Annotated in this window: 53 protein-coding genes and 1 tRNA gene (1 of these 54 only partly in view); 27 read left to right on the top strand and 27 right to left on the bottom strand. The window is 63.3% G+C overall.

Annotation, left to right across the window (positions count from 1 at the left end):
* A protein-coding gene (locus P9255_RS20970) for a porin (RefSeq protein WP_309763408.1) crosses the window boundary here: on the bottom strand, window positions 1-557 show its 5' end (the start). The gene continues 613 nt to the left of window position 1, outside the view; only the first 557 of its 1,170 coding nucleotides appear in the window; its start codon is at window positions 555-557; its stop codon lies off the left edge, out of view.
* A 438-nt stretch (window positions 558-995) separates the two neighbouring features.
* Between P9255_RS20970 and P9255_RS20965 the strand changes: the two genes are divergently transcribed.
* On the top strand, window positions 996-1,931 hold the full coding sequence (locus P9255_RS20965) for a LysR family transcriptional regulator (protein WP_309790398.1): 936 nt from the start codon (window positions 996-998) through the stop codon (window positions 1,929-1,931).
* A gap of 47 nt (window positions 1,932-1,978) precedes the next feature.
* Here the strand turns inward: P9255_RS20965 and P9255_RS20960 are convergent, their stop codons facing one another.
* From P9255_RS20960 to P9255_RS20935, 6 genes are all read right to left on the bottom strand, one after another.
* Window positions 1,979-4,915, bottom strand: coding sequence for an ATP-binding protein (locus P9255_RS20960; protein ID WP_309763410.1), 2,937 nt, complete (start codon window positions 4,913-4,915; stop codon window positions 1,979-1,981).
* Between the two features lie 222 nt (window positions 4,916-5,137).
* A complete protein-coding gene (locus P9255_RS20955) occupies window positions 5,138-5,851 on the bottom strand; it encodes a response regulator transcription factor (RefSeq protein ID WP_309790396.1) in 714 nt (237 codons plus the stop codon).
* 38 nt (window positions 5,852-5,889) lie between these two features.
* A complete protein-coding gene (locus P9255_RS20950; protein WP_309763412.1) occupies window positions 5,890-6,603 on the bottom strand; it encodes a response regulator transcription factor in 714 nt (237 codons plus the stop codon).
* Window positions 6,604-6,695: 92 nt separating this feature from the next.
* Window positions 6,696-7,388, bottom strand: a complete 693-nt coding sequence (locus P9255_RS20945; RefSeq protein ID WP_309763413.1) for a response regulator transcription factor — start codon at window positions 7,386-7,388, stop codon at window positions 6,696-6,698.
* Between the two features lie 367 nt (window positions 7,389-7,755).
* On the bottom strand, window positions 7,756-8,277 hold the full coding sequence (locus P9255_RS20940) for a single-stranded DNA-binding protein (RefSeq protein WP_309763414.1): 522 nt from the start codon (window positions 8,275-8,277) through the stop codon (window positions 7,756-7,758).
* 118 nt (window positions 8,278-8,395) lie between these two features.
* Entirely contained in the window at window positions 8,396-9,598 is a 1,203-nt protein-coding gene (locus P9255_RS20935) for an MFS transporter (protein WP_309763415.1), read from the bottom strand.
* Between the two features lie 228 nt (window positions 9,599-9,826).
* On the opposite strand from P9255_RS20935, the gene uvrA reads away from it, so the two are divergent.
* Window positions 9,827-12,700, top strand: coding sequence for an excinuclease ABC subunit UvrA (gene uvrA, locus P9255_RS20930; protein WP_404980382.1), 2,874 nt, complete (start codon window positions 9,827-9,829; stop codon window positions 12,698-12,700).
* 85 nt (window positions 12,701-12,785) lie between these two features.
* Window positions 12,786-13,874, top strand: a complete 1,089-nt coding sequence (locus tag P9255_RS20925) for an AI-2E family transporter (protein ID WP_309763416.1) — start codon at window positions 12,786-12,788, stop codon at window positions 13,872-13,874.
* Window positions 13,875-13,955: 81 nt separating this feature from the next.
* Here the strand turns inward: P9255_RS20925 and purU are convergent, their stop codons facing one another.
* From purU to P9255_RS20900, 5 genes are read right to left on the bottom strand one after another with little or no spacing between them, the layout of a single operon-like run.
* The gene (purU, locus tag P9255_RS20920) at window positions 13,956-14,825 is read right to left on the bottom strand and encodes a formyltetrahydrofolate deformylase (RefSeq protein WP_309790395.1); all 870 of its coding nucleotides are present in this window, start codon (window positions 14,823-14,825) and stop codon (window positions 13,956-13,958) included.
* A 30-nt stretch (window positions 14,826-14,855) separates the two neighbouring features.
* Window positions 14,856-15,707 carry a DUF4743 domain-containing protein gene (locus tag P9255_RS20915; RefSeq protein ID WP_309763418.1) on the bottom strand — a complete coding sequence of 284 codons (852 nt, stop codon included), beginning with the start codon at window positions 15,705-15,707 and terminating at the stop codon, window positions 14,856-14,858.
* 3 nt (window positions 15,708-15,710) lie between these two features.
* Window positions 15,711-16,325, bottom strand: a complete 615-nt coding sequence (locus P9255_RS20910) for a LysE family translocator (RefSeq protein WP_309763419.1) — start codon at window positions 16,323-16,325, stop codon at window positions 15,711-15,713.
* 1 nt (window position 16,326) lies between these two features.
* On the bottom strand, window positions 16,327-16,893 hold the full coding sequence (locus P9255_RS20905; protein WP_309763420.1) for an adenine phosphoribosyltransferase: 567 nt from the start codon (window positions 16,891-16,893) through the stop codon (window positions 16,327-16,329).
* Window positions 16,894-16,949: 56 nt separating this feature from the next.
* Window positions 16,950-18,944, bottom strand: coding sequence for a cation:proton antiporter (locus P9255_RS20900; RefSeq protein ID WP_309763421.1), 1,995 nt, complete (start codon window positions 18,942-18,944; stop codon window positions 16,950-16,952).
* A 148-nt stretch (window positions 18,945-19,092) separates the two neighbouring features.
* On the opposite strand from P9255_RS20900, the gene kdsD reads away from it, so the two are divergent.
* The 11 genes from kdsD to P9255_RS20845 all read left to right on the top strand — a co-directional run bounded on the left by kdsD (window position 19,093) and on the right by P9255_RS20845 (window position 28,608).
* Window positions 19,093-20,076 (top strand): arabinose 5-phosphate isomerase KdsD, encoded by a 984-nt coding sequence (kdsD, locus tag P9255_RS20895; RefSeq protein ID WP_309763422.1) that lies wholly within the window; start codon window positions 19,093-19,095, stop codon window positions 20,074-20,076.
* On the top strand, window positions 20,076-20,615 hold the full coding sequence (locus P9255_RS20890) for an HAD family hydrolase (RefSeq protein ID WP_309763423.1): 540 nt from the start codon (window positions 20,076-20,078) through the stop codon (window positions 20,613-20,615). The genes kdsD and P9255_RS20890 overlap by 1 nt, the downstream gene beginning before the upstream one ends.
* A gap of 4 nt (window positions 20,616-20,619) precedes the next feature.
* The gene (gene lptC, locus P9255_RS20885) at window positions 20,620-21,222 is read left to right on the top strand and encodes an LPS export ABC transporter periplasmic protein LptC (protein ID WP_309763424.1); all 603 of its coding nucleotides are present in this window, start codon (window positions 20,620-20,622) and stop codon (window positions 21,220-21,222) included.
* 36 nt (window positions 21,223-21,258) lie between these two features.
* Window positions 21,259-21,966, top strand: coding sequence for a lipopolysaccharide transport periplasmic protein LptA (gene lptA, locus P9255_RS20880; protein ID WP_404980381.1), 708 nt, complete (start codon window positions 21,259-21,261; stop codon window positions 21,964-21,966).
* Window positions 21,963-22,745: an LPS export ABC transporter ATP-binding protein gene (lptB, locus tag P9255_RS20875; protein ID WP_309763425.1), complete on the top strand. Its 783-nt coding sequence runs from the start codon at window positions 21,963-21,965 to the stop codon at window positions 22,743-22,745. Before lptA ends, lptB begins: the two co-directional genes overlap by 4 nt.
* Window positions 22,746-22,904: 159 nt before the next feature.
* The gene (locus tag P9255_RS20870; RefSeq protein ID WP_309790394.1) at window positions 22,905-24,422 is read left to right on the top strand and encodes an RNA polymerase factor sigma-54; all 1,518 of its coding nucleotides are present in this window, start codon (window positions 22,905-22,907) and stop codon (window positions 24,420-24,422) included.
* 184 nt (window positions 24,423-24,606) lie between these two features.
* On the top strand, window positions 24,607-24,969 hold the full coding sequence (gene hpf / locus P9255_RS20865; protein ID WP_309763427.1) for a ribosome hibernation-promoting factor, HPF/YfiA family: 363 nt from the start codon (window positions 24,607-24,609) through the stop codon (window positions 24,967-24,969).
* A gap of 409 nt (window positions 24,970-25,378) precedes the next feature.
* A complete protein-coding gene (gene ptsN, locus P9255_RS20860) occupies window positions 25,379-25,834 on the top strand; it encodes a PTS IIA-like nitrogen regulatory protein PtsN (protein ID WP_309763428.1) in 456 nt (151 codons plus the stop codon).
* A 181-nt stretch (window positions 25,835-26,015) separates the two neighbouring features.
* Window positions 26,016-26,984, top strand: a complete 969-nt coding sequence (hprK, locus tag P9255_RS20855; RefSeq protein ID WP_008351692.1) for an HPr(Ser) kinase/phosphatase — start codon at window positions 26,016-26,018, stop codon at window positions 26,982-26,984.
* A gap of 62 nt (window positions 26,985-27,046) precedes the next feature.
* The gene (gene rapZ, locus P9255_RS20850) at window positions 27,047-27,943 is read left to right on the top strand and encodes an RNase adapter RapZ (RefSeq protein WP_309763429.1); all 897 of its coding nucleotides are present in this window, start codon (window positions 27,047-27,049) and stop codon (window positions 27,941-27,943) included.
* Between the two features lie 32 nt (window positions 27,944-27,975).
* On the top strand, window positions 27,976-28,608 hold the full coding sequence (locus P9255_RS20845) for an LON peptidase substrate-binding domain-containing protein (protein ID WP_309763430.1): 633 nt from the start codon (window positions 27,976-27,978) through the stop codon (window positions 28,606-28,608).
* Here the strand turns inward: P9255_RS20845 and mutY are convergent.
* Entirely contained in the window at window positions 28,605-29,666 is a 1,062-nt protein-coding gene (gene mutY, locus P9255_RS20840) for an A/G-specific adenine glycosylase (RefSeq protein WP_309790393.1), read from the bottom strand. The genes P9255_RS20845 and mutY overlap by 4 nt on opposite strands.
* Window positions 29,667-29,671: 5 nt before the next feature.
* The gene (gene mutM, locus P9255_RS20835) at window positions 29,672-30,502 is read right to left on the bottom strand and encodes a bifunctional DNA-formamidopyrimidine glycosylase/DNA-(apurinic or apyrimidinic site) lyase (RefSeq protein WP_309763432.1); all 831 of its coding nucleotides are present in this window, start codon (window positions 30,500-30,502) and stop codon (window positions 29,672-29,674) included.
* 85 nt (window positions 30,503-30,587) lie between these two features.
* Between mutM and P9255_RS20830 the strand changes: the two genes are divergently transcribed.
* The 8 genes from P9255_RS20830 (at window position 30,588) to hisC (ending at window position 37,711) form a co-directional block, all read left to right on the top strand.
* Entirely contained in the window at window positions 30,588-32,444 is a 1,857-nt protein-coding gene (locus tag P9255_RS20830; protein WP_309763433.1) for a tetratricopeptide repeat protein, read from the top strand.
* Window positions 32,444-33,079, top strand: coding sequence for a lipoprotein insertase outer membrane protein LolB (lolB, locus tag P9255_RS20825; RefSeq protein ID WP_309763434.1), 636 nt, complete (start codon window positions 32,444-32,446; stop codon window positions 33,077-33,079). Before P9255_RS20830 ends, lolB begins: the two co-directional genes overlap by 1 nt.
* A 21-nt stretch (window positions 33,080-33,100) precedes the next feature.
* Entirely contained in the window at window positions 33,101-33,979 is an 879-nt protein-coding gene (ispE, locus tag P9255_RS20820) for a 4-(cytidine 5'-diphospho)-2-C-methyl-D-erythritol kinase (protein WP_309763435.1), read from the top strand.
* A 54-nt stretch (window positions 33,980-34,033) separates the two neighbouring features.
* A tRNA-Gln gene (locus tag P9255_RS20815) sits at window positions 34,034-34,110 on the top strand.
* 48 nt (window positions 34,111-34,158) lie between these two features.
* Window positions 34,159-35,112 carry a ribose-phosphate pyrophosphokinase gene (locus P9255_RS20810; RefSeq protein WP_040053048.1) on the top strand — a complete coding sequence of 318 codons (954 nt, stop codon included), beginning with the start codon at window positions 34,159-34,161 and terminating at the stop codon, window positions 35,110-35,112.
* A gap of 147 nt (window positions 35,113-35,259) precedes the next feature.
* On the top strand, window positions 35,260-35,874 hold the full coding sequence (locus P9255_RS20805) for a 50S ribosomal protein L25/general stress protein Ctc (protein ID WP_309763436.1): 615 nt from the start codon (window positions 35,260-35,262) through the stop codon (window positions 35,872-35,874).
* A 142-nt stretch (window positions 35,875-36,016) separates the two neighbouring features.
* The gene (gene pth, locus P9255_RS20800; RefSeq protein ID WP_309763437.1) at window positions 36,017-36,619 is read left to right on the top strand and encodes an aminoacyl-tRNA hydrolase; all 603 of its coding nucleotides are present in this window, start codon (window positions 36,017-36,019) and stop codon (window positions 36,617-36,619) included.
* Window positions 36,620-36,640: 21 nt separating this feature from the next.
* Window positions 36,641-37,711 carry a histidinol-phosphate transaminase gene (hisC, locus tag P9255_RS20795; protein ID WP_309790392.1) on the top strand — a complete coding sequence of 357 codons (1,071 nt, stop codon included), beginning with the start codon at window positions 36,641-36,643 and terminating at the stop codon, window positions 37,709-37,711.
* Window positions 37,712-37,727: 16 nt separating this feature from the next.
* Here hisC and P9255_RS20790 read toward each other — a convergent pair whose 3' ends face one another.
* Both P9255_RS20790 and P9255_RS20780 read right to left on the bottom strand, forming a co-directional pair.
* On the bottom strand, window positions 37,728-37,985 hold the full coding sequence (locus tag P9255_RS20790) for a YfhL family 4Fe-4S dicluster ferredoxin (protein ID WP_309763439.1): 258 nt from the start codon (window positions 37,983-37,985) through the stop codon (window positions 37,728-37,730).
* A gap of 573 nt (window positions 37,986-38,558) precedes the next feature.
* Window positions 38,559-39,122: a hypothetical protein gene (locus P9255_RS20780; RefSeq protein WP_309763440.1), complete on the bottom strand. Its 564-nt coding sequence runs from the start codon at window positions 39,120-39,122 to the stop codon at window positions 38,559-38,561.
* Between the two features lie 91 nt (window positions 39,123-39,213).
* On the opposite strand from P9255_RS20780, the gene P9255_RS20775 reads away from it, so the two are divergent.
* Complete coding sequence (locus P9255_RS20775; protein WP_309763441.1) at window positions 39,214-39,573, top strand: winged helix-turn-helix domain-containing protein; 360 nt, start codon at window positions 39,214-39,216, stop codon at window positions 39,571-39,573.
* A gap of 35 nt (window positions 39,574-39,608) precedes the next feature.
* On the opposite strand, the gene coaD is transcribed toward P9255_RS20775, so the two are convergent.
* Both coaD and rsmD read right to left on the bottom strand, forming a co-directional pair.
* A complete protein-coding gene (coaD, locus tag P9255_RS20770; protein ID WP_309790391.1) occupies window positions 39,609-40,115 on the bottom strand; it encodes a pantetheine-phosphate adenylyltransferase in 507 nt (168 codons plus the stop codon).
* Window positions 40,116-40,241: 126 nt separating this feature from the next.
* Window positions 40,242-40,877, bottom strand: coding sequence for a 16S rRNA (guanine(966)-N(2))-methyltransferase RsmD (rsmD, locus tag P9255_RS20765; RefSeq protein WP_309763443.1), 636 nt, complete (start codon window positions 40,875-40,877; stop codon window positions 40,242-40,244).
* A 215-nt stretch (window positions 40,878-41,092) separates the two neighbouring features.
* Between rsmD and ftsY the strand changes: the two genes are divergently transcribed.
* Window positions 41,093-42,340, top strand: coding sequence for a signal recognition particle-docking protein FtsY (gene ftsY / locus P9255_RS20760; protein WP_309765356.1), 1,248 nt, complete (start codon window positions 41,093-41,095; stop codon window positions 42,338-42,340).
* A 47-nt stretch (window positions 42,341-42,387) separates the two neighbouring features.
* On the opposite strand, the gene P9255_RS20755 is transcribed toward ftsY, so the two are convergent.
* Genes P9255_RS20755 through P9255_RS20745 form a run of 3 tightly spaced genes read right to left on the bottom strand, consistent with a single transcriptional unit; the run spans window position 42,388 to window position 44,356 of the window.
* Window positions 42,388-43,020, bottom strand: a complete 633-nt coding sequence (locus tag P9255_RS20755) for a LysE/ArgO family amino acid transporter (RefSeq protein ID WP_309763444.1) — start codon at window positions 43,018-43,020, stop codon at window positions 42,388-42,390.
* On the bottom strand, window positions 43,017-43,661 hold the full coding sequence (gene maiA / locus P9255_RS20750; protein WP_309763445.1) for a maleylacetoacetate isomerase: 645 nt from the start codon (window positions 43,659-43,661) through the stop codon (window positions 43,017-43,019). Before maiA ends, P9255_RS20755 begins: the two co-directional genes overlap by 4 nt.
* Entirely contained in the window at window positions 43,658-44,356 is a 699-nt protein-coding gene (locus P9255_RS20745) for a fumarylacetoacetate hydrolase family protein (protein ID WP_309763446.1), read from the bottom strand. Before P9255_RS20745 ends, maiA begins: the two co-directional genes overlap by 4 nt.
* A gap of 363 nt (window positions 44,357-44,719) precedes the next feature.
* Here P9255_RS20745 and ybiB point away from each other — a divergent pair, with 363 nt between their 5' ends.
* Both ybiB and leuA read left to right on the top strand, forming a co-directional pair.
* Window positions 44,720-45,691, top strand: coding sequence for a DNA-binding protein YbiB (gene ybiB, locus P9255_RS20740; RefSeq protein ID WP_309790390.1), 972 nt, complete (start codon window positions 44,720-44,722; stop codon window positions 45,689-45,691).
* 443 nt (window positions 45,692-46,134) lie between these two features.
* Window positions 46,135-47,787: a 2-isopropylmalate synthase gene (gene leuA, locus P9255_RS20735; RefSeq protein ID WP_309763449.1), complete on the top strand. Its 1,653-nt coding sequence runs from the start codon at window positions 46,135-46,137 to the stop codon at window positions 47,785-47,787.
* Between the two features lie 18 nt (window positions 47,788-47,805).
* On the opposite strand, the gene P9255_RS20730 is transcribed toward leuA, so the two are convergent.
* Window positions 47,806-48,189 carry a nuclear transport factor 2 family protein gene (locus P9255_RS20730; protein ID WP_309763450.1) on the bottom strand — a complete coding sequence of 128 codons (384 nt, stop codon included), beginning with the start codon at window positions 48,187-48,189 and terminating at the stop codon, window positions 47,806-47,808.
* A 43-nt stretch (window positions 48,190-48,232) separates the two neighbouring features.
* A complete protein-coding gene (locus tag P9255_RS20725) occupies window positions 48,233-48,799 on the bottom strand; it encodes an acyloxyacyl hydrolase (protein ID WP_309763451.1) in 567 nt (188 codons plus the stop codon).
* Window positions 48,800-49,153: 354 nt separating this feature from the next.
* Between P9255_RS20725 and rpoH the strand changes: the two genes are divergently transcribed.
* The gene (rpoH, locus tag P9255_RS20720; RefSeq protein WP_309765357.1) at window positions 49,154-50,089 is read left to right on the top strand and encodes an RNA polymerase sigma factor RpoH; all 936 of its coding nucleotides are present in this window, start codon (window positions 49,154-49,156) and stop codon (window positions 50,087-50,089) included.
* A 140-nt stretch (window positions 50,090-50,229) separates the two neighbouring features.
* Here the strand turns inward: rpoH and nagE are convergent, their stop codons facing one another.
* From nagE to nagA, 4 genes are all read right to left on the bottom strand, one after another.
* Window positions 50,230-52,008: an N-acetylglucosamine-specific PTS transporter subunit IIBC gene (gene nagE, locus P9255_RS20715; protein WP_309763453.1), complete on the bottom strand. Its 1,779-nt coding sequence runs from the start codon at window positions 52,006-52,008 to the stop codon at window positions 50,230-50,232.
* Between the two features lie 64 nt (window positions 52,009-52,072).
* Complete coding sequence (ptsP, locus tag P9255_RS20710; RefSeq protein WP_309765358.1) at window positions 52,073-54,658, bottom strand: phosphoenolpyruvate--protein phosphotransferase; 2,586 nt, start codon at window positions 54,656-54,658, stop codon at window positions 52,073-52,075.
* Window positions 54,659-54,670: 12 nt separating this feature from the next.
* Window positions 54,671-55,678 carry an SIS domain-containing protein gene (locus P9255_RS20705; RefSeq protein ID WP_309765359.1) on the bottom strand — a complete coding sequence of 336 codons (1,008 nt, stop codon included), beginning with the start codon at window positions 55,676-55,678 and terminating at the stop codon, window positions 54,671-54,673.
* Window positions 55,668-56,774 carry an N-acetylglucosamine-6-phosphate deacetylase gene (nagA, locus tag P9255_RS20700; RefSeq protein WP_309763454.1) on the bottom strand — a complete coding sequence of 369 codons (1,107 nt, stop codon included), beginning with the start codon at window positions 56,772-56,774 and terminating at the stop codon, window positions 55,668-55,670. The genes P9255_RS20705 and nagA overlap by 11 nt, the downstream gene beginning before the upstream one ends.
* Window positions 56,775-56,983: the final 209 nt, after the last annotated feature.

Here is a 56,983-nt window from a genome sequence, read left to right as displayed (position 1 = left end):
CCAGCTGCATTCGAGAATGCGTACAGGCCGCTGAACGTCAGGCCAGCGTAGTTCGCGCTTTGGAACTTGATGGAGTTGTTCTCACGGAACAGATCGCCGTTCAGATTGTCCAGGTTGCCCGGATGTGCGAAGAACGTGCCGCCCCACGAGCCCGTTGCGCTGATCGGGCCGAGGTAGTCGGTAACGGAATCCGTCTGATGGCCGAGCGTGACGGTGCCTGCGTTGGTCGACAGACCAACGTAAGCTTGGCGACCGAAGCCGCTACCGCCCAGGCTGCCGCCGTTAGCCACGTCGAAGCCGCTTTCCAGCGTGAAGATCGCCTTCATGCCGCCGCCCAGATCCTCAGCGCCACGCAGGCCCCAACGGCTCATGTTGACGTTGCCGCCACGCATGTTCCACTGGCTGTCCTTGTAGTGGTCTGCGTTGTCCCCAGCGTAGACATTGTTCACATACGTGAAGCCGGCATCGACCAAGCCATACAGCGTAACGCTGCTCTGCGCGCTCGCGGCAGTTGCGAACGATGCGGCGACGGCCGCTACAATCAGAGTCTTTTTCATGTGTATTCCTTTGAAAGAGTCGTATGACTCGATAGGGTTGCTCGCGGCGTCTCGACATGTTCGGGATCACGTCCCGCTGTATGCCATCCACCGTTATTCGGCAGCCCAAAGTGTATGGCTCCCCTTTTTGCCGCCACCACCCCAAAGGCACACAAAAATCTTTTCGAACAATTCGAAAAATCGAATTTCAATATGAGTTAACGCTTAAACGTCTTGCACTTACCGAAGTACCGAAATGTTGCCTCAACCGGTCTTTCTCACCCTTAGTTGCGGACATGCGACAGTGGTCTGATAGCCACACGCTGTGATAGTCAGACTTCTCCGATTACTCCGTCCTGCAGGACCGCATACCATCGCGCACGCGAGAGCGGCGCTTCCTCACCGCTCGCCCGACTAAGGAAACGAGCACCTGCCTATCGCTCGAAGTTTTTCTGAGCCATGAATCAATTGCAAGCGATGCGCGTCTTTCTCAAAGTCGCCGAAACCGGATCTTTCGGCCGCGCCGCCGCGGCGCTCGATCTCTCCAACGCGGTAGTCACCCGCTACGTCTCACTGCTCGAAACTCATCTGAACACGCGCCTGCTGAACCGCACGACGCGCAGCGTGTCTCTCACAGAGGCCGGAAGAGCCTATGCCGACGGCTGCCGCGCGGTGATCGAACAGGTCGAGACAATTGAAGCAACAGTAGCGAACAGTTCCGTCGATCCGTCCGGAACACTCAAGCTCGTCGCATCCGCATCGTTCTCGTTGCTGGAACTAACCCCGATGCTGCGCGCGTTTCGCGATCGCTATCCGAGCGTCAAGCTGCGGCTGACGCTGCTGCACCGCCCGGTCGACCTCGTCGATGAAGGTTTCGATGCCGGCATCGTCGTGCCGCATCTCGTCAATAGCGGCACACTCATCAATCGTCCGTTGTTCAAGGTTGCGGCGGCGCTCGTCGCATCGCCGGAATATCTGGCGAAGCGCGGCGTGCCCACGCGGCCCGCCATGCTGACGAAGCACGACTTCCTCGCGCCATCGACCGACATTCACAGTTCCACGTGGACGTTCATCGGATCGTCAGGAGAACACGAGGATGTGTTGCTCGATCCCGCCTATACAGTGAACAGTTCGCCGATGCTGCGCCAGGCCGCAGTATCCGGAATGGGCATTGCCGTGCTGCCGGAGAGCTACGTGGCGCAGGACATCGAAGCCGGTGCGCTGGTGCGCCTCTTGCCGGGCTATTCGATCGATGATGCGGACAAGCAAGTGTCCATCGTCTATCCCGGCCGACGGCACGTCTCGGCCAAGACGCGCTCTTTCGTGGATTTTGCGCTCGCGTATTTTCGCGATCGCGCGCCCGCCGAAGCGGGCATCGTCGTCACGCCGGAATAATCAGCGGGCCGAAGTGCGCGACGCGATTCGCGTTGCGCTCTCCCGCGTCACGCGATGGCCGCGCACTGCGCCTCGATGCGCTCCAGCAATTCCGTGCATCGCGCGATCAATGCGCGGCCCTCGCGCCGCCTGACATCGGGGCTCTTCTCCGGCAGATCGCGACGGAATGCTTCGAGTGCATCCAGCAATGGCCGATACTGCAGCACGCTCGCCGCTCCGAACACGCGATGATGCCAGTCGCGCAAGTGGTCGACCGTGCCGTGCTCGAGCAGTTCTTCGAGCGCGGACAGGTCATCGCGGAAAGACGAAACGAACGCATCGAGCAGCGCCTTGACGGTCGTTTCACTGCCCCACAGTTGCGCCATGCCGCTGATATCGAGCGCATCGGTGGCGTCGCTCCCTTGTGACAACGCGTTCTGTGCTTGCGCGCGGTGCCTGTGCTGCCGGCGCTCCGGCGTCTTCCAGCGATTCAGATGCTCGCGCAGCGTGGCGAGGCGCGTGGGCTTGATGAGGCAGTCGTCCATGCCGGCTTCGCGGCACCGCGTCTGCTCGCTCGAACACGTGCTCGCGGTGATGGCGAGAATCGGCAAGCGACGCGACGTGCCTTTCTCCTTCGCCCGTACGCGGCGCGCGAGTTCGTAGCCGGTCATGTTCGGCATGTGGCAATCAGTAATCAGAAAGCCGTAGCGCGTCGTTTCGAGCGCCGCGAGCGCCTCGGCGCCATCGTGCACGACATCGCACGCGAAGCCGAGCAAGGAGAGCTGATGCCGGATCAACTCCTGATTCACCGGATGATCTTCCGCCACCAGCACCAGCCGGCCGCTGCGCAGCGCCTGCTCGCGGCGGGGCGCTTCCAGCTTCGCGTCCTGGCCGAGCGTCGCGTTGACGGCGACTTGCGGCATGCCCGTCAGCGCGGCGACGCACGCCGCCCCGAGTCCCCGCCATGAAAGCGGATTCACGCTCACGCGAATGCCGTCTTCGAGAATCCGATAGCCGGTTAGCTTCGGCTTCTCCGTGACGTGGATCGCTCGCAAACCGAGCGGCAGGCGAACATTGCGCGTGTCGCTGAAGAAGACGAGATCGACGCCGTCGAATGTATCGAGCGAATGCAGGCGCGGATGGTCGGGCTCGATCCGCTCGAGGTTCAGGCCGAGCGCGTGGCCGAAGTTGAGCAGCGCGATTGCGACGAAGTCGTCGTCGACCGCAACGATGCCGTGCCTGCCGCGCAGCCCCTCCATCTGATACTGCTGCGTTTCGACGGGCATCGTGAGACGCACCGTCATCGACGTGCCGACGCCGAGTGCGCTCTGCAGCCTCAGCGTGCCGCCCATCAACGCGACGAGCCTGTTGCAGATCGTGAGTCCGAGCCCGGTGCCGCCGAAGCGCCGGGTTGTCGACGTCTCCGCCTGCACGAAGGGCTCGAAGAGCTTGTCCTGCGCTGCGGGATCGATGCCGATGCCGGTATCGGTCACACACAGTTCGATGACTTGTTCAGACGCGCGGCGTTCGACCGCGCGAACCTCGAGTGTCACCTCGCCCCTGATGGTGAACTTGATGGCGTTGCTCAGCAGATTGAAGAGAATCTGACGCAGGCGCACGCTGTCGCTGCGAAGGCTCGCCGCCACTTCGGGAGCGACATCGACACGCACACGCAAGCCCTTCTCGTGCGCGCGCCCCGCGAGCAGCCCGACAGCATTGTCCACCAGTTCGCGCAGGTCGATCGGCGTCGATTCGATCGTGAGCCGCCCCGCCTCGATCTTCGTGTAGTCGAGCAGATCGTCGAGGATTTGCAGCAGCGCGCTCGCCGAATCCTGAATCATGCCAAGCATCTGCGACTGGTCCGGATTCAGGGGCGTGTTCTCGAATACTTCGACGAGGCCGAGCACGCCATTCATCGGCGTGCGGATTTCGTGACTCATCATGGCCAAGAAGTCATCCTTGGCGCGCGACGCCGCTTCCGCCGCGTCCCTTGCGCGCGCAAGTTCTTCGGCACGCGCATGTTCCACGGTCGCATCGGCCCAGTAGCCGCTCCAGACGACCGCGCCGGCGTCGTCTTCCCGACGCGCGACCAGGTCGGCACGAATCCACCGCGTGCCGCCTTTCACGTTGACGCGGAATTCAGTGTGCAAGGGTTGCAGCGTGTGCGACGACGTTTCGATCTCCGCAAGCAGGCGCGCGCTATCTTCGACATGCACGTGATTCAGCACGCTGACCGGACCGTCGGCGAGCGCCGTCACGTCAATCCCGAGCAACTGGCGGGTATCGCCATTGAGATAGGGCAAGCTGTATCGTCCGTTGCTCGAGCGGCGTAACTGAAAGACGACGGCCGGCAAGGACCGCGTGACATCGTGCAACCGTTGTTCGGTGCGGCGCGCGCGCAGTTCGGCATCGCGGATATCGGTGATGTCGATCATCGTGCCGACGATGCCCGCGCGGTCGCCATTGGACGCGGTGAACGCCCCGGTCCAGAAAAGGCCAAATCGCGAGCGGCCGCGATTATCGATGAACTCGGCCTCGATCTCGTGCCGTTCGCCCGTATCGAGCGTCGAGCGGCAGATATCGTTGAGCAGCCGGCTGTTGGCGTCGCCCCACGCGCCGGCCTCCACGCTCGTCCGGCCGATGATGTCCTCGCGCCGCACGCCCAGCGCCTCTTCGAACGCGCGGTTGACGGCGATGTAGCGATTGCTCATGTCCTTGGCGACGAGCGGGTATGGCACGACTTCCATCATCGTCTGCTGGAAGCTGAGTTGAGTCGCGAGTTGCTGCTCGATGACGATGCGCCGGTTCATCTCGCGCTGCAGAAGGACGAACGCGCGCAGCGTCACGCCGAACACGGCGACCACGCCGATGAGCGCGGGCAGCAGGCGAAGCGCGCTGATGTCCCATCCGCAAACCGGTGCCGGAAGATCCGGGCTCGCCGCCATGCACGCCGGGGACAAAAGGGCGAGCAGCAGGAACGAATGACGCGTGAACGACGATTTCAATTTGACTCTCTCAGGAAGACGCGTGCCTCTGCGGCGAGGCCGGGCGGCGTGCAGCCGCGCCGGCGACGTTCGGCTGCGGCTGCGGCATGCGCGGTCATGGCGAGCCATCGAGAATCTCTCGACGGACATCGTGTGAGTCTGAGCGCCCACGCATCGGAGGAAAATCAGACACCTCTCAAATACGCCTTAAGTCGCTCTGAAAAAACGCGGTCGTCAGCGCGTCTAGACGAGGCCGACCTGCCGCAGATATTCGATGAGCTCGGTCTCCGTTTCGAGGCCGAGCTTGCGCATCCCGCTGCGCCTCTGCGTGGCGATCGTCTTGCTGCTTCTGCCAAAGCGCTTGGCGATGTCGTGAATCAGAAGGCCGCTCGCGTAAAGCCGGAAGACTTCCCATTCGCGCCTGCTAAGAACGCCTGCGCGCGCCGGAACGCTGTTCGGAAGACGGCTGACTGATTCCGCGGCAGAAGGCGAAAGAAAGCGGCCGCCGTTTCGAGTGATGGCGATGGCTTCATTGAGGCATTGGAGCGGATCGCGTTTATCGATGATTCCATCGATTCCCAGCTGAAGCAGTCCCGCCAGCATGCGGCTATGGGAGATCATCGTGACGACGATGACTTTGGGACGCCTCTCCTGCCACGACAAACGCCGGAGAAATGCAATAGAACTGCTTTCGCCGTCCAGCCCGTTCATGCCGATATCCGCGAAAACGTAATCGCAAGAACAAGAGTCGAGCGCTTCGGCGAGCTGGAGTGTGTTTTCCGCAGTCGCGACGACCTCGATTTCGCCGTCCCTTTCGAGAAACGTCCTTATTCCTTTCACTACTGCGGGATGATCGTCCGCAACGATGGCCTTCAGTGATGCTTTTATTGTCATTTTGTTATTGATATGTTCGTGACCGAGGAAGTCAAAGCCCCCGATTGACCGCGCCGTCTCCACAAAGCGGTCTTCACTGCGACGTGCTGTCTGTGCCTGCTTTAGATAAGATCACTGTCTGCGATAAAGCGATACAAATCCGCGTCCGTTGACAGGTCGAGTTTTCGCATGGCCGCGCATTTCTGTGCGCTGATGGTCTTTACGCTACGAGCCAGGTCTTTCGCGATTTCCGTGACATTGGCGCCGCGTGCATATCGTTCGATAACTTCGAGTTCACGGCCCGTCAACCGTTGACGAATGAAACGCGCACGACTTTCAACATTGGCGACAGCCAGCGTCCGGCGAATGGCCGGACCGAGGTATGTTTCATTCGCGATAGCCGAGACGATGGCGACGTACAGCAGGTCCAGCCGATCCTCTTTGCTGAGGAACGCATGCGCGCCTGCTTCAAGGGCCTGTTTAACGAGCGCGGCGTTATCGGTGCGCGACAACACCACGATGCGGACGTCCGGATAGCAAGCCGTGATGTGCTGAATCAATTCAATGCCGTCGCCATGCTGGCCGCCCGGCATGTAGAAGTCGACGATTGCGACGTCGCATTCATTTTTGGCAAGCGATTCTTCGAGCTCCGTTGAACTAGCGCTCCGGCTAACGACCTCGACGTTAGGAAAGTTCCCAGCGAGCCTTTCAATCGCGAGTACGACAAGCGGGTGGTCGTCCGCGATCGCAAGCCTGATAATTTTGTCGTGCGAGAAGACTTCGCTTCCATTCCCGAATTCCATCGCCTCATACCCCAACGCGTTGTGCAAACTCATATTTGGTTTAGATTCCCGAAATATAAGCATCGGATATTCAAACGTCAAAAGACATAAGATGCATCCGAAATCAAAATGACGCGCCGGTAAACTCAGCCTAGTCCCTGCGCTCTTACAAATGCGAACAAACCCGGGTCATTTCTTACACCCAGCTTATTCATCGCGTCGCGCTTCTGACGACTGATCGTCCGTACATCGCGATCGAGCTCGTTCGCGATCTCGGTGATGGATCGGCCCTTTGCGAAGAGTCTTACGACTTCCATCTCCCTCGGAGATAGTCGCGGCGGCTCAGGCGAGAAATCAATTTCACTGCTCGCCTCGGCCAGCGCCGCCACGAAAGAGGCGCTCACATAACGACGCCCGATTCTGGTATGGCGCACTGCAGCAGGAACAAGCTCGATGGGCTCGGCCTTATTCACCAGGCCAATAGCGCCCGCGTTAAGAATAGACCGAAGTATCGCGACATTGCTGACACTCGTCAGCACGACAATGGTTATATCCGGCCAATCGTGCCTTACCTTGCGAATCAGACGGAGGCCGTCGTTTGCGTTGAGCCCTGGCTCAGGCATGGCGAAGTCAGTGACGAGTACGTCGCAAGGCGTCTTCGCGAGCAGAACAAGCAAGCTGCTCGCATTCGTCGCTTCGCCGACGACCTCCAGTCCATCATCGGCGTCTAAAAGCGCCTTCATCCCGAGCAGTACGAAGGGATGGTCGTCGGCCAACACTACACGAAGCTTCAAAAGTCCCCCGGTGATATCGTTATTTTCTCGATTATCTCGTGGCATCGATGCAGCGGAAGGCGTATTAATCCACCGCTTGCATCGGCATTGTTCATACACCAGGTGACACGATCGGATTTTATATCTAATTAGTCACTCGCGAATTGCCATCACCATTATTGATGACTTTAGACAGGTAATTCACTCCCGCAGCACCGGCATATTCTCTCGAAAATAAGGCGCTAATAACGTGCGAGCTATAGGACAATTCTGATAGACTTAATATATTAACCTGTCTCGCGGCAGCTATTTACGCCTGCCAATCCTTTCTGCGGCGTGCGTCGTCCGAATATTCGAAGCGCATTGCAATAAAAAAATGGGCCTCCAGCCATAAGCCGGAGACCCATTTATCCAGTTCGAACGTTTGTCCGATTTAGAACGGGATATCGTCGTCCATATCGTCGAAGCCGCCACCCGCCGGTGCGGCAGGACGGCTCGCGCCGCCACCCGAACTGCTCGCGCGGCCGCCGGAGCCGGATGCGGCACGTCCGCCGCCGCCCGAACGTTCCATCGGCGCGCTGCGGCTATAGCCGCCATCGTCGCCGCCGCCCGCACCGCCACCGCGCCCGCCGAGCATCTGCATCTGTTCAGCGACGATTTCGGTCGAGTAACGCTCCTGTCCCGATTGGTCCGTCCATTTACGCGTGCGAATGCGCCCTTCGATATAAACCGACGAGCCCTTCTTCAGATACTCGTTGACGATTTCCGCCAGCCGCCCGAAAAACGCTACCCGGTGCCACTCCGTGAGTTCCTTCATCTCGCCGGACGCCTTGTCCTTATAGCGGTCGGTCGTTGCAAGACGAATGTTTGCCACGGCGTCGCCGCTCGGGAGGTAGCGCGTTTCCGGGTCGGCGCCCAGATTGCCTACGAGAATGACCTTGTTGACAGATGCCATGAATTTCTCCGGTTGATTCCTTGCCTACCATCAGCGATACGACGCCTTTCGAGCCGATCAATATCGGCGAATGCTCGAAACGCGCCGCGCTGACTAAATTCGATTAATTAAACTCTCTTCAAGCCGCACGCCCGGCCTTACGGGGCGGCGGCTTCATCCACGCCGCCACGACAAGCCATGCCAGCACCAGCGCCGAACACGCGAAGAAAACCGCGCTCGCCCCGTCCACCTTCAGCAGCCAGCCGCCGATGACTCCGCCGAGCGCAAGGCCGATAGACTGCGTCGTGTTGTAGACGCCGGCCGCCGCTCCTTTGCGCGTGCCCGGCGCGAGCTTCGACACCAGCGACGGCTGCGACGCCTCGAGCACGTTGAACCCCAGGAAGTACACGAACAGAATCGCGGCCACGGACCATAGCGTATGGGGAGCAGCGCCCAATAACAACTGTCCGAACAGGATAAGCCCGATCGCACCCAGCATGACGGCTTTCATCTTCCCGCGCTTTTCGGCGGCGATAATCGCCGGCACCATCATCACGAAAGCGAGCGCCATCACCGGCAAATAGATTTTCCAGTGCGACGCGACCGGCAGGCCGCCCGCCTCCAGAATGCGCGGCACGACGAGAAAGAGCGCGGTCTGCGTCGCGTGCAGCACGAGCACGCCGAAGTTGAGGCGCAGCAACTCGACATTGCGCAGCACTTCGGCAAAAGGCGCCTTGACGTGCACCGGATGCATCGGGGGATCGGGAACGATCCACAGCACCACGCCGATCGCCACGATCGACAGCACGCCGATCACCGTGAAGAGCCCGCTCATGCCGACCCAGTGGAAAACGATCGGCGCACCGACGATCGCCACCGCGAACGACACGCCGATGCTGCCGCCGACCATCGCCATGGCCTTCGTGCGATTTTCCTCGTGCGTCAGGTCCGCGATGAACGCGATCACCGCCGACGATACCGCGCCCATCCCCTGAATCACGCGCCCCGCGATGATCCACGTCATCGAGTGCCCGATGGCCGCGACGAAGCTGCCGAGCGCGAATACCAGCAGGCCGAACGCGATCACCGGCTTGCGCCCGAACTTGTCCGAGATCCAGCCGTAGAAGATATAAAGCATCGACTGCGTGACGCCGTAAGCGCCCAGCGCGATGCCGACGAGCAGTACGTTGTCGCCGCCGGGAATCGTTTTCGCGTAGATGGAAAACACCGGCATGATCATGAAGAGACCGAGCATGCGCAGCGCGAAGATGGCAGCGAGCGACACGGTCGCGCGCAGTTCCGGCGCGCTCAGACGTGTGGACGTGGCAGACGGATTGGACATCAGAAACGGGGAAATGGATGAGTGTCGCGTCTAGCCCGGCCGGCTGGACGCCAGGCGCGGCCGCCTTGTTCTTGCCCGAAACGGCACCACATGGGACGGACGGCTCATGGCGCGCCGGCTTGGTGGCGCCTGTCTCCGGCGCCCGCGCACGGGCGCCGCGCCCTGCAAAAGTCGTTATAGTAGCAGGTTTGGCCCTTCTCCTTTCCCGCTCGCAGCTGGAACAAACTCGTGGAAGAAATTCGCATTCGTGGGGCTCGCACCCACAATTTGAAGAACGTCAGTCTCGACTTGCCGCGTCACAAGCTGATCGTGATTACGGGGTTGTCCGGGTCGGGCAAGTCGTCGCTCGCGTTCGATACGCTCTATGCCGAAGGCCAGCGCCGCTACGTCGAAAGTCTCTCCGCGTATGCGCGCCAGTTCCTGCAGTTGATGGAGAAGCCGGACGTCGATCTGATCGAAGGTTTGTCGCCAGCGATCTCGATCGAGCAGAAGGCCACGTCGCATAATCCGCGTTCGACGGTCGGCACCGTCACGGAAATCCACGATTATCTGCGTCTGCTGTTTGCGCGCGTCGGCACGCCCTATTGCCCGGATCATCTGATTCCGCTCGAAGCGCAAAGCGTCTCGCAAATGGTCGACGCCGCACTCGCGTTGCCCGAAGAAACGAAGCTGATGATCCTCGCGCCCGTGGTCGCGGACCGCAAGGGCGAGCACGCCGAGCTGTTCGAGGAAATGCAGGCGCAGGGCTTTATCCGCTTTCGCATCCGTTCGGGCGGCGGCACGGCGAACGAAGGCGTCGCAAAAATCTATGAAGTCGATACGCTGCCGAAGCTCAAAAAGAACGACAAGCACACGATCGACGTGGTCATCGACCGGCTGAAAGTGCGCCCGGACATGAAGCAGCGTCTGGCGGAATCGTTCGAAACGGCGCTGCGTCTCGCCGACGGCCGCGCGATCGCACTCGAAATGGATACGGACCACGAGAAGCTCTTCAGCTCCAAGTTTGCGTGCCCGATCTGCTCGTATTCGCTGCCCGAACTCGAACCGCGCCTCTTCTCCTTCAACAATCCGATGGGCGCGTGCCCGGAGTGCGACGGCCTCGGACAGATCACGTTTTTCGACCCGAAGCGGGTGGTGGCGCATCCGTCGCTGTCCTTGGCGGCGGGGGCGGTGAAAGGCTGGGACCGGCGCAACCAGTTCTATTTCCAGATGCTGCAAAGCCTCGCGGCCTTCTACGAGTTCGATACCGAAGCGCCGTTCGAGGAGCTGCCCGAAAAGGTGCGCAAGACGCTGCTTTACGGCTCGGGCAAGCAATCGATTCCGTTTTCGTACATCAACGAGCGCGGGCGCGCGTCGGTTCGCGAGCATGCGTTCGAAGGCATCATCCCGAATCTGGAGCGGCGTTATCGCGAGACGGATTCGGCCGCGGTGCGCGAAGAACTGGCGAAATATCAGAACAACCAGCCGTGCCCGGCATGCGAAGGCACGCGCTTGCGGCGCGAGGCGCGTTTCGTGAAAGTGGGCACCGGCGAGCACGCTCGCGGAATCTATGAAGTGAGCGGCTGGCCGCTACGCGACACGCTCGGCTATTTCGAGTCGCTGCGGCTCGAAGGCGCGAAAGCCGAAATCGCCGATAAGGTCGTGAAGGAGATCGTCGCGCGGCTGTCGTTTCTGAATAACGTCGGGCTCGATTACCTGTCGCTCGAGCGCAGCGCCGAAACGCTGTCGGGCGGCGAGGCGCAGCGCATCCGGCTCGCATCGCAGATCGGCTCGGGACTCACCGGCGTGATGTACGTGCTCGACGAACCGTCGATCGGCCTGCACCAGCGCGACAACGACCGTCTGATCGACACGCTCAAGCATCTGCGCGATATCGGCAATTCGGTGATCGTCGTCGAGCACGACGAGGACATGATCCGCATGGCGGATTACGTCGTCGACATGGGGCCGGGCGCGGGCGAGCACGGCGGCGTGATCGTCGCTCAGGGCACGCCGAATCAGGTGCAGAAGGACCCGAATTCGATCACCGGTCAGTATCTGTCGGGCAAGCGCACGATCGGCTACCCGGAAAAGCGCAATGCGCCGGACGAGCGGCGGCTGCGCATCGTGGAGGCACACGGCAACAACCTCAAGCGCGTGACGCTCGATTTGCCCGTCGGACTGCTGACGTGCGTGACGGGCGTGTCGGGATCTGGAAAATCGACGCTCATCAACGACACGCTTCAGCACGCGGTCGCGCAGCATCTATACGGTTCGGCGACCGAGCCGGCGCCGTACGAATCGATCGAAGGCCTCGAGCATTTCGACAAGGTGATCGCCGTCGATCAATCGCCGATCGGCCGCACGCCGCGCTCGAATCCGGCCACCTACACCGGCCTCTTCACGCCGATCCGCGAACTCTTCGCCGGCGTGCCGGCCGCGAAGGAACGCGGCTATGAAGCCGGCCGCTTCTCCTTCAACGTCAAGGGCGGCCGCTGCGAAGCATGTCAGGGCGACGGCGTGCTGAAAGTGGAAATGCACTTTCTACCGGACGTCTACGTGCCTTGCGACGTGTGTCACGGCAAGCGCTACAACCGCGAGACGCTGGATATCCAGTACAAGGGCAAGAACATCAGCGAAGTGCTCGACCTGACGGTGGAAGCGGCGCACGAGTTCTTCAAGCCGGTGCCGGTGGTCGCGCGCAAGCTGAAGACGCTGCTCGACGTCGGTCTCGGCTATATCCGGCTCGGCCAGTCGGCGACCACGCTGTCGGGCGGCGAGGCCCAGCGCGTCAAGCTTTCGCTGGAACTGAGCAAGCGCGACACCGGTCGGACGCTCTATATCCTCGACGAACCGACCACGGGCCTGCACTTCCACGACATCGCGCTGCTGCTCGAAGTCATTCACCGGCTGCGCGATCAGGGCAACACGGTCGTCATCATCGAGCATAATCTCGACGTGATCAAAACCGCTGACTGGGTCATCGATCTCGGTCCGGAAGGCGGGGCCGGCGGCGGGCAGATCATCGCGCAGGGAACGCCGGAGCAGGTCGCGAAGACGAAGGCGAGCTTTACCGGCAGGTATCTCGCGCCGTTGCTGCAGCGTCCGAAATCGGCGGCGTGACGCCGGCGCGGGCGCGGTGACAAGACAAAGCCGCGCGCCGCGGTACGGACAACCGTTGTAACGAGCAGCGAAAGGGAACGCAGTCATGGGGAAGCGCAACGAAGCGGCCAACGAGGAGCGACGCATACGGGACTTGCCTGCTCGCCCCGTCAGGCTGACGAGCGACATGAGCATGCCGAAACTCTCGGCGGTCGAGATCGGCAGCTATCTCGTGGCGTTTCTCGCGATGTTCTCCGTGCTGCATCTCAAGCTGCTGGGCGCGCTGCTCGCGGGCATGCTCGTGTTCCAGCTGGTGCACATGATCGCGCCGGTCATCGAGCGCCACGTGATGAGCAAGGGCGCGCGGCTGATCGCGGTGGTGCTCATCTCCACGATCATCATCGGCGGATTGACGGGCGCGACCATCGCGACAATCGAGCATTTCGAGCGCGACGTCCCGAGCATGCAGAAGCTGCTCGATCAGCTGATGAGCATCACCTCGCATGCGCGTCTGCGCGTGCCTGACTGGATCGCCACTTACCTGCCCGTCGATGCCGGCCAGATGAAAGAGCGCGCCGCCGACCTGATGCACCGGCACGCCGAGCAATTGCAGCAAGGCGGCCGCGAAATGGCGCGCGGCTTCGGCCATATCCTGATTGGCATGATCATCGGCGCGATCATCGCGGTGGGCGTGCCGAAACAGTCGCATCGCCTGCCGCTCTCGACGGCGCTGGTCACGCGCGTATCGCGCTTTTCGGATGCGTTCCGCCGCATCGTGTTCGCGCAGATCAAGATTTCGGCGATCAACGCGTTTTTTACCGCGCTTTATCTCCTCGTCGCGCTGCCGATATTGCACGAACGCCTCCCGCTTTCCAAGACGCTCGTGTTGATCACGTTCATCGTCGGCTTGCTGCCGGTGATCGGCAATCTGATATCGAATACGATCATCGTCGGCATCTCGCTGTCGGTATCGTTCGGGACCGCGGTTGCGTCGCTTGCGTTTCTCATCATCATTCACAAGCTCGAATATTTCCTGAACGCGCGGATTATCGGCGGGCAGATCGAAGCCCGCGCGTGGGAATTACTTCTCGCGATGCTGGCGATGGAAGCCGCATTCGGCTTGCCGGGCGTAATCGCCGCGCCTATTTTCTATGCGTATATCAAGCGCGAACTGATTTATCTGCGGCTCGTGTGAGTATTCGCCGCGATTAAAAGACAAAGCCCGCTCGGCCGAAAGACCAGCGGGCTTTTTCCTGTCCGGGCAGGAACCGACGCTTCAACGGAACACGACCGTCTTGCTCCCGTTCAACACGATGCGATGCTCCACATGCCATTTCACCGCCCGCGCGAGCGTCACGCATTCGACGTCGCGGCCGATCGCCGTCAGTTGATCCGGCGTCATGCTGTGGTCCACGCGCTCGACTTCCTGCTCGATGATGGGGCCTTCGTCCAGATCGGTCGTCACGTAATGCGCGGTCGCGCCGATCAGCTTCACGCCGCGATCGAACGCCTGGTAATAAGGCTTCGCGCCCTTGAAGCTCGGCAGAAACGAATGGTGGATATTGATCGCGCGGCCGGCGAGCTTGTCGCACATTTCCGGCGACAGAATCTGCATATAGCGCGCTAGCACAACCAGATCCGTCTCGTGCTGATCGATAATTTCCATCACGCGCGATTCCTGCGCCGCCTTTCCTTCCGGCGTCGCATTCATGAGCGGCAAGTGGTGAAACGGAATGTCGTAACTCGCGGCGAGCTGATAAAAATCCTTGTGATTCGACACGATCGCCGGAATCTCGATCGGCAACTGGCCGGTGCGATAGCGGAACAGCAAATCGTTCAGGCAATGGCCGATTTTCGACACCATGATGACCACACGCGGCTTCGCCGATGCATCGTGCAATTCCCATTGCATGCCGAACTCATCGGCGAGCGTGCTGAACGAGCGGCGCAGCGCATCGAGGCCGGGATCGCCGCCCACTTCCTGAAAATGCACCCGCATGAAGAACTCGCCGGTGCGGCTGTCGCCGAATTGCGCGGAATCGAGAATGTTCGCGCCGAGATCGAACAGGAAACCGGACACGGCATGCACGATTCCCGGACGGTCCGGGCACGACAACTTCAGGATGAAACTATGTTCGGTCAACATGAACCGGTCACTCCTTGCTTGTTCGCTTGTTCATTTGTTCAGTTGCGGCGGCGCATGAAGCGCGGCGATCCCTTCGCAGGCGTCGTCGTCGATCCATCGATGGCGCAGGAAGCAGTCGAGCGTCGCGAGGCTCGCATCGACAGTGAGCTCGCCCTCTTCGATCCACCGCGCGACCTCGTCGATGCGCGCAAGCCGATGTTCGCCGACCTCGCCGTCCTGATTGCGCGGAACGAAGTCCTCCGGCAACACGACGTCGTACACGAAGAGCTGCTCCGCCTGCGTACCTTCGGGAATGGTTTGCAGCACATGGAAGACGCCGCCGGGCGTGGCCGTTGACGCCAGTTCCGCAGGCATGCCCGCTTCCTCCCAGCATTCCTTGACGAGCGTCGGCTCGACGCCCATTCCCCAGCCGATGCCGCCCGCCACGACGTTGTCCAGCTTGCCGGGATCGGTCGCCTTCGTGTCGCTGCGACGCGCGATCCACAGCTGCGGCGCGCTATCTCGATATTTTACGATGCCGTTCAGATGCACCGCGTAGGTCATCGTGCCGAAGAAGCGAGAGGCCGCGCGCTCGATGAACGCGAGCGGCGCGTCGTCGAACTGGTTGCGGATCGCGTACGTTTCGTCGCGCCAGCCGGGAATCCTGCCGTCGGCGTGAAGCGCGGCGATGACCGTGGCGAGCGCGGCGGTGCGCGTATCCGCATTGCCGAGCGTCGGGTGCAGACGCACGGCCGGGCCGTCGATCACGAAAGTCTCGGGCCAGCGCGCGAGCAAGGCGACATCCGCGCGGCGGATCCAGCCGACGCGCCGATCGCCGATGAAAAACGGCGTGTGCGCTGAAGCGTCGAAGCGGCGCGCCGCGATGATCGAAGGCAGGCTCATGTGTCAGTCCTTGAGCGCGACGCGAAGGCCCAGCGCGATGAACGTCACGCCCGCGAGCCGATCGAGCCACGCGCCGACGCGCGGACGGCGCTTCAGCCACGCGCCGATCATTCCTGCGCCGATGCCGAACATCGAGAAGACCGCGACGGTCTGCAGCATGAACACGCCGCCCAGTTCGAACATCTGCAGCATCACGCTTTGCGCGCCGTGCGGATCGACGAACTGCGGCAAGAACACGATGAAGAAGAGCGTGACTTTCGGATTCAGCAGATTCCCGATCACGCTCTGGCGGAAGACCGTTGACAGCGGCTGACTCGGCCGCTCGTGCGCCGTCGCAAGCCCGTGGCTTCTCAGCGCCTTGATGCCGATCCACACGAGATACGCCGCGCCGGCGAGCTTCACCGCCTGGAACGCGACCGGCGACGAACGCAACAGCGCCGCGACGCCGAGCGCCGCGAGGGTCGTGTGAAAGATCACGCCGCAGGCAAAGCCGAGTGCGGCGACGACGCCCGCGAGCCGTCCTTGCGAGATGCCGCGCGCGAGCACCTGCAGGTTGTCCGGCCCCGGCGCGACGGTGATCGCAACGGAGGCCGCGAGAAACAGCAGGAAATTCGGCATGTCAGTGGCCTCCGAACTCGCAGACGGTGTAGAGCGGCAAGCCGCCGTCGCGCAGCAATTTCGATCCACCGAGATCGGGCAGGTCGATGATCGCCGCCGCTTCGACGACTTGCGCGCCGAGCCGTTCGAGCAGGATCTTGCCGGCCATCATCGTGCCGCCGGTGGCGACGAGATCGTCGACGATCACGACGCGATCGCCGGGCTTGCACGCATCCTCGTGAATCTCGACGGTCGCGCTGCCGTACTCCAGCTCGTAAGACTGCGACAGCGTGCGATACGGCAGCTTGCCCTTCTTGCGGATCGGCACGAAGCCGAGACTCAGTTCGTACGCGAGAATCGGCCCGATGATGAAACCGCGCGCGTCCATGCCGGCGATCACGTTCACGTCGGCGTCGATGTAACGCTGCACGAACAGGTCGATCAGCGTGCGCAGCGCCTTCCGGTCCTGCAGCACGGGCGTGATGTCGCGGAACTGCACGCCGGGCTGCGGCCAGTTTTCGACGGTACGCACGCGTTCCTTGATGAAGCGCGCGGCGTCGGACGGGGCGCTCGAAGGGATATGAAACATGACTTCTCCGGGATGTCCGCGCTGTGAGGCCGCGCGCCGCCTGAATAAAGAGGAGACTACGCCGCCCGGCGATTGCGCGAGAGCCGTTCCTCGGCTTGCGCAAGCACTTCGGGCAGACCGCGCAGAACGACGATATCGTTCGCGCGCAACTTCGTGTCGGGGTCGGGTTCGACGCCCCGGATGCCGTGACGCCGGATCGCGGTCACCTCGACACCATTGCCGACAAGACCGAGATCGTCGAGCGAGTGTCCGACGGCCTCTGATTTCTCGTCGATGGGTACGGATTGTAGCCGCACCTGCTCGTGGCCATCGTCGTCCTCGAAGTCGTCCGCGCCGTGGAAGTAGCCACGCAGCAGGCTGTAACGCGCGTCGCGCATTTCTTCGACGCGGCGCACCACGCGGCGCATCGGCACGCCCATGAGCACCAGCGTGTGCGACGCGAGCATCAGGCTGCCTTCGACGATCTCCGGAATCACTTCGGTCGCGCCCGCCGCCGTCAGCTTTTCGAGATCGGCGTCGTCAACGGTGCGGACGATGACCGGCAGCGTCGGCGCGAGTTCGTGGATGTTGTGCAGCACGCGCATCGCGGACGGCGTGTTCGCATACGTGATCGCAACCGCCGCCGCGCGGTTCAGGCCCGCCGCGCCGAGCGATTCGCGCCGCCCGGCATCGCCGAACACGACCGATTCGCCCGCCGCCGCCGCCGCCGCGACGCGATCCGGGTCTAGGTCCAGCGCCACATAGGAAATGCCTTCCTGCTCCAGCATGCGCGCCAGATTCTGTCCCGCGCGGCCGTATCCGCAGATGATCACGTGGCCGCTCTGCTTGAGGCTTTGCGTCGCGATCTTCGTCATCTGCAGCGATTGCAGCATCCATTCCGTCGACGACAGACGCAGCACGATCCGGTCCGCGTTCTGGATAATGAACGGCGCGGCGAGCATCGAAAGCAGCATCGCCGAAAGCAGCGCCTGCAGGATGGTCGGATCGACGAGATGCGAATCCAGAATCAGATTGAGCAGCACGAAGCCGAATTCGCCCGCCTGCGCGAGCCCGAGACCGGTACGCATCGCAACGCCGGGCGGCGAACCGAATAGCCGCGCGAGCCCGGTGACGATCACGGCCTTGAGCAGAATGGGCACGACGAAGAACGCGAGCACCAGGAACGGATGCTCCCAGATCACGCGCGGATTCAGCAGCATGCCGGTCGTCACGAAGAAGAGGCCGAGCAGCACGTCGCGAAACGGCTTGATGTCCTCCTCCACCTGATGCCGATACGGCGTCTCCGCAATCAGCATCCCCGCGATGAACGCGCCGAGCGCAAGCGACAGCCCGAACTTGTCGGTGATGAACGCCGCGCCGAGCGTAACCAGCAGCAGGTTCAGCATGAACAGCTCTTGCGAACGGCGGCGCGCGACCAGGTCGAACCAGCGCGTCATGAACTTCTGGCCGATGAAGAGCAGCACCGTCAGTGCGACGACGATCTTCACCGCCGCGATGCCGAGCCACATCGCGAGCTGCGACGAATTGCCGTTGCCGAACGCCGCGATGATGATGAGCAGCGGCACCACGGCCAGATCCTGAAAAAGCAGCACGCCGAAGATATTGCGGCCATGCTCCGATTCGAGTTCCAGCCGCTCGGCGAGCAGCTTGCTCACGATCGCTGTGGAGGACATCGACAGCGCGCCGCCCAGCGCAAAGCTCGCCTGCCACGACATGCTGACCCAGAAATGCGCGATCCAGCCGAACAGCAGCGCAAGCACGATGGTCGCGGCGACCTGGCTCGCGCCGAGGCCGAACACGATGCGCCGCATGGTTCGCAGCTTGGCGAGCGAGAATTCGAGGCCGATGGAGAACATCAGGAACACGACGCCGAATTCGGCGAGATGCTGGGCCTGCTCGGCGTCGGGCGCGATACCGGCCGCGTGCGGACCTACGATGATGCCGACCGCCAGATAACCGAGCATCGGCGGAAGGTTGAAGAAGCGAAAAATCACGACGCCCGCCACCGAACACAGCAGCAACAACAGCGTCAATTCCAGCGGGGAGGTCATCCGTCCAGCGTCCTCGTTCGTCAGTTTTCCGAAACGCGTGAAACACGCATCCGGCGTCTAGAAAAAGCCCCTGGCGCCAGGGAGTTTCGGGGGCGAACGCCACGCTCCATGCGGCGCGGCGAAGAAACGCCTTTGGTATACTCCGCGAATGATAGCGAAAATCAATGGCGACCGGGCGCTGGCGCTGGCTCGCAACGTAATTCAGATCGAAGCCGACGCCGTTCGCGGGCTCTCAGACCTTCTCGACCACAACTTCACGAGCGCAGTCGAAACGTTGCTCGGCTGTCGCGGGCGGGTGGTCGTGTCGGGCATCGGCAAGTCGGGACACGTCGCGCGCAAATTCGCAGCGACGCTCGCGAGCACCGGCACGCCGGCGTTCTTCGTGCATCCGGCCGAAGCGAGCCACGGCGACCTCGGCATGGTCACCGCCGACGACATATTTATCGCGCTGTCCAACTCCGGCGAGACCGAAGAACTCGTCGCCATCCTGCCGCTCATCAAGCGCCTCGGTGCGAAACTCATCGCCATTACGGGGCGTCCCGAATCGAGCCTCGCGCAACTGGCGGACATGCATCTGAACGCGCGCGTCGAAAAAGAAGCCTGCCCGATGAACCTCGCGCCCACGGCCAGCACCACGGCCGCGATGGCGCTCGGCGATGCGCTCGCCGTCGCCGTGCTCGACGCGCGCGGCTTCGGCCCCGACGACTTCGCGCGCTCGCATCCCGGCGGCGCGCTCGGCCGGCGCTTGTTGACCTACGTGCGCGACGTGATGCGCATCGGCGATGAAATCCCGCTCGTGCCGCTCGGCGCGACCGTATCGGACGCGCTGTTCCAGATCACCGACAAGCGCATGGGCATGACCGCCGTGGTGAACGAAAACCGGCACGTCGAAGGCATCTTCACGGACGGCGACCTGCGCCGCATCCTTCAGCGCGACGGCGACTTCCGTTCGCTGAAGCTCGCCGACGTGATGACGCGCAATCCGCGCACGATCGGCCCGGACCATCTCGCCGTCGAAGCCGTGGAACTGATGGAGCGTTATCGCATCAATCAGATGCTGGTCGTCGACGAAAACGCGACGCTGATCGGCGCACTGAACATGCACGACCTCTTCTCCAAGAAGGTAATTTGATGGCGCAGAAGCCTTCCCCCGCCGTCGAGCGCGCGAGCCGCATCCGGCTCATGGCGTTCGATATCGACGGCGTCTTCACCGACGGCAGCCTGTACTTCACCGCCACCGGCGACACGATGAAGTCGTTCAATTCGCTCGACGGCTATGGCCTGAAGCAACTGGAGCGCATCGGCGTGCAGACGGCGATCATCACCGGGCGGCAGTCGGGCATCGTCGCGGCGCGGGCGAAGGAACTGGGCATCACGCATCTCTATCAGGGCGTCGAAGACAAGACCGTCGCGCTCGAAGAACTGCTCGCGAAGACCGGCATTTCCGCCACCGACGCCGGCTACATGGGCGACGACTGGCCCGATCTCGCCGTGATGGGCCGCTGCGGCTTCGCGGCCGCGCCGGCGAACGCGCATCCCGAAGTCGTGCAGCGCGTCCACTTCGTCGCGACGCTGCGTGGCGGCCACGGCGCCGTGCGCGAAGTCTGCGATGCAATCCTGCGCGCGCAAGGCCGCTACGACGACATGCTCGCCGCAGCGCTCGGAGCCTGACACGATGCCGCACACCCGACGCCTCGCCTCGCTCCTGCCGCTGCTCGCGATGGCGGCGCTCGCGGGCATCACCTACTGGCTGCTGCAGGCGACGCTGCCGTCCGCGCCCGAAGCGCCGGAGCAGGCGAAGCGCCACACGCCCGACTACTTCGCGGACAACTTCTCCGTCTCCGAACTTGATACGACCGGCACCACGCAATATCGCCTGACCGCGAAATCGATGCTTCACTACGAGGACGATGAAATCAGCGAGCTGACGCTGCCGGCCATGCGCATGTTCCAGCCGCAGAAGCCGACCGTCACCGCCACGGCGGAGCGCGGCACGGTGAACGGCGACGTTTCCATCGTCGATCTGTACGACAACGCGCGGATTCTTCGCGCCGCCGGTTTCGGCGATCCGCAGATGCAGGCGGATTCGCAGCATTTTCGCGTGCTGGTGAACGACGATGTCATCGAAACGGAAAAGCCGGTTAAACTTCAGCGCGGTCCGTCGGTGATGACCGCCAACGGCATGAACTACAACAACGTCACCCGGGAAATGAAGCTCTTCGGTAACGTGCGCGGCGCCATCGCCGCCTCGGATATCAACGGCGGCGCTTCCAGGTAATCCGATCCCGGGACATTCCTTCCGAACTGTGACTGCATGAATCAAAGCTTCCTTCGTCCCGCTGGCGGCCCCGTGCGCGCAACCCTCGCGCACCGCGCTGCATGCGCCAGGCGGGTGATGCGAGCCGCGCTGTCCGCCGCCGTCGCCACGCTCGTCGCGCTGCCGCTCGCGGGTTTCGCGCCGGCCGCGCACGCCGAAAAGGCCGATCGCGACAAGCCGCTCAACATCGAAGCGGACAATATGTCCTACGACGATCTGAACCAGAAGAATGTCTTCACCGGTCATGTCGTCGCGACGAAAGGCACCATCATCATCCGCGCCGATCGCGTCGAGGTGACGCAGGACCCGCAGGGTTATCAATACGCGACGGGCACGTCGAGCGGCAATTCGCTCTCGTACTTCCGGCAGAAGCGGGACAACGTCAACGAGTACATCGAAGGCAACGCCGTGCGTATCGACTATGACGGCAAGAACGACTTCACCAAGCTGACGACGCGGGCCGTCGTGCGCCGCCTGCAGGGCCTGACGACGGTTCAGGACGAGGTGCGCGGCAGCGTCATCACCTACGACGGTCAGAAGGACTTCTATACCGCATCGGCAGGCAAGGACGTCGCCGGTCCCGGCAATCCGAGCGGCCGCGTGCGCGCGATGCTCGCGCCGCGTTCGGGCGGCGCCGCGCCGCTCAACGGATCGCCCGCGACCCTCGCACCGTCAACCACCATTCAAGGAACGCCGCAGCAGTGAACGCCTCCGCCACGCCTCAAGCCAAGCCGGACGGCAAGTCGAGCTCGCTCGTCGTCCGCAATCTGAAGAAGCGTTACGGCTCGCGAACGGTGGTCAAGGACGTGTCGCTCGACGTGAAGAGCGGCGAAGTAGTCGGTCTGCTCGGGCCGAACGGCGCGGGCAAAACCACGTCGTTCTATATGATCGTCGGCCTCGTGCCGCTCGATGCCGGCGACATCGACCTCGACGGCAACTCCATCAGCCTGCTGCCGATTCATCAGCGCGCGCACCTCGGGCTGTCGTATCTGCCGCAGGAAGCATCGGTGTTCAGGAAGCTGACCGTCGAGCAGAACATCCGCGCGGTGCTCGAACTGCAAACGGACGCGTCGGGCAAGCGGCTGTCGAAGGACGTCATCACGCAGCGCGCAGAAGCGCTGCTCGACGAACTGCAGATTGCGCATCTGCGCGAGAATCCGGCGCTGTCGCTGTCGGGTGGCGAACGGCGTCGCGTGGAAATTGCGCGGGCGCTCGCTACGAATCCGAGCTTCATCCTGCTCGACGAGCCGTTCGCGGGCGTCGATCCGATCGCCGTGCTGGAAATTCAGAAGATCGTGAAGTTCCTGAAGCAGCGCAACATCGGCGTGCTCATCACGGATCACAACGTGCGCGAGACGCTCGGCATCTGCGACCATGCGTACATCATCAGCGACGGCACCGTGCTCGCGGCCGGCGCGCCGAGCGAGATCATCGAGAACGAGAGCGTGCGCCGCGTGTATCTCGGCGAACATTTCCGCATGTAGCGCCCATCCCGCGATGCGGATGATCGACCGATCAGCACGCCGCATCGAACGACAGTAGCAAAACTTACGTGCCGCCCGCCGAGGCGGCACGCGCTTTTTTGGATTCGCTGCGAGGTTTCGCGCGCGTGGCAAACTCTCTACAATGAATAAAACTTTGCCATGAAAGCCAGCCTCCAACTCCGCCTATCGCAGCATCTTGCGCTGACCCCGCAACTGCAGCAGTCCATCCGGCTGCTGCAGTTGTTGACGCTCGAATTGCAGCAGGAAGTGGCAATGGCCGTCGCGCAGAACCCGCTGCTGGAAAACGAAGACGACTGGATCGCGAGCCCGCTGCGCGTCGCCGCCGACGGTTCGCTCATCACCTCGCCCGCTGCCAGCGGCGCCGCGCCCGAGCCGATGATGAACAACGGCTCCAGCTCGACGTCATCGAGTTCCGAACGTTCGGAAAATAGCGAGCCGCGGGGCGTCGACGAATACAACGGCATGAGTTCAGACGGCGGCACGGATTCCAGTTCGTGGAATCTGGAAGACTATGGCCGCTCGAACAACGCGTCGGATGACGACGATCTCCCGCCGCTCCAGATCCACGAATCGACAACCACGCTGCGCGATCATCTGACCGCGCAACTGCGCATGACGCAGGCGAATCAGCGCGATCGCGCGCTCATCACGTTCCTCATCGAATCGCTCGACGAGGACGGTTATCTGACCGCTTCGCTCGACGAGATTCAGGCGGATTTGCCGGACGAGCTGGAAGTGGATGTCGATGAACTCAGCGCGGCACTGGCGTTGCTGCAGAGCTTCGACCCGCCGGGTGTCGGGGGGCGGTCGGCGTCGGAATGCCTGAAGCTGCAGTTACTGCGGCTCGATGCCTCTCCCACGCGAACATTGGCGCTCGATATCGTCACGAATCACCTGGAATTGCTCGCCGCGCGCGACTTCACGCGGCTGCGCAAGCAACTCAAGGCTAGCGACGATGCGCTGCGGGAAGCGCACTTGCTGATCAAATCGCTCGAGCCGTTTCCGGGCGCCGCGTACGGCAAGAGCGAAGCGGACTACGTGGTGCCCGACATTCTCGTGCGCAAGTTGGCGGGCGGCTGGACGGCGGAGCTGAATCCGGAGATCGTGCCGAAGCTCCGGATCAACCACCTGTACGCGAATATCCTGCGGAACAATCGCGGCGATCCCGGCAGCGGTTCACTGCGTCAGCAATTGCAGGAAGCGCGCTGGCTGATCAAGAACATCCAGCAGCGTTTCGAGACCATTTTGCGTGTCGCGCAGGCTATTGTCGAACGTCAGAAGAACTTCTTCGCACATGGCGAAATCGCCATGCGGCCCTTGGTTTTAAGGGAAATTGCTGATACGCTGGGCTTGCACGAATCGACGGTTTCGCGCGTGACGACCGGGAAGTACATGCTCACCCCATTCGGGACGCTTGAATTTAAGTACTTCTTCGGATCGCACGTTTCGACCGACACGGGGGGCGCGGCGTCGTCAACGGCCATTCGTGCCCTCATCAAGCAACTGATAGGAGCGGAAGACCCTAAAACTCCTCTTTCAGACAGCCGCATCGCCGAACTGCTGGCGGAACAGGGCTTCGTGGTTGCGCGGCGCACCGTTGCCAAGTACCGCGAAGCGCTCAGAATCCCCGCAGTGAATCTGCGCAAGTCTCTTTGATCCCGTCTCTGTGATCCGCCGCATGTCGTGGCGGATTTTTACCGGCCGTATCGCGCGAGCGAGTACGAGCCGGCCGGTGCGGCCCGTTCCTTGCGCGTCATCAGACAGCACACGGACGGGCGCCCCGCCGACCGGTATCGGGCAAGCCGCCGTGGTTCAACGGCCATTAGCTTGGAGAGCAACTATGAATCTGAAGATCAGTGGACACCACCTCGAATTGACGCCTGCGTTGCGCGAGTTTGTGATCACGAAGCTGGACAGAGTGCTCCGTCATTTCGATCAAGTGATGGATGCCAACGTTGTCCTCTCGGTCGACACTCATAGTAGGGAAAAGGACAAGCGCAACAAGGCGGAAATCAACCTTCACCTGAAGGGCAAGGACATCTTCATCGAGAGTTGTGACGCTGATATGTACGCGGCGATCGACCTGATGGTCGACAAGCTGGACCGGCAGGTCATCAGACACAAGGACAAAATTCAGGGCCACGCCCATGAAGCCGTGAAGTATCGCGACGAAGTGCACCAGAGCGAAGCGCCGTCGCCGTGAGCGCAACGGACAGGAACCCGCGAGCGTCGTCAGGCGCATGACCGGCAAGCCCGCCTGTGAAACGGCGGGCGTAATTCGAAGACTTCCTCGAATCGCCGGAGCGCCCCGGCGGACTCGCAACCCGTCAAAGCCGCCGATTGGCGGCTTTTTCGTTGCACTTTGCGTGGCGGCGTGGCACAAAGCATTGATTTTCTGAACTTTGTGCTGCACATTCCAATGCAGCGATACGTCATGGCGCGGCGCACCATCGCGCTATGGGCTGTTCTATAATGGCCCGGTTATTTTCGGGTTGCCGAACAGAACGCTGCAGGGAACGCCGCAAGCGCACCTTTCGTTTCATCATCGCCGTGAGCGCTTTCAGACAGCAGCCACGATGAGGAGCTATCAGGCCACGCATCAGCCTGCCAACATGAATCGTTTAGCCAAATTTCTTCCCATCGAGAATGTCGTTCTCGGACTGTCCGTCACAAGCAAGAAGCGCGTATTCGAGCAAGCGGGCCTGATCTTCGAGAACCAGAACGGCATCGCCCGCAGTACCGTTACGGACAACCTCTTCGCTCGTGAACGCCTCGGCTCGACTGGCCTCGGTGAAGGCGTCGCCATCCCGCATGGCCGCATCAAGGGGCTGAAGCAGCCGCTCGCTGCCTTCGTGCGCCTGGCGGAACCCGTCGCGTTCGAATCGCCGGACGGGCAGCCCGTGTCGCTGCTGATCTTCCTGCTCGTGCCCGAACAGGCCACGCAGCAGCATCTGGAAATCCTCTCGGAGATTGCGCAACTGCTCTCCGACGTCGAGGCGCGCGAGCGTCTGCACAAGGAAGAAAATCGTGAGGCGCTGTATCAGGTCCTCACGCAATGGCAGCCGTAATCGCGCCTGTACCGGCAGACCGCATCCAGGGCGCCTCCCGCGCCGCTCGGGGCGCACGGGCGTCTCGCGCAGGCGGTGCTTCTGCGGCACAATCGGTCAAAAGCAGCGCCATGCGGCGAATCGAAGCGGACCGCTCCGACACGCGAAGGCTGCTCCCGGCTTCCAACGGAGTCCCGGCCTCATGGATACGTCCAGCATCAACGCCCAAAGTATTTTCGACGACAACGCCGCCGCTCTGAAGCTCAGTTGGCTTACCGGGCATGAAGGCTGGGAACGCGGGTTCTCGAGCGAGACGGTCGCGAACGCGACGTCCAGTGCCGACCTGGTCGGCCACCTGAACCTGATTCACCCCAACCGCATCCAGGTGCTCGGCGACGCCGAGATCAACTATTACCAGCGCCAGTCGGACGAGGACCGCTCGCGCCATATGGCCGAACTGATCGCGCTCGAACCGCCGTTTCTGGTCGTTGCCGGCGAAGTGGGCGCGCCGCCCGAACTCGTGCTTCGCTGCACGCGTTCGTCCACACCGCTCTTCACGACGCGCATGTCGGCGGCCGCGGTCATCGACAGCCTGCGCGCGTATATGTCGCGCATTCTCGCGCCGCGAGCGACGCTGCACGGCGTGTTCATCGACATCCTCGGGATGGGCGTGCTTCTCACCGGCGATTCCGGCCTCGGCAAGAGCGAACTCGGCCTCGAACTGATCAGCCGCGGACACGGCCTGGTGGCCGACGACGCCGTCGATTTCGTGCGGCTCGGCCCGGATTTCGTCGAAGGACGCTGCCCGCCGCTGCTGCAAAATCTGCTCGAGGTGCGTGGTCTCGGCCTGCTCGACATCAAGACGATCTTCGGCGAAACCGCCGTGCGCCGGAAGATGAAGCTGAAGCTGATCGTGCAGCTCGTGCGCCGTCCGGACGGCGAGTTCCAGCGCTTGCCGCTGGAGAGCCAGACCGTCGATGTGCTCGGCCTGCCGATCAGCAAAGTGACGATTCAGGTCGCGGCGGGCCGCAACCTTGCGGTGCTGGTGGAGGCGGCCGTGCGCAATACGATTCTGCAACTGCGCGGCATCGATACGTTGCGCGACTTCATGGATCGTCAGCGGCTCGCGATGCAGGACCCGGACAGCCAGTTTCCCGGCAAACTGATCTGACGCGCGCGCGGCCAGATTCGTTCACATGCCGGTGCTAAGATAAAGCGAACGAGCACATCCCCATGCGTATCATCCTGATCACCGGCATTTCCGGCTCCGGCAAGTCCGTCGCCCTGAACGCGCTCGAAGACGGCGGCTACTACTGCGTCGACAACCTGCCTCCGCGCTTTCTGCCCGACCTCGCCGCGTATCTCGCGGGCGAAGGACAGCAACGGCTCGCCGTCGCGATCGACGCCCGTTCCAGCCTTTCGCTCGACGAAGTCCCGGCGATCATCAACAACCTGTCGAGCGCCTACGACCTGCGCGTGCTGTTTCTCAACGCGAGCACGCAATCGCTCATTCAGCGTTTCTCGGAGACGCGCCGCCGCCATCCGCTGTCGGGTCCGCCGGTGCATGACGCAAGCGTCGGCGTGCTGAATTCACTCGGCGAAGCGATCGAGCGCGAGCGCGAACTCGTCGCGGGCCTCGCCGAATACGGCCACCACATCGATACCAGCAATCTGCGCGCGAACGTACTGCGCGCATGGGTGAAACGCTTCGTCGAAACGGACGCCGCCGATCTCACGCTGATGTTCGAATCGTTCGGGTTCAAGCGCGGCGTGCCGCTCGACGCCGATCTCGTGTTCGACGTCCGCACGCTGCCGAATCCCTACTACGATCGCGAGCTGCGGCCTTTCACGGGCCTCGATCAGCCGATCATCGACTATCTGTCCGCGCAGCCGCTGGCGGGCGAGATGATCGACGATATCGGCGGATTCGTCGGTAAATGGCTGCCGCGCTTTCGCGACGACAACCGCAGCTATCTGACGGTCGCGATCGGCTGCACGGGCGGGCAGCATCGTTCGGTGTATATCGCGGAGGCGCTTGCCGCGCGCTTTCGCGAGCAGGCAAACGTGATCGTGCGGCATCGTGATGCGCCCATCCCGGTGGATGGCAGCGCGACGCACATGCGAAACTGATCGCCGCTTGCGGTCCACCCTGGAGGGGCGCGATGTCCTCGAATCCCGTTCTAGCCGACTTGCCGCTGTTTCCGCTTCACACCGTCCTGTTCCCCGGCGGCATGCTGCCGCTCAAAATCTTCGAGGCGCGCTACCTCGACATGGCGCGGGCCTGTCTGCGCGAGGGCACGCCGTTCGGCGTGTGTCTGCTGAAGAGCGGGCATGAGATCGCCTCCCCGGGCGATCCTTCGGTGCCCGAGTCTGTCGGCTGCCTCGCGGAAATCACCGAATGCGACGTCGATACTTTCGGGCTGCTGCTCGTGCAGGCGCGTGGCACGGAACGCTTCCGGCTGGTCACGCATCGCGTCGAGCCGAGCAATCTCCTCGTCGGCACAGCGGAGCTATACGGCGAGGATCGTCCGCTGCAGGGCGCCGAGGCGCTCGCGAAGTTCGGCGCCTGCGCGGAAGTGCTGGAGCGGATCATCGAGACGATCAGGACGCGCGAGCCGCAGAACCTGCCGTTTGTCGAGCCCTTTCTGTTGGACGACCCCACGTGGGTGTCGAACCGCCTCGCCGAAATCCTGCCGATCCCGATGCGCGCCCGCCAGAAGCTAATGGAGCTGCTCGATGCCGGCGCGCGCATCGACGTCGTGCATCACTACATGCAGCATCATCAACTGCTTTAGATCAGCGAGCCGGTGAGCGCGTCGAGCAGCTTGCGCACGGGCGCGGGCACGCCGAACGAATCGATGCGCGATAGCGGCGCCCATACGGTGCCGGCATCCATCGCCTCTGCCGGCGCGCCGCGCGCCTGCCCGAGCCGAGGCTCGATCTGCAGCTTGAAGTGCGTGAACGTATGCGATAGCGGCGCGAGGCGCTCCAGATCCGCTTCGCCACCGAAGTTGCGGGCGACAGCCACGAGCGCCGCTTCGTCGGGCGCTTCGGGCAGGCTCCACAAGCCGCCCCAGATGCCCGTCGGCGGACGCTTTTCGAGCAGGATCGAATCTCCGTCCTTCAGTACCAGCATCCACGTATTGCGGGTCGGCACCGCCTTCTTCGGGCGCGCAGTCGGCAGTTCGCGCTGCCTTCCCTCGACATTCGCGACGCAATCCGCGGCGAACGGACAGCGTGCGCAATCCGGCTTGCCGCGCACGCAGAGCGTCGCACCGAGATCCATCAGCCCTTGCGTGTAGGCGGTGACGTCTTCCTTGTCGGCAGCGTCGGGCAACAGCGATTCCGCCAGCGTCCACATCGCGTTCTCGACGCGCTTCTCGCCCGGAAAGCCTTCGACGCCGAACACGCGTGCAAGCACGCGCTTTACGTTGCCGTCGAGAATCGTCGCCCGCGCGCCGAACGCGAACGATGCGATCGCCGCCGCCGTCGATCGCCCGATGCCGGGCAACTCCGCGAGTGCATCGACCGTCTGCGGGAACGCGCCGCCATGCTGACAGGCGACGACCTGCGCGCAGCGATGCAGATTTCGCGCGCGCGAGTAGTAGCCGAGGCCGGCCCACAGCGCCATGACGTCGTCGATGAGCGCATGGGCGAGCACGGTCACAGTCGGGAATCGTTCGAGAAACCGCGCATAGTACGGGATGACAGTGGAAACCTGCGTCTGCTGCAGCATGATCTCCGAAAGCCAGATGCGATACGCATCGCGCGTGTTCTGCCACGGCAGGTCATGCCGGCCGTGAATCATTTGCCACGCGATCAGACGGGCGGAAAAATCTTTGAGTGCGAGCATGAAAGTTAGCGTTGGCAGCGCGGACAAAAGTACGTCGACCGCTGCCCCTGGACGATTTGCCTGATCGCCGTGCCGCACACGTGACACGGCAGGCCCGCGCGATCATAGACGAAGTAGTCGAGCTGGAAGTATCCCGACTCGCCGTTGCTGCCGACGAAATCGCGCAGCGTGCTGCCGCCTTTTTCGATGGCCGCGGCGAGCGTCGCGCGCACGGCGTCGGCGAGCAGGTCATAACGCACGAGCGAGATGCGCCCGGCTGCGGTCGTCGGCCGGATACCCGCGCGAAAGAGGCTCTCCGACGCATAGATATTTCCCACGCCCACGACGATATCCCCCGCCAGCAGCGCCTGTTTCACCGATACCTTGCGTCCGCGCGTCGCCCGAAACAGGACCGCGCCAGAGAACTCCGGCGAGAACGGCTCGACGCCGAGGCTCGCAAGCAGCGGATGATCGAGCACGTCGCCGTCGCTGCGGGGATGCCAGAGAATGGCGCCGAAGCGGCGCGGATCGCGGAAGCGGAGGATGAAGTCGTCGAAGACCAGATCGACGTGATCGTGTTTCGCGGCATCCGGCGGTCGCGGCACATTGCGCAAGACGCGCAGCGTGCCGGTCATCCCGAGATGGACGATGAGCCAGCCTTGCGCCGTCTCGAACAGCAGATACTTGCCGCGCCGCTCGACCTTGTCGATCTTCAACGCTGCGAGCGTCCTTGCGAGGTGCTGCGGGATGGGCCAGCGCAGCGCCGGCGTGCGCACGTCAACGTGTTCGACGCGCCTTCCCGCGACGTAGGGTTCGATTCCCCGGCGGGTAACTTCGACTTCCGGCAGTTCTGGCATTTTCCTGGAGAGAGACTTGCTGGGGCGAGTGTGCCGGTATTTTAGCGACCGCGTTACAATCGACTGAAACATCGTCTGGATTTCCATGAACTCGTTCGTCATGAAGCTGTTCTCGAAGCGTCAGGCCGGCTTGGCGCAATCGTTCGCCATGCCAATGTCGCGCGTTGCCGGTGCGGTGGCGATCGCCATGGCCGCGCTCGCGTTCGCGCCCGCTCATGCACAGGCGCCCGGCGCGACGCCCGTTCCGGGCGACGACGATGCCGCCGCCCAGACCACCGCCGATGCGCTGACCGCACCGGTCAGCGGCGCGGAGCAGCAAGACCTGCCGAACGTCGCGATGTCCAGCCAGATCGTCTTCCAGGTGCTGGCGGCGGAAGTCGCGTTGCAGCGTGGCCAGCCCGCGCCTGCCTATCAGACGTATCTCTCGCTCGCTCGCGACACGCACGATCCGCGCTTCGCCCAGCGCGCGACCGAAATCGCCATCGCCGCGCAAAGCCCCAACGATGCGCTCACGTCCGTGCAGCTCTGGCAGCAGTTCGCGCCGCATTCGGATCGTGCGGCCCAGCTGAGCGCGTCGCTGCTGATCGTGTCCGGCAAGCCGGACGACGCGAAGCCCACGCTGCAGCGCGAACTCGCGAAGGTCGCGCCGCAGCAGCGCGGCGATGCCATTCTCTCGCTGCAGAGCTTGCTCGCGCGAGGCCCGAATCGCGTGGGCGGACTCAATGTGCTGAAGGATCTGATCGCAAACGATCAGGACCGCCCTGAAGCGCAGCTCGCGCTCGCGCGCCAGCAATTACTCGCGGACGATCAGCCGGGCGCGAAGGCATCGCTCGAAAAGGCGTTGCAGCTTCGTCCGGACTATCTGCCGGCGGCGCTGACGCTCGCGCGCATGGGGCCGCAGGAACGCGCGGAAGGTATCGCTTCGTTCGAGAAGTATCTCGACAAGAATCCGAAGTCGCACGATGCGCGGCTCGCACTGGCGCAGTTGTATCTGTCGTCCGACAGACTCGACGACGCGCAGAAGCAGTTCGAGATCATGCGCAAGAACGATTCGAAGGACCTGACGCCGTTGATGGCGCTGGCCCTCATCAACATTCAGAAGAAGCAGTTCGACAAGGCGAAGGACTATCTGAACCAGTATGCGAAGGCCGCCGAGAAGTCGCCGGGCGGCGATCCGGGGCAGGCGTACATCTACCTCGCACAGCTTTCGCTCGAACAGAAGGACGAAGACGCGGCGGGCCAATGGCTCGACAAGATTCCGCGCACGAGCCAGCAGTATCTGCCGGCGCAGGTCACGCGCGCGCAGTTGCTCGCAAGGCAAGGCAAGGTCGACGAAGCGCGTGCGCTGATCGGCAGCCTGCAAAGTTCCGATCCGCGAGAACTCGCGTTGCTTGCCCGCACCGATTCCGCCATCCTGTTCGAAGCGCGCCGCTACAAGGACGCGGAAGAGAATCTGGCAAAGGCCGTCGCCGCGTTCCCCGACGATCCCGACCTCATCTACGACTACGCGATGGCCGCCGAGAAGAACGGTCATTTCGACGTAATGGAAGCGCAGTTGCGCACGCTGATGCGTACGCAACCGACCAATCCGCAAGCGTTCAACGCGCTCGGGTACTCGCTGGTCGATCGCAATCAGCGCCTCGACGAGGCCGTGCAGTTGATCGAGAAGGCAGCCGCGCTTGCGCCGAACGACGCATTCATCATGGACAGCCTGGGCTGGGCGCGCTTCCGACAGGGCAACTCGGCCGAAGCCGAGAAAATCCTCAAGAATGCTTACGATCTTCAGCCGAACGCCGAAATCGGCGCCCACCTCGGCGAAGTGCAGTGGAAGTCCGGGCAGCAGGATCAGGCGCGCGCCACATGGCGTCAGGCGCAAAAGCTCGAACCGGATAACGACACGCTCGTCAAAACGCTAAAACGACTGCAGGTGAACGACCTTTGATGGCATTCGAATTGTTTGCCGGCTCGCGCGTTGATATTGTTCGCCGCGTCGCGCTCGGCTTTGCGGCGACTGCCGCGCTCGCGCTCTCCGGCTGTGCGATGCAGCCGCGCCTGCCGACAACATCGGCAGCATCCACCTCGCTCGCGACGCAGACGAGCCGTGCGTATCACGGCCGCTTCGCGGTGCAGTACAACGACCAGAACGGCGTCCAGCGCAACGCCTACGGCAACTTCGACTGGCAGGAAACGGGCGATACGGTCACGCTTCAGCTGCGCAACCCGCTCGGGCAGACGATGGCGATCGTCACGTCGTCGCCGTCGCTGGCTACGCTCGAATTGCCGAATCGTCAGCCGGTCAATGCGGACAACGTATCGAACCTGATGCAGAACACGCTCGGCTTCGCGCTGCCGGTCGAAGGCTTGCGATACTGGCTGCAGCCCTCCGCTGCGCCGACCTCACGCGCGGAAACCACGCTCGATGCCGAGTCGGCCAATGGTCGTCCTAAGGAAATCAGGCAGGACGGCTGGACAATCGACTATCTGGCCTACGCCGATGCGCCGGCTGCAGGCGTCAAGCGCCTGAATCTCACGCGCAACGAACCGCCGCTCGACATCAAGCTCGTGCTCGATCAATAACGCCCTATTCGCTGCTTTTGCATGTCCTCGACCGAATCGATCCGTGACTGTCTCGCGCCCGCGAAGCTGAACCTGTTTCTACACATCACGGGCCGGCGTCCGGATGGCTATCACTCGTTGCAGACCGTCTTCCAGCTGCTCGACTGGGGCGACGTGCTGCATTTCACCCGCCGCGACGATGGCCAGGTCCTGCGCAAGACGGACGTCCCTGGCGTCGCACAGGACGACGATCTGGTCGTGCGGGCCGCGCGATTGCTCAAGACGCACACGGGAAGCCGTCACGGCGTGGACATCGAGATCGACAAGCGTCTGCCGATGGGCGCGGGCCTCGGCGGAGGCAGTTCCGACGCCGCGACAACTCTTTTAGCGTTGAATCGTCTTTGGGGAGTTGACCTTTCGCGTGAAACTCTGCAGAATCTCGCCCTGCAACTCGGCGCGGACGTGCCGTTTTTTGTCTTCGGGCAAAATGCTTTCGCAGAGGGAGTAGGTGAAACGCTTCAGGCGGTCGAACTGCCAGAACGCTTCTTCCTGGTAGTCACTCCCAATGTTCACGTTCCGACCGCAGCGATTTTTTCGGAAAAGGCCTTGACAAGGAATACCGAAGTCGCCAGAATAACGGACTTTCTTGCACAACAAAGGTCAGACACAAACTGGCCAGACAGCTTCGGTCGAAACGACATGCAGGCTGTAGTTGCAGGGAAGTACGCGGAAGTTGCTAAGGTGCTCGAGTGGTTTTCCAATCTCGCACCGGCGCGAATGACCGGATCTGGAGCAAGCGTGTTTGCTGCTTTCCCCAGCCGAGCACAAGCAGAGATGGCGCAAGCCAAACTGCCGGCAAGCTGGAAGAGTGTGGTAACAGGCAGTCTGGATTCTCATCCTCTCTTCGCTTTCGCGTCATAGGTTTTGTTTTGTCGGGTATGTCCTACACTTCCCGGCAAGATTCAAGTTAAGTGTAGGGGAGTCGCCAAGTTGGTCAAGGCACCGGATTTTGATTCCGGCATGCGAGGGTTCGAGTCCTTCCTCCCCTGCCATTCTTTCTCTAGCATTTCCTCTCGCCTCCAGCCGCAGACAGGTGCACGATGAGCAGTGACGGCCTGATGGTTTTTACTGGCAACGCAAATCCCGCGCTTGCTCAGGAAGTCGTCAAAATCCTTGGAATTCCTCTCGGCAAAGCGATGGTCAGCCGTTTCTCCGACGGCGAGATCATGGTCGAGATTCAGGAAAATGTTCGAGGCAAAGACGTATTCGTTCTTCAGTCCACCTGCGCACCGACGAACGATAACCTGATGGAACTCATGATCATGGTCGATGCGCTCAAGCGCGCATCCGCAGGCCGGATCACCGCAGCCATCCCCTACTTCGGTTATGCGCGTCAGGATCGCCGTCCGCGTTCGGCGCGCGTGGCAATCTCGGCGAAGGTCGTCGCGAACATGCTGGAAATTGCCGGCGTCGATCGCGTCATCACGATGGACCTTCACGCCGACCAGATTCAAGGCTTCTTCGACATTCCCGTCGACAACATCTACGCTACCCCCGTTCTGCTCGGCGACTTGCGCAAGCAGAATCACGACCACCTGCTGGTCGTGTCGCCGGACGTCGGCGGTGTGGTGCGCGCACGTGCGCTCGCCAAGCAGATGAACACCGACCTCGCGATCATCGACAAGCGTCGTCCGAAGGCGAATGTCGCCGAGGTGATGAACGTCATCGGTGAAGTGGAAGGCCGCACCTGCGTCATCATGGACGACATGGTCGATACCGCCGGCACGCTCTGCAAGGCAGCGCAAGTGCTGAAGGATCGCGGCGCCAAGCAGGTTTTCGCTTACGCAACGCACCCCGTTCTCTCGGGCGGCGCGGCGGAGCGCATCACGGCATCGCAACTCGACGAACTCGTCGTGACCGATACCATCCCGCTGTCCGCGGAATCGCTGGCGTGCCCGAAGATCCGGCCGCTGTCGAGCGCGGGCCTGCTCGCGGAGACGTTCTCCCGAATCCGGCGCGGCGACTCGGTCATGTCGCTCTTCGCCGAAGGCTAAAAGTATTGGCAAGGAACGCGAAGCTCGAGCTTCGCGTTGTTGCATAATCGGCGCGAACGGACGAAGGTTCGCGCCGTTTGTCCTGGGATCGCATAATCGACGATCCCAGTTTCCCTGCCTGGTCGCGGGCAGATCAAGGAGTCACACATGAAAGTCGTCGCTTTCGAGCGTAGTCAGCAAGGTACGGGTGCGAGCCGCCGCCTGCGTAACTCGGGCAAGACCCCGGGTATCGTGTACGGTGGTGTTGCGGATGTTCAACTGGTCGAACTGGACCACAACGCCCTGTGGCACGCCCTGAAGAAGGAAGTTTTCCATTCGTCGATTCTCGACCTGGAAGTCGCCGGCAGCACGCAACAAGTCCTGCTGCGCGATGTGCAATATCACCCGTTCAAGCAGCTCGTGCTGCACGTGGACTTCCAGCGCGTCGATGCCACGAAGAAGCTGCACACCAAGGTGCCGCTGCACTTCATGAACCAAGAGACGAACCCGGCTGTGAAGCTGTCGGGCGCTGTCATCTCGCACGTCGCGACGGAACTGGAAGTGGAATGCCTGCCGGGCGATCTGCCTGAGTTCCTGGAAGTCGATCTGGCCAAGATCGAAGCCGGCCAGACGATGCACGCGAAGGACATCGCACTGCCGAAGGGCGTCGCGTTGACCGCGCACGTCGAAGCGGAAAACCCGGTGGTGGCATCGGCGACCGTTCCGGCTGCGAAGCAGGCTGATGCAGCCGCCGACGCTGCTGGCGAAACGCCGGCTGCCTAAGGGCATAGCGGCTTCGCAAGCACGCTGTAGTATCCTCTCGATCCGTTCTCTGGACGGTCAACGTGACCCGCCGGTGTGCAAGCCCCGGCGGGTTTTTTTTTTGTACTCAACGAAGCGGGCGTGCGGCTCGCGATGATCCGACATGATCAAGCTGATCGTTGGCCTCGGTAATCCGGGCGCCGAATACACCGCGACGCGCCATAACGCGGGCTTCTGGTTCGTCGATCAACTCGCGCGCGATGCCGGCGCGACGCTGCGCGATGAGCGGCGCTTTCATGGTCACTACGGCAAAGGACGTCTGCACGGCCACGAGATTCATCTGCTTGAGCCGCAGACGTTCATGAACCGCTCGGGGCAATCGGTGGTTGCCGTCGCGCAATTCTTCAAGATACTGCCCGATGAGATCCTCGTCGCGCACGACGAACTCGATCTTCCGCCAGGCGCCGTCAAGATGAAGCTCGGCGGCGGCAGCGGCGGTCATAACGGGCTGAAGGACATCTCGGCGCACCTGTCGTCGCAACAATACTGGCGCTTGCGGATCGGCATCGGGCATCCGCGCGATCTGATCCCCGAAGGCGCGCGCGCAGGCGCGAAGCCGGATGTCGCGAACTTCGTGTTGAAGCCGCCGCGACGCGAGGAGCAGGATGTCATCGATCAATCGATCGAGCGCGCGCTGGCCGTCATGCCGTTCGTCGTCGCCGGCGAAACAGAACGCGCGATGATGAACCTGCATCGCCATTCCTGACCCACGAACCTGGAGCCGACCGTGAGCCGTTTCTGGAGCGATATCGTTCACCGACTGACGCCCTACGTGCCGGGCGAACAGCCCGCGCTTGCGCATCCGATCAAGCTGAACACGAACGAGAACCCGTATCCGCCGTCGCCGCGCGTGGTCGAGGCCATCGGTCGCGAACTCGGCCAGGATGGCGCGTCGCTGCGCAAATATCCGGACCCGACAGCCCGCGCGCTGCGTGAAGCGGTGGCGGCGCATCACGGATTGCGCATCGAGCAGGTGTTCGCGGGCAACGGTTCCGACGAAGTCCTCGCGCACGCGTTCCAGGCGCTGCTCAAGCACGACAAGCCGATCCGTTTTCCGGATATCACCTATAGCTTTTACCCGGTGTACGCGAAGCTGTATGGAATCGAGTACGAAACCGTTCCGCTCGATGACGACTTCGCCATCGACATCGGTGCCTATCGCGCGCCCAATGGCGGCGTGCTGCTGCCGAATCCGAACGCGCCGACCGGACGGGCGTTGCCGCTTGCGGATATCGAAGCCCTGCTGAAGGCGAACCCGGATGCGCCCGTCATCATCGACGAAGCGTACGTGGATTTCGGCGCCGAGTCCGCTGTAACGCTGGTGAACACGTATCCGAATCTGCTCGTGGTGCAGACGACATCGAAAGCGCGGTCGCTCGCGGGCATGCGTGTCGGCTTTGCTTTTGGCGATACCGCGTTGATCGACGCCCTGACGCGCGTGAAGGACAGCTTCAATTCGTATCCGCTCGACCGCCTCGCGCAAGTGGCGGCGCTCGCGTCATACGAGGACCGGGCGTGGTTCGACGCGAACTGCGCGAAGGTGATGGAGAGCCGGGAACGGCTGATCGCGCGACTGGCGTCGTTGGGCTTCGAATCCGTACCGTCGGCGGCCAACTTCGTGTTCACGAAGCATCCGGCGCACGACGCGGCCGCGCTCGCCGCCGCGCTCAAGCAACGCGAAATCTTCGTGCGTCACTTCTCGTTGCCGCGCATCGATCAGCACTTGCGCGTTTCCATCGGCACGGACGCCGAATGCGATGCGCTCGTCGCGGCTTTAGCGGAAATTCTCGGCGGTTGAGCGCTTGCCGAAGGGCTTACGCGCCCTTCGCCGCCATCAGGGCGTGATACTTCGTGAGCAACTGTTCCGGCGTTTCCACATGCGCGGGATCGCGCGGAATGCACTCCACCGGGCAAACTTGCTGGCATTGCGGTTCGTCGAAATGGCCGACGCATTCCGTGCATTTGTTCGGATCGATCACGTAGATGTCCGTTCCCATCGAAATGGCGTCGTTCGGGCACTCGGGCTCGCACACGTCGCAGTTGATACACTCGTCGGTAATGATCAGGGACATGCTGCTACCGGCTTTCCGTTTAAAAACAAGCGATTATAGCGCCGCCTGGAATTCGGCGTTGGTCCGCTGTCTAGTCTCAAGATCGCCGTTTGGTGGCCGTTACGAGGATTTGAGCCACACCGCCCTTTTCGCGCCTCGATTGCTATGCTTTCTATAGCGATTCGAGCATGCTGATAAGAGAACGCCCGCCTCTTCGAGTGACTTATGCTTCCGCTCGTGGGCCTGCTTGGTTCGATCTCGCTGATTCTCGTATGCGCGACATGTCGTCAGCCTAGCGTGCGGGTTTTCGCGTTCTTCGCGCCGGTTAATCGCAAGCAAAGCTTCACGCCAACCGGTAGCCGGTTCAGATCGTCGGCACGGTGCAGAAAGTTTCCCGAGACGCCTATGCGAATATCTGGATCGATATCGCATCCGGAAACGAAGTCCTTCCCATTCACGCCGTTCTCGACAGAAACTCGCCGACCTCGATAACGCCGGTGAAACAAGGACTCGCCGTGGCAATCGACTGTATCGGCGACGGCATGCAAAGCGGCTCGCCGATGCTCGCGCGATGCATCATCGTGGAACGGTGATTCAGACGCCTCCGCCGCGGGCCGCTGCGCCTCTCGTGACAAGCGCCAGCAGCATTTTCGCGACGTAAAGAACAATGAGCGCGCCGAGAAAATCGCCAATGAACATGACGAAGAAACCCTCGACGAGATGCTGCGACTCGCCACGCAACGCGAACCAGATGTGATGCAGGAGCGGATTAGCGATCGAATAAGCCAGCGCAAGCCGAAGCAGCCGCTGCGCCGTAAGATTCGACAGCGACGCTTTTAATCCGTACCACTCTCTCGCGAGCCGATAAACCGCGTAAGGTGCGACTGTCGCGATGACTCCGCCGGCGAATGCGCGAACCGGATCGTGAGGGAAGAAATAAAAGAAACTGACGAGCCAGCTCGCCAGGAGCAGGCCCAAAGCGCCATCGCCGCCCAGCAGCAGGGTGCTGAGAAGCCTGACGCCCGAAGGCAAATAAATCCAGTTGATGCCTCGCACGAATTCCGTATGCGTGAATATCTCCTGATTCGCCCAGAGCGACAACACGAATACCAGCGCGGTGCCGAGCACCGCGAAGACATGCAAGCGCAGATTGGACATGGTTAGAATGTCAACCACTGGTTGTTCGCCGGATGGCATCCCGGTTCCGGCGGCGCTTACTATCCGGGCCCACACCGGATGACGCACACGCATGATGCGGCCTGCCGATATCTACCTTCGCTTCCTTGAACTTGCCGAGGCTTTGCGCGGCCTGCCGTCGCTACCGGCGCTCGATCCGCCGGAAGAGCGGATGCTCGAATTCGTCGCGCGGATGAATCAGCAAAGCGCGCGCCTTTCCGTGCGGAACATGATGGCGCAAAGCCAGCTCGGCTCGCCCGCGACGATTCACGCCCGCATCACCTCGATGCGCGACAAAGGCTGGATCGTTCTGAGCGCCACCGAGGACACGCGCCGCAAGCAGATCGAATTGACGCCGGGCGCGCTGCGCCACTTCGACAAACTTGCAGAAGCGTTCGTCAGGGCCGCGAACCGGAGCGGCGATCCGACCTGAACGCGCCTCACGGCTCACGGCTCAAGGCTCGCGGCTTACGGCGTCGCAGGATTTTTGGGCAACGCGTCGGCGACCTTGTCCATCAGCCGCTTCTCCACCGATGGAAACACGAACTTGCTGACGTCGCCGCCGAGCTGCGCGATCTCGCGCACGATGGTGCCGGAAATGAACTGGTATTGATCGGACGGCGTCATGAACATCGTCTCGACGTCGGGCAGCAGATAGCGGTTCATCCCGGCCATCTGGAACTCGTACTCGAAATCCGAGACGGCGCGCAGTCCTCGCACGATTACGCGCGCGTTGTTCTTGCGCACGAAATCCTTGAGCAGTCCGGTGAAGCTGCTGACCTGCACGTTCGGATAATGGCCGAGTACGTCATGGGCAATATCCAGGCGCTCCTGCAGCGAGAAAAATGGCTTCTTCGCGCGGCTGTCGGCGACGCCGACGACGAGCGTATCGAATATGCTCGATGCGCGCCGCACGATGTCTTCATGCCCGCGCGTCAGTGGGTCGAACGTTCCCGGGTACACGGCGACAACCATGAGCTCCTCCTCTTGTAATTACCTTGGGGCCGCTGGCTGCGACCATATTCTCCGCGTTTCCCTGGTCGATGCCGGCAACGGCGGGCGCAGTCGCTCCCCGCGCTGCGCCGGATCGGGGAAGGCGCATTATTCCTCATTTTGGCGACGCAGCAAATGATAGCGAACCGCCCCCGCCTTGCCCTCGCGGACGACGCTCCAGCCGGCCAACGCATCGATGTTGTCCGGTAGCAGCGGCTCGCCGCATTCGACGTAAATTGCGCCGTCGCGCGCTGCCAGCCGCGCCGCGAGTTCGAGCGCGCGCGAAAGCAGCGCTTCGTTGCCGAAGGGCGGATCCAGGAAGATCACGTCGAACGAACCCGGCGCGAGACCGGCCGCGAGCCGCAGCGCATCGGCTTCGGCAATTTCGATGTTGCGCGCATCCAGCCGCGCCTGATTCGCTTTCAATTGCGCAGCGGCGCGCCCGCTGCGTTCGACCATCAGCACACGCGACGCGCCGCGCGACGCCGCTTCGAAACCCAGCGCGCCGCTCCCGGCGAAGAGATCGAGGCAGCGTTGCCCGCTGAGATCCTGCCCGAGCCAGTTGAACAGGGTCTCGCGCACGCGATCGGGCGTGGGACGCAGCCCGGCGAGATCGAGCACGGGTAGCGGCGTGCGTTTCCAGTTTCCGCCGATGATGCGGATCGTGTGCGGCTTGCCCCCACGCAACGGCGCGCGGTTCGGGGCGGGGGATGCGGATGAACGTGGTGCGGAAGAACGGGGCATGAGAAGAAGTGGTGATATCGGCGTGCACCGCCTCGCATCGAGCGGCGCGGCACATAATGAAAGCCAACGTTACCACAGGCGGATAGCGCACAAGCGCATCAGGCCGCGCCTGATAAAATAGCCGGCTTCCATCTTCCTGCGCGGGCCGTCGCGCGCCGCGTTCGTTCGAATGGACGCGAGGGCGACGAATGACGCGCGCTCCATCGTCAGAGACCATGTTCAGCTTCTTCAAACGATTCAAAAAGCCGGCTGACGAGCCGCTCGACACGTCTGCCGGGGAAACGCCCGAGGCGACGGAGGACGAAGAAGCGTCCGCGCCCGTCATCGAGGCGGAACTGGACCGCGAACCCGCCGTGGACGCCGCCATCCCGACGGACGCGCCGCCCGCCGCCGATCCCGAACCCGCGCAGGAAACAGCAACGCCCGGCGCGCCTCTCTCTGCCGCCGCTGACGAAGCGCCAAAACCTTACTGGCAAGGCCGCACGCAGTCGCAATGGCTGCGCGGTCCCGAGACGGATGAGGCGAGCGAAGAAATCGTCCCGCCGCCGGAGCCGGATGCAGCCGCGAAAAAATCGTGGCTGTCGCGGCTCAAGAACGGCTTGTCGAAGACGAGTTCGAGCCTGACGGGCATCTTCGTCGGCGCGAAGATCGACGAAGACCTTTACGAAGAGCTCGAAACCGCGCTGCTGATGTCCGACGCCGGCGTCGATGCCACTGAATTCCTCCTCGAATCGCTGCGGGAGAAAGTGCGCACCGAGCGTTTGACGGACGCATCGCAGGTGAAGGCCGCCTTGCGCACGCTGCTCGTGGACCTTTTGCATCCGCTGGAAAAATCGCTGATGCTCGGCCGCGCGCAGCCGCTCGTGATGATGATCGCGGGCGTCAACGGCGTCGGCAAGACGACCAGCATCGGCAAGCTGGCGAAGCATCTGCAGAGCTTCAACCAGTCGGTGCTGCTCGCAGCCGGCGACACCTTCCGCGCCGCCGCCCGCGAACAGTTGACGGTCTGGGGCGAGCGCAACAACGTGACGGTCATCGCGCAGGAAAGCGGCGATGCGGCCGCGGTCATTTTCGACGCCGTCGGCGCGGCGCGCGCCCGGAAGATCGACGTGATGATGGCCGACACCGCCGGCCGTCTGCCGACGCAACTGCATCTGATGGAAGAGTTGCGCAAGGTGCGCCGCGTGATCGCGAAGGCAATGCCGGATGCGCCGCACGAAGTGCTGCTCGTGATCGACGCCAACACGGGACAAAACGCGCTCGCGCAAGTGAAGGCGTTCGACGACGCGCTCGGCCTGACCGGTCTCATCGTGACCAAGCTGGACGGCACGGCGAAGGGCGGCATTCTCGCGGCCATCGCGCGGCAGCGGCCGATCCCCGTGTACTTCATCGGCGTGGGCGAGAAGGTCGAAGACCTGCAGCCCTTCAGCGCGAACGAATTCGCCGACGCGCTGCTCGGCTAAGCGCACAAGCAAGGAACAAAGGGCGTCGTGAAGACGCCCTTTTTCGTTCAACGCATCACGACGAGCGCCGCTGCGATCCACCACATCACGCAGCCCACGGCCACATCCAGCACGCGCCACGACACGTCCTTGCGAAACCACGGCTCCAGCAGGCGCGCGCCGAAGCCGAGCGCGGTGAACCAGACGATCGACGAACACATCGCGCCCGCCGCGAACCACGCATTCCCCGGCCAGCCGTGCTGCGCGCCGATGCCGCCGAGCAACACCACCGTATCGAGATAAACGTGCGGATTCAGCAGCGACAACGCCAGCACGGTCGATGCCGCGCCGAGCGCCGTCTGCGCGTCGCCGTCGGATGCGTCGAGATGCCCGGGACCGCGCCACGCCGCGACGAACGCGCGCAGGCCGTACAGGCAGAGGAACACTGCGCCCGCCCAGCGGATGACGTCCAGCAGAACAGGCGCACGTGCGATCAGCGCGCCCATCCCCCCGACGCCTAAGGCGATCAGCAAGACATCGATGGTTGCGCAGATCACCACGACGATGCCGACGTGCCGCCGCTTCAACCCTTGCCGCAACACGAAGGCGTTCTGCGCGCCGATCGCCATGATGAGGCTCGCGCCAAGCCCGGCGCCCGCCAGATAGCTCGGGAGCGCCCCTGCCGCCACCGCAGGCGTCATTCGGCGTCGGGCTGCTGCGCGGGGGCAGCGCGTTCGAACGCGTCGATCTGATTCGCGTTGCCGGCGATGCGCTCGATCGTCGGATACGGCGCAAGGTCGATGCCGAAGCGGCGCGCGTTGAAGACCTGCGGCACGATGCACAAATCCGCGATGGTCGGCGTGTCGCCGAACGTCAGCTTGCCCACGCGCTTGTCTCCGGCAAGCCGCTTCTCGAGCGATGCGAAGCCTGTCTCCACCCAGTGCCGATACCACGCGTCCTTGGTTTCGTCGGGTACTTTGACCTGATGCTTCAGATACTTGAGCACGCGCAGATTGTCGAGCGGATGAATCTCGCACGCCACCTGCATCGCGACCGAGCGGACGAATGCGCGGTCCGACGGACTACGCGGCAAGAGCGGCGGCTCCGGATGCGTTTCGTCGAGATACTCGATGATTGCGAGGGATTGCGTCAGCACGTCGTCGCCGTCGACGAGCGTCGGCACGATGCCGTCCGGATTCAGCGCGCGATATGCCGGCTTGAGTTGCTGGCCGCCGTCGCGCAGCAGGTGGACGGCTTCGTAGTCGTATCCGAGTCCCTTCAGGTTCAGCGCGATACGCACGCGATATGCCGCCGAGCTGCGAAAGTAGCTGTAGAGCTTCATACGACGCGCACGGAAAATTCGCCGATGCCGTCCACGCCGCCCTTCAGCAGATCGCCCTTGACGACTGCGCCGACGCCTTCGGGCGTGCCGGTGAAAATGAGATCGCCGGGGAAGAGTTCGAAGAGGGTCGACAAATAGGCCACCGTCTCGCCCACGGACCAGATCAGTTGCGAGATGTCCGAGCGCTGCTTTTCTTCACCATTCACGGTCAGCCAGATCGCGCTCTTTTCCAGATGCCCGACCTTCGATACGGGATGGATCGGCCCAAGCGGCGCGGAGCGGTCGAAACCCTTCGCGGTATCCCACGGCCGGCCGAGCTTCTTCGCTTCGGCTTGCAGGTCGCGGCGCGTCATGTCGAGGCCGAGCGCGTAGCCGTAGACGTAGTCGAGCGCGGTGGCGGCGGGGATGTCTTTCCCCTGCTTGCCGATGGCCGCGACCAGTTCCATCTCGAAGTGCACGTTCTTCGTCTGCGACGGATACGGGAATTCGCCCGTGCCGCCCGGCGCGACGTAAAGCACGGCATCGGCGGGCTTGCTGAAGAAGAACGGCGGCTCGCGGTCCGGGTCGTGGCCCATTTCGCGGGCATGCGCTTCGTAGTTACGGCCGACGCAGTAGATGCGGCGCACGGGAAACTGATCGTCCGATCCGACAACCGGCACCGCCACTGCGGGCGCCGGGGGAAACACGTAGCTCATCCTGTTCTCCTGTCGAGAAGGGAGCGGCAAGTCGCGTTCCGCTCCGGTCTCGTGCAATCTGGTTGCTGTTATTCGAATGCCAGCCCGCGAAAACGCAGCCCGCGTGAAGAGCGAGTGTAACGCGCGCTGGAGAATCGTGGCGAGCCTTGCCTGGCGCGAGTCCGAGAGCTTTCGACGGCCCTTCGGGAATCCTTCGGAATGGCGCGCAACCCGTTTCGGCACGCCGGTTTCGCGCCGCCGATCCCGTCGCCGAGGCTTGCCAGCGACGCCCAAATGCGATACCAGTGTCCTTTCCGGACTTTCAACCTAGCGACGGCGACGCTCACGACCCCGGAACTGAACGCCCGTTTGCGCACGCTTCCGATGAACGACACACAAGCCTCTCCTTTCGCCTGCGCACGCTACATCAAGGAAATCGGCCGCGGGCCGAACGGCGCCCGCGCGCTGTCCCACGACGACACCTACTCGCTCTACGAAGCCATGCTCGATGGCCGCGTCTCCGATCTCGAACTCGGCGCGGTGCTGCTTGCCTATCGCGTCAAGGGCGAGACCGCCGCCGAGCTCGCCGCGATGCTCGCGGCCGCGCATCGGTCGTTCGAGCCGCTGCATGTGCAGGAGGGCCGCGATCACGCACGCCCGGTATCGATCCCGAGCTACAACGGCGCGCGCAAGCAGCCGAATCTGACGCCGCTGCTCGCGCTCCTGCTCGCGCGCGAGGGCGTGCCGGTGCTGGTGCACGGCATCGTCAACGACCCGGGGCGCGTAACGAGCGCCGCGATCTTCGCCGAGCTGGGCATCCCGCACGCCGCATCGCCGGATGAAATCGAGGATAGCCTCGCGTCGCGCCGCCTCGCCTTCGCGCCGGTCACTTCGCTTGCGCCGAAGCTCGCGCGGCTGCTCGCGCTCAGGCGAATCATGGGCGTGCGCAATTCGACGCATACGCTCGTCAAGATTCTGCAGCCGTTCGCGGAGCCGGGCTTGCGCCTCGTGAACTACACGCATCCGGAATATCGGGACAGCCTGACCGACCTCTTCACCGATCACCCCGATGCCGCGCAAGGCGGCGCGCTGCTCGCACGCGGCACGGAAGGCGAAGCGGTCGCGGATACGCGCCGGCAAGTGCAGGTCGACTGGTTCCACGACGGCCACGTGGAGACGCTGCTCTCGCCCGAGCGGTCCCAGGCCGATGCGCCCGCCGTCGAGCTGCCCGAATCGCTCGACGCGGCGACCACTGCGCGCTGGATCGAGGACGTGATGCGGGGCGATGTGCCGGTGCCGCCGGCGGTCTTGCGTCAGGTCGAAGTCATCGCGGATGTCGTGCGCAGGCCGGCCTAGCGCCTCGGCAAAATGCAGGACCCGTTTGACACATTCTTCTACGCTGGTTTAAAGTGAGCCAATGAGCTTCACCCAGCCTTCCTCCCTCCGAATTATTTCGGGCCGCCTAGCGCGGCCCCTATCGCTACGTCTAGCGTAAGTCGCGAGACGTAGCGCCGTGCGTCGCCAGGCGCGCGGTCCTGCCAGCAGTTCCCGCAGTTCCTTTCCTCACCACCTGTAGTCGTCAGCTTTTCGTTCGCATATCCCGCGACACGAGAACGCGAGGGTCAAATGCACGCTGCTTCGCGCACGTTCACGTTGGTCGCAGGCGTCACCGTCGCCGGTGCGCAATGGGACCGTGCGCGCGGCGTCGTAAGCCGTGCATCGCGCCGCAGCCGGCCAGCCGCCGGGCACGGTTCCTCTCGCAGGCGCTACGCAGACTGTTCCAAGAGAGACCGACGACCATGATGCCGAACCCCGCCGAGAAATACCGCCCGTTCCCGCAAGTCCGTCTGAATGGCCGACGCTGGCCGAATCGCACGATCGAGAAAGCGCCGGTCTGGATGAGCACCGACCTGCGCGACGGCAATCAGTCGCTGATCGAGCCGATGAGCATCGCTGCGAAGCTCGAGTTCTTCGACATGCTGGTGGCGACGGGTTTCAAGGAGATCGAGGTGGGGTTCCCGTCGGCGTCGCAAACGGACTTCGATTTCGTCCGCAAATTGATCGACGAAAAGCGCATTCCCGACGACGTGACCATCGAAGTGCTCGTGCAGTCGCGTCGCGAACTGATCGAGCGCACGTTCGAGGCGGTCGAAGGCGCGAGCAGGGTCATCGTTCACCTGTATAACGCCATCGCGCCGTCGTTCCGGCGCATCGTGTTCAATCAGTCGAAAGAGGAAGTGAAGGCGCTGGCCGTCGAAGGCACGCGCATCATCAAGGAATGCGCGGCGGCGCGGCCCGGCACGCACTGGGTCTATCAATACTCGCCCGAGACTTTCAGCATGACGGAGCTTTCGTTCGCGCGCGAAGTCTGCGATGCCGTCGCGCAAATGTGGCGCCCGACGCGCGATCACAAGATGATCGTGAATCTGCCGGCGACGGTCGAATCCGCGACGCCCAACGTCTTCGCCGATCAGGTCGAATGGATGGACCGCAACATGGGCTATCGCGACTGCATCGTTCTGTCCGTGCATCCGCATAACGACCGCGGCACGGCGGTCGCGGCGGCGGAACTGGCGATCCTCGCGGGCGCGGATCGCGTCGAAGGCTGTCTCTTCGGCAACGGCGAACGGACGGGCAATGTCGATCTCGTCACGCTCGCGCTCAATCTGTACACGCAGGGCATCGATCCGGGCCTCGATTTCTCCGACATCGACGCGGTGCGGCGCGTCGTCGAGCGATGCAACCAGTTGCCGGTGCATCCGCGCCATCCGTATGCCGGCGATCTCGTCTTCACGGCGTTTTCCGGCTCCCATCAGGATGCGATCCGCAAGGGTTTCGCGCAGCGCGTGCCGGGCAGCGTGTGGGAGGTGCCGTATCTGCCCATCGATCCCGCCGATCTCGGGCGCAGCTACGACGCGGTGATTCGCGTCAACAGCCAGTCCGGCAAGGGCGGCGCAACGTATCTGCTCGAACGCGGCCTGGGCTTCACGCCGCCGCGCCGCGTGCAGATTGAGTTCAGTCATGCCGTGCAGGCCGTCGCCGACCAGTCGGGCGAGGAAATCAGCGGCGACGCGATCTGCGCGCTCTTCAAGCGCGAATACTTCGATGCGGGCGGTGCGGTATCGCGGACGGATGCGTCGACGGTATCGGTCTGCGGGGAACGCGTCGCGATGCCGCCCGCGTCCGGTGCGGCGAGCGAAGAGCATTACGCGCAGGCCGTCGCGTCGGCACTGGGCGTCGGGGCGAGCGTGAACTGGTTTGAATCGACAACCACGGCGAGCGGCGATACGGCCGTGTTCGTCGGCTGCCGCCTCGCCGATGAACCGACGCGCTTCGGCGTCGCGGTGCACGGGAATCCGGCGCTCGCAGTCGTCGATGCCGTCATCAGCGCGGTGAACCGGTCGAGGCGCATCGTGAAGGATGCGCGGCACGACGAGCCGGTGGCAGCGTGAGTGGTGCGGCGCGCGCGGCTATTCCAGCGCCACGCGCGTCGCCTGAAGCGCCAGCATCAGCCATTGACCGTCCGTCTGGACGTGGATGGATGTATAGGCGACCGGATAAAGCAGCGCGCCGTTTTTCGATTCCATTTCGATCAGCGCCCGGCCCGACACGATGCAACTGTCGCGGCCGGCCGCGACCACATCCTGGGACTGGATCTCGATCTGGCGATAACGGCGGCGGCCGGCCGTGATCGCGTCGATGAACTGACGCTTCGTCTCGCGCTTGCCGTTCGTGTGGACATAGCTGGCGTTCTCGGCCAGCAGCGCCTCCAGCGCCGCGCTGTCGCCTTCGACCATCGCGCGGAACCGGTCGCGCTCGAGGCCGCGGATGACCTCAAAGGTTTTTGCGGGCATCTGTCGATTCCCCTCGCCAAGGAACCGATGCGCCGGCGCCTCGTCAGAAGTTGTATTGCAGATATAGCTGGCTGAAATTTATACCAGGATTCGGCTCTTTGATACCGGCGTTCGAGACATGCTGGAAGCGGAAGCCCGCCTGATAGTTCTGCTTCGCGCCGAAGATCGCGCCGACGCCGACCATATCGGCGAACTGGAACGCCGACGACACCGTGAAGTACGGCGTGATGCGCGTGTGCGAGAGCACTCTCACGCCGACGCCCGCCTCGATGAACGGCCGAAAGGTGCCGGAGCTTTTTACGAAGCGCAGGACGGGCGTCACGCCGAATTCCCAGATGTTCGGATTGGTTGCGTAGTCGACGGTCGAATGCCAGTACGCAACGTGCCCTTCACCGAGCAGGGTGAAGTGAAAGCCGCCGATTTCCCACCACGTCAGGCCCGGGTCCCAGACCACGCCGACATCGACCTTGTTGATATCGCGGTCTGTAATGCCGCCGCCGACCTGCAAGCCGAACCGGTCCGCATGCGCCGCAGCCGAAACCAGGCCGAGTGAAAGCGCAATCGCGCCGTGAGACAGCAAACTGCGCCAGAAACCTTTGCTTTTCTGCATGAGCGCCCCATATGAGGGTTGAGGTTCACGTCCGCTTGACGGGATCGGCAGATTGTATGTGGATTGACAAAAATTTGCACAAACCCGGTTTGTCGATCCATTTATTTGAACGATCGCTTTCAGAGACGAATAAATGCGGTAATTAGTAAGTGATCGCCGATTGAATCGGTAATTTCGACGATTTCCCCTTCCTTGCGCCCACTATCAAAGTCACAAACTCGATAGCTTTGGGGAACTCTCACACTGCTCGCCCTTCTAACACTTAGCACTCGCTGAAACGGAGTGCTAATATCGTGTCTGACTTGCCGCCGCCGTCCTGGCAGCGCGCAAATCGTTGAAAAGGAGCTTATGAGCGTGACCAATGCGATGACCCTTCCGAATGTTGTGGGCTCGGCGCCTGCCAAGGCATCTTCGGCAGGCGCGCTGACGTACGCACAGTCGTCCATGTTGACCGGACAGATCGGCAACATCGATTCCTACATACAGGCAGTGAACCGCATTCCGATGCTTTCGCCGGCGGAGGAACGTCAGTACGCAACCGAATTTCGCGAGCACGGCAATCTGAACGCCGCGCGGCAGCTCGTGCTTTCGCACTTGCGCCTCGTGGTGTCTATCGCCCGGAACTATCTGGGCTACGGCTTGCCGCATGCTGATCTGATTCAGGAAGGCAATATCGGTCTGATGAAGGCCGTGAAGCGCTTCGACCCTGAGCAAAACGTGCGCCTCGTGTCGTACGCCATGCACTGGATCAAGGCCGAAATCCACGAGTACATCCTGCGCAACTGGCGCATGGTGAAAGTCGCGACCACCAAGGCGCAGCGCAAGCTGTTCTTCAACTTGCGCAGTCACAAGACCGGACATGGGGCGTTCACCCCGGACGAGATCGAAGGTCTCGCGAGCGAGCTGAACGTGAAGCGCGAGGAAGTCGCGGAGATGGAAACGCGTCTGTCGGGCGGGGATATCGCGCTCGAAGGCCAGGTGGATGACGGCGAGGAAGCGTTCGCGCCTATCGCTTATCTCGCGGACTCGCATAACGAACCGACGAACGTCATCGCCGCGCGCCAGTTCGACAAGCTGCAAAGCGATGGCCTGTCGACCGCGCTGGAGTCGCTGGACGATCGTAGCCGCCGCATCATCAAGGCGCGCTGGCTGGATGTTCAGGACGACGGATCGGGCGGCAAGACGCTGCATGAGCTGGCCGATGAATTCGGCGTGTCGGCGGAGCGCATTCGGCAGATCGAAGCCAGCGCGATGAAGAAGATGCGCTCGGCGCTGCACGACTACGCATAACGCCGCCTTCAGGCTGTAGCGCAAAGCGCGAAGCCCGCTGTCGAAAGACAGCGGGCTTTTTCTTTTTGGCACCGGTTTGCCGGTTAAAAAAACGGCGCTCTGGAAGGGAGCGCCGTTTCTCGAACCAACCGCTTACCGCGTCACGCCGGCATCGGTGCGGCCCCGCCGCCGTTACCGGACAGACGCGTGTTCATCTGCGCGGCATACCGCTGCGCCGCTGTGCCGACGACGATATGGAACGTATCCGCCGACACCCACGCGACATCGAGTTGCGACAGGCGCTGACGATCCACCGCCGACGGATCGCGCACGACGACACGCAGGCGCGTCTGCGCGACGGCATCGAGCGAGACGACATTCGTCGCACCGCCGAACACCGCAATCCAGCGCAGCGGGTCCGGATCGAGCGGGCCGGCGGTCTGGTCCGCCACGCTTGCCGCGCCGACAGGCTGCGCCGGCGCCGACGAAGCCGGCGTCGCACCGCGCGTCGAGGAATGCTCGAGTTCGCCGCGAATCTCGTCCGCGATCAAATCCGCTTCCGGTCCGATGATCACCTGCACGTTGGTCTTGCCGCGCTTCAGCACGCCGCGTGCGCCGATGCTCTTCAACTGCGGCTCGGATACGACTTCCGCATCCACCACCGAGAGACGCAGCCGCGTCGTGCAGGCATCGACGAGCGTCAGGTTAGACGCGCCGCCCAGCGCCGCGATGTACTTGCCTGCGCGCGTGCTGGCCGCAGCCGGCACCGTCTCGCCCGGAACGAAGCCGCCGACAGGCGTCGCATCGGTTTGCGCGTCGGTCGTCGCAGGCTCGCGGCCCGGCGTCGCCATGTTGAACTTGCGGATGAAGAAGCGGAACAGCCCGTAATACACGATGCCGTACACGAGGCCGAGCGGAATCGCCATCCAGCCGCGCTGCGACAGGCCGTAGTTCAGCACGTAGTCGATCGCGCCCGCCGAAAACGTGAAGCCCAGGTGGATGCCGAGCGCCGAGCAAATTGCGAGCGAGAGCCCCGTCAGCACCGCGTGGATGCCGTAGAGCACCGGCGCGAGGAACATGAAGCTGTATTCGATCGGCTCGGTCACGCCCGTGAGGAACGCAGTGAGCGCCATCGAGAACAGCAGGCCGCCGACGACCGCGCGGCGCTCCTTCGGCGCCTCATGGAACATCGCGAGACACGCGGCGGGCAGGCCGAACATCATGATCGGGAAGAAGCCGGTCATGAAACCGCCGGCGGTCTTGTCGCCCGCAAAGAAGCGATGCAGGTCGCCGTGCACCACCGCGCCGCCATCGGCGGGGGTGAACGAGCCGAACACGAACCACGCGAGCGAATTGATGATGTGATGCAGACCCGTCGCCAGCAGGATGCGGTTCAGCACGCCGAATACGAAAGTGCCGAGCGCGCCGGCCGTCGTCAGCCAGTTACCGGCCGTATCGATGCCGAGCTGCACCGGCTTCCACACGAAGCCGAAACCGATGCCGAGCAACAGACACGCAACACCGGTAATGATCGGCACGAAACGCTTCCCGCCGAAGAACGCCAGATATTCGGGCAGCTTGATGTCCTTGAAGCGGTTGTACATGTACCCCGCGACCATCCCCGCGATGATGCCGGACAGCACGCCCATGTTGAGCTTCGCGTCGATGTCCTTCATCACGGCGGTTTCGATCAGATAACCGATCGCGCCGGCGAGACCCGCCGTGCCGTTGTTGTCCTTCGCGAAGCCGACCGCCACGCCGATGGCGAACAGAAGCGGCAGGTTCGAGAAGATGGCGTCGCCAGCGTCGGCGATCATCTTGATGTTGAAGACGTCGGGCTGGCCTAGACGCAGCAGCAGGCCGGCCACCGGTAATACGGCAATCGGCAGCATCAGGGCGCGGCCTAGGCGCTGCATTTTTGCAAACGGGTTAGCGTCCATCGGGTTCTCCAAAAATATAGGTCTTGTCGGTGCTGCTTGGGTTGTAGCCGGGGTTTGAAGCCGTTTAGTCCTGCGGCCAGATTTCGCGGCTGGCCGCTCTTACTGCCTGTGCCGATTCGAGCGCGAGCACGTCTTCCGCGCGCTGACGGCACAGCTGGTAATCGAGATTGCGCACGCGCGCCTTGATGCCGGGGACGGCGGACGGATCGACCGACAATTCCGTCACGCCCAGGCCGACGAGCAGCGGCACCGCGAGCGGATCGCCGCCGAGCGCGCCGCACACGCCGACCCACTTGCCGTGCTTCTCAGCGCCCTGCACCGCCGCCTTGATGAGCCGCAGCACCGCCGGATGCAGGCCGTCCGACTGCGCTGCGAGATCCGGCTGGCAACGGTCCATCGCGAGCGTGTACTGCGTGAGATCGTTGGTGCCGATCGAGAAGAAATCGGCGTACTTCGCGAGTTGATCGGCAAGCATCGCCGCCGACGGCACTTCGATCATCACGCCCACTTCGATGGATTCCGTGCGGCCCGCTTCGCGCGCCAGTTCGTCGATGCGCGCGCGCAGGCGCTGAAGCTCACCGGCGTCGGTGACCATCGGCAGAAGAATGCGCACCGCGCCCGCCGGCTTCACGGCGAGCAGGCCGCGCAACTGGTCATCGAGCAGATCGGGGCGAACCTGCGCGAGACGGATGCCGCGCAGGCCCAGCGCCGGATTTTCTTCGGGCGGCAGCGTCAGGTAATCCACTTCCTTGTCCGCGCCGACATCGAGGGTGCGGATGATGGCCGAGCGCCCGGCGAGCGCGTCGACGATGTCCTGGTAGCTCGACGCGTGCTCCGCTACGGTCGGCGCGGCCTGGCGGTGGATGAACAGCAGTTCCGTGCGCAGCAGGCCGACAGCGTCAGCGCCGTTCTCGACGGCGGCTTTCGCGTCGTCGAGGGTCGCGATATTCGCCGCGATTTCGATGTGTCGCCCGTCCCGCGTCGACGCCGCCTGCTGCGACATCTTGCGGTTCGCCTCGCGCACGCTCGCGAGCCGTTCGCGCTCATGGCGCGCGCGTTCGACATCGAGCGCGGTCGGCGCATGTTCGAGGCGTCCCGCGGATGCGTCAACGACGACTTGCGTGTCTTCGGGAATGGCGTGGAGCGCATCGCCGATGGCGACGAGCGCCGGAATGCCCATCTGACGCGCGATGATCGCCGCATGCGACGTCGCGCCGCCGCGCGACATCACGAGCGCGGTGACCCGCGTGCGGTCGATCGACGACAAATCGGACGGCGTGAATTCGGTGGCGGCCAGCACGGCTTCGTCGGGCAGCGCGCGCGCCGCCGTGTTCGTGAGGCCGAGCGCGCGCAGCACGCGCTTCTCGATATCGCGCAGGTCGGCGGCACGCTCGGCGAGCAGCGCGTCGTTCACGTTGTTCAGCAACGCGATCTGCGCGCGAATCGATTCGCGCCACGCAAAGCCCGCGCTCTTGCCGAGACTGATCAGATCGCGCGCGGCGTCGACGAGCGTCGGGTCTTCGAGCAGCACGCGATGCACGGCGAAAATGCCCGCTTCGCCGACCGCGCCGCGTTGCGAGGCAGTCCGCACCGTGTCCTGAAGTTCGACATCCACTTGTGCGATCGCGCGGTCGAGCGCCCGGCTTTCGGCCGCCGAAGGTCCGCTCGCTTTTTCGTCAGGCACGATCTCCTGATCGTCCCAGCGCACGAGTTTGCCGACGGCAATGCCGGGCGCGGCGCACACGCCGGCCAGCATGTTCGGCGGCAGCGGCTGGGCAGAAGGACGCGCAGTAACCGGCGCCGGCGATTTTTCGCGCGCCGGCGTTTCCTCGACTTCGCCTTGCGCCGCTCGCAGCAACTCGGCGGCGACGGCATCGACCGCTTCTTGCGCCTCTGCGCCCATGCCGACCAGCTCGATGGTCGCGCCTTCGCCCGCGCCGAGACCGAGCAGCCCGACGACGCTTTCCACCGCCGCCTTGCGGCCCTCGTAACGCACCTCGACCCTGGCGTCGAAGCCGCGCGCCGCTTCACGCGCCCGCGCCGCCGGACGCGCATGCAGCCCGCCCGCGTGCGCCAGCGTGACACTGCGCCGCGCTTCATTGACCACGTTCGACGACGACCGCGCCACCTGCGCCGCAGCGCCTTCCTTCGCGCGCAATACGAGCATGCGCTCGCCCGCCTTCACCACGCCGCGACCGGCGCGCTGGATGACGTCGAATGCATCGCCATTGGCGATCGCGATCACGGACACGAGGCTCGGTGCGTGTTGCGCGACGAAATCGGCGTCGAATTCGATCAGCGGCTGTCCGGCGCTCACCGACGCGCCCTGCTCGACCTTCGGCGTGAAGCCCTTGCCGCCCAGTTCGACCGTATCGATGCCGACGTGCACGAGGATTTCCGCGCCCTCGGCCGTCCGCAGCGTGACCGCGTGATGCGTGCGCGCGAGATGCGTGACCGTTCCATCGCACGGCGAAAGCAGCACGTGATCGAGCGGATCGATGCCGATGCCGTCGCCGAACATGCCCTCGGCGAATACGGGATCGGGCACGTCGGCGAGCGGGACGACGGGGCCGGTGAACGGAGCGAGGAGAACGACGTCGCCCGGGTTATCGGTGGATGAATTCAGCAAAGACTGCTCGGCACGGCGCATCGTCTTTCTCACTCAATGGGTTTCGGTGACTTTGTTCAGGTGGCGCGGCGCGTCGGGATTGCGCCCGCGCGCGGCGGCCAGACCGGCGGCCATCACGTAGAACGAAAGGATTGCAGCGATCGGGTCGAGCGCCGGGTGATCGGTGGCGACGAGCGGCAGTTCCGCGCCGGCGACGTCGTCCGGGGCGGCGAGCAGAACGCGGGCGCCGCGTGCGCGCATGTCGGCGGCGAGCTGGATCAGGCCCGCCTGCTCCGGTCCGCGCGGTGCGAACACGAGCAGCGGATAGTCCCGGTCGATGATTTCCATGGGACCATGACGCACTTCGGCGCTCGAGAACGCTTCGGCCTGAATGCCCGAGGTTTCCTTCAGCTTCAGCGCCGCTTCCTGCGCGATGGCGAGACCGAGGCCGCGCCCGATCACGATCATGCGATCGACGTCCTTCAGTTCATCGACGGCGCGCGTCCAGTCGAGCTTGCCCGCGGCGCGCAGCGCATCCGGCAGCGATTTCAGCGCGTTGAGCAATTCGACATCGCGCTGAACGTGCGCGATCACGATCGCCGACAGCGAGAGCATCGCGATATAGCTTTTCGTCGCAGCGACGGACAACTCCGGTCCGGCGAGCAGCGGCAAGTACCATTCGCACGCGGTTTCGAGCGGCGAGCCCGGCACGTTGACGGCTGCGACGGTGAACGCGCCCGCTTCTCGCAGCGCCTGCATCGTGCCGACGAGATCGGGGCTCTTGCCCGACTGGGAGAAGGCCACCGCAAGCTGGCCGGACACGCGCAGCGGCGCTTGCTGCAGCGTGGCGACGGACATCGGCAGCGAGGCGACCGGCACGCCGATGCGGCTCATCGTCAGGCTTGCGAAATAACTGGCGGCGTGGTCCGAACTGCCGCGAGCGACGGTCAACGCGACATGACGCGGCTGCTCCGCGAGCTTCACGGCCAGCGCTTCGATGCGCGAGGTATCGGCGAGTTGCGCCGCGACGACATCCGCGGACTCCAGCGCCTCATTGAGCATATTCGACAAGCGATTCTCCTTCGACATACGTGGCGGTCAGCGCGAAGTCCCGGTCGAGCACGACGAGATCGGCCCATGCGCCACGCGCGATGCGGCCGCGATCTTCGAGCCCGAGGTAATCGGCGGGAAAGCGCGACAAGCGGTTGGAAACGTCCGCGAGCGGAATGCCCAGCGAGACGAGATTGCGCAGCGCCTGATCCATCGTCAGGGTGCTGCCGGCGAGCGTGCCGTCCGCGAGGCGCACGCCGCCCATGCACTTGGTGACGTGCTGGCTGCCGAGGCGATATTCGCCGTCCGGCATGCCCGCCGCCGACGTGCTGTCGGTGACGACGTAGAGACGCGGGATGGCGCGCATCGCGGCGCGGATCGCGCCGGGGTGAACATGCAGCAGGTCGGGAATCAGTTCGGCGTACTCCGCATGCGCAAGCGCCGCGCCGACCATGCCGGGATCGCGATGATGCAGCGGCGACATCGCGTTGAACAAATGCGTGAAGCCGCGCGCGCCGTGTTTGAGCGCGTTGACGGCGTCGTCGTAGGTGCCGAGCGAATGGCCGAGTTGCACGCGCACGCCGCGCGCGGCCATTTCGGCGATGACCTCGAGATGCCCGGAGATTTCCGGCGCGATGGTCACGACGCGGATGGGCGCGAGCTCGAGGAACTTCAGCACTTCGTCGCGCACCGCGACCGCGGCTGCGTCAGGCTGCGCGCCGAGCTTGCCCGGATTGATGTACGGGCCTTCGAGATGCACGCCCAGCACGCGCGCGCCGTTCGCGGCGCGGCATTTCGCGCGTTCGCCGAGGCCCGCGACAACGGCCATCAGTTCGTCGCGCGGCGCGGTCATCGTCGTGGCGAGGAGACTGGTCGTACCGTGTTTCGCGTGCTCGCGGGCGACGGTATCGGCTGCGTCGCCGCCTTCCATGATGTCGCGGCCACCGCCGCCATGCACGTGAAGGTCGATGAAGCCGGGCAGGATGAACGGCGCGTCGTTGGCCGACGGATCGGCGATATGACCTTCGAGCGCCGTCACCCGGCCGTTCTCGAAACGCACGGACCCGTGGATCCAGCCGTCGTTCGTCAGTATGTTTCCTTTCAGCATGAAGTTCTCTGGAAGTACGCTATGCGTGATGAGGTTCCGGGCCGTTCGCGCCATGCTGCGAGCAGGCTGGCTCGCGTGTCGCCCCAATGAGCGCGAGCCGTGCGGACGGCGTCTTTTGTCCTCTTGTTGTCTTCGTTACTCTCTTCGGAATCGATGCAAATTGCGCGATGCCCACCCGCCGGAGGAGAGTCGTCGCGGCAGTCATATCC

Source organism: Caballeronia sp. LZ019 (assembly GCF_031450825.1).
GTDB lineage: Bacteria > Pseudomonadota > Gammaproteobacteria > Burkholderiales > Burkholderiaceae > Caballeronia.
This window is presented reverse-complemented; position numbering and strand designations above follow the sequence as displayed.

Excerpts from the sequence above, each read along its gene's own strand:
- P9255_RS20965 (WP_309790398.1), top strand. The coding sequence starts at position 996 with ATGAATCAATTGCAAGCGATGCGCGTCTTTCTCAAAGTCGCCGAAACC.
- P9255_RS20950 (WP_309763412.1), bottom strand. The coding sequence starts at position 6,603 with ATGAGTTTGCACAACGCGTTGGGGTATGAGGCGATGGAATTCGGGAAT.
- P9255_RS20945 (WP_309763413.1), bottom strand. The coding sequence starts at position 7,388 with ATGCCACGAGATAATCGAGAAAATAACGATATCACCGGGGGACTTTTG.
- P9255_RS20940 (WP_309763414.1), bottom strand. The coding sequence starts at position 8,277 with ATGGCATCTGTCAACAAGGTCATTCTCGTAGGCAATCTGGGCGCCGAC.
- P9255_RS20935 (WP_309763415.1), bottom strand. The coding sequence starts at position 9,598 with ATGTCCAATCCGTCTGCCACGTCCACACGTCTGAGCGCGCCGGAACTG.
- P9255_RS20925 (WP_309763416.1), top strand. The coding sequence starts at position 12,786 with ATGGGGAAGCGCAACGAAGCGGCCAACGAGGAGCGACGCATACGGGAC.
- purU (WP_309790395.1), bottom strand. The coding sequence starts at position 14,825 with ATGTTGACCGAACATAGTTTCATCCTGAAGTTGTCGTGCCCGGACCGT.
- P9255_RS20915 (WP_309763418.1), bottom strand. The coding sequence starts at position 15,707 with ATGAGCCTGCCTTCGATCATCGCGGCGCGCCGCTTCGACGCTTCAGCG.
- P9255_RS20910 (WP_309763419.1), bottom strand. The coding sequence starts at position 16,325 with ATGCCGAATTTCCTGCTGTTTCTCGCGGCCTCCGTTGCGATCACCGTC.
- P9255_RS20905 (WP_309763420.1), bottom strand. The coding sequence starts at position 16,893 with ATGTTTCATATCCCTTCGAGCGCCCCGTCCGACGCCGCGCGCTTCATC.
- P9255_RS20900 (WP_309763421.1), bottom strand. The coding sequence starts at position 18,944 with ATGACCTCCCCGCTGGAATTGACGCTGTTGTTGCTGCTGTGTTCGGTG.
- kdsD (WP_309763422.1), top strand. The coding sequence starts at position 19,093 with ATGATAGCGAAAATCAATGGCGACCGGGCGCTGGCGCTGGCTCGCAAC.
- P9255_RS20890 (WP_309763423.1), top strand. The coding sequence starts at position 20,076 with ATGGCGCAGAAGCCTTCCCCCGCCGTCGAGCGCGCGAGCCGCATCCGG.
- lptC (WP_309763424.1), top strand. The coding sequence starts at position 20,620 with ATGCCGCACACCCGACGCCTCGCCTCGCTCCTGCCGCTGCTCGCGATG.
- lptA (WP_404980381.1), top strand. The coding sequence starts at position 21,259 with ATGAATCAAAGCTTCCTTCGTCCCGCTGGCGGCCCCGTGCGCGCAACC.
- P9255_RS20870 (WP_309790394.1), top strand. The coding sequence starts at position 22,905 with ATGAAAGCCAGCCTCCAACTCCGCCTATCGCAGCATCTTGCGCTGACC.
- hpf (WP_309763427.1), top strand. The coding sequence starts at position 24,607 with ATGAATCTGAAGATCAGTGGACACCACCTCGAATTGACGCCTGCGTTG.
- ptsN (WP_309763428.1), top strand. The coding sequence starts at position 25,379 with ATGAATCGTTTAGCCAAATTTCTTCCCATCGAGAATGTCGTTCTCGGA.
- hprK (WP_008351692.1), top strand. The coding sequence starts at position 26,016 with ATGGATACGTCCAGCATCAACGCCCAAAGTATTTTCGACGACAACGCC.
- rapZ (WP_309763429.1), top strand. The coding sequence starts at position 27,047 with ATGCGTATCATCCTGATCACCGGCATTTCCGGCTCCGGCAAGTCCGTC.
- P9255_RS20845 (WP_309763430.1), top strand. The coding sequence starts at position 27,976 with ATGTCCTCGAATCCCGTTCTAGCCGACTTGCCGCTGTTTCCGCTTCAC.
- mutY (WP_309790393.1), bottom strand. The coding sequence starts at position 29,666 with ATGCTCGCACTCAAAGATTTTTCCGCCCGTCTGATCGCGTGGCAAATG.
- mutM (WP_309763432.1), bottom strand. The coding sequence starts at position 30,502 with ATGCCAGAACTGCCGGAAGTCGAAGTTACCCGCCGGGGAATCGAACCC.
- P9255_RS20830 (WP_309763433.1), top strand. The coding sequence starts at position 30,588 with ATGAACTCGTTCGTCATGAAGCTGTTCTCGAAGCGTCAGGCCGGCTTG.
- lolB (WP_309763434.1), top strand. The coding sequence starts at position 32,444 with ATGGCATTCGAATTGTTTGCCGGCTCGCGCGTTGATATTGTTCGCCGC.
- ispE (WP_309763435.1), top strand. The coding sequence starts at position 33,101 with ATGTCCTCGACCGAATCGATCCGTGACTGTCTCGCGCCCGCGAAGCTG.
- P9255_RS20810 (WP_040053048.1), top strand. The coding sequence starts at position 34,159 with ATGAGCAGTGACGGCCTGATGGTTTTTACTGGCAACGCAAATCCCGCG.
- P9255_RS20805 (WP_309763436.1), top strand. The coding sequence starts at position 35,260 with ATGAAAGTCGTCGCTTTCGAGCGTAGTCAGCAAGGTACGGGTGCGAGC.
- pth (WP_309763437.1), top strand. The coding sequence starts at position 36,017 with ATGATCAAGCTGATCGTTGGCCTCGGTAATCCGGGCGCCGAATACACC.
- P9255_RS20790 (WP_309763439.1), bottom strand. The coding sequence starts at position 37,985 with ATGTCCCTGATCATTACCGACGAGTGTATCAACTGCGACGTGTGCGAG.
- P9255_RS20780 (WP_309763440.1), bottom strand. The coding sequence starts at position 39,122 with ATGTCCAATCTGCGCTTGCATGTCTTCGCGGTGCTCGGCACCGCGCTG.
- P9255_RS20775 (WP_309763441.1), top strand. The coding sequence starts at position 39,214 with ATGATGCGGCCTGCCGATATCTACCTTCGCTTCCTTGAACTTGCCGAG.
- coaD (WP_309790391.1), bottom strand. The coding sequence starts at position 40,115 with ATGGTTGTCGCCGTGTACCCGGGAACGTTCGACCCACTGACGCGCGGG.
- rsmD (WP_309763443.1), bottom strand. The coding sequence starts at position 40,877 with ATGCCCCGTTCTTCCGCACCACGTTCATCCGCATCCCCCGCCCCGAAC.
- ftsY (WP_309765356.1), top strand. The coding sequence starts at position 41,093 with ATGTTCAGCTTCTTCAAACGATTCAAAAAGCCGGCTGACGAGCCGCTC.
- P9255_RS20755 (WP_309763444.1), bottom strand. The coding sequence starts at position 43,020 with ATGACGCCTGCGGTGGCGGCAGGGGCGCTCCCGAGCTATCTGGCGGGC.
- maiA (WP_309763445.1), bottom strand. The coding sequence starts at position 43,661 with ATGAAGCTCTACAGCTACTTTCGCAGCTCGGCGGCATATCGCGTGCGT.
- P9255_RS20745 (WP_309763446.1), bottom strand. The coding sequence starts at position 44,356 with ATGAGCTACGTGTTTCCCCCGGCGCCCGCAGTGGCGGTGCCGGTTGTC.
- ybiB (WP_309790390.1), top strand. The coding sequence starts at position 44,720 with ATGAACGACACACAAGCCTCTCCTTTCGCCTGCGCACGCTACATCAAG.
- leuA (WP_309763449.1), top strand. The coding sequence starts at position 46,135 with ATGATGCCGAACCCCGCCGAGAAATACCGCCCGTTCCCGCAAGTCCGT.
- P9255_RS20730 (WP_309763450.1), bottom strand. The coding sequence starts at position 48,189 with ATGCCCGCAAAAACCTTTGAGGTCATCCGCGGCCTCGAGCGCGACCGG.
- P9255_RS20725 (WP_309763451.1), bottom strand. The coding sequence starts at position 48,799 with ATGCAGAAAAGCAAAGGTTTCTGGCGCAGTTTGCTGTCTCACGGCGCG.
- nagE (WP_309763453.1), bottom strand. The coding sequence starts at position 52,008 with ATGGACGCTAACCCGTTTGCAAAAATGCAGCGCCTAGGCCGCGCCCTG.
- ptsP (WP_309765358.1), bottom strand. The coding sequence starts at position 54,658 with ATGCGCCGTGCCGAGCAGTCTTTGCTGAATTCATCCACCGATAACCCG.
- P9255_RS20705 (WP_309765359.1), bottom strand. The coding sequence starts at position 55,678 with ATGCTCAATGAGGCGCTGGAGTCCGCGGATGTCGTCGCGGCGCAACTC.
- nagA (WP_309763454.1), bottom strand. The coding sequence starts at position 56,774 with ATGCTGAAAGGAAACATACTGACGAACGACGGCTGGATCCACGGGTCC.